Annotated in this window: 41 protein-coding genes; 38 read left to right on the top strand and 3 right to left on the bottom strand. The window is 39.9% G+C overall.

The features are described 5' to 3' along the window. Positions 1 to 277 precede the first annotated feature (277 nt). From EFT72_RS14905 to EFT72_RS14890, 4 genes are all read left to right on the top strand, one after another. A complete protein-coding gene (locus EFT72_RS14905) occupies positions 278 to 1,750 on the top strand; it encodes a sucrose-6-phosphate hydrolase (protein ID WP_124067717.1) in 1,473 nt (490 codons plus the stop codon). 18 nt (positions 1,751 to 1,768) lie between these two features. After that, the gene (locus tag EFT72_RS14900) at positions 1,769 to 3,577 is read left to right on the top strand and encodes a beta-glucoside-specific PTS transporter subunit IIABC (protein ID WP_164473172.1); all 1,809 of its coding nucleotides are present in this window, start codon (positions 1,769 to 1,771) and stop codon (positions 3,575 to 3,577) included. An 11-nt stretch (positions 3,578 to 3,588) separates the two neighbouring features. After that, positions 3,589 to 4,443 carry a Nif3-like dinuclear metal center hexameric protein gene (locus EFT72_RS14895; protein WP_124067715.1) on the top strand — a complete coding sequence of 285 codons (855 nt, stop codon included), beginning with the start codon at positions 3,589 to 3,591 and terminating at the stop codon, positions 4,441 to 4,443. A 78-nt stretch (positions 4,444 to 4,521) separates the two neighbouring features. Next, the gene (locus EFT72_RS14890; protein ID WP_124067714.1) at positions 4,522 to 5,709 is read left to right on the top strand and encodes an MFS transporter; all 1,188 of its coding nucleotides are present in this window, start codon (positions 4,522 to 4,524) and stop codon (positions 5,707 to 5,709) included. Between the two features lie 67 nt (positions 5,710 to 5,776). Here EFT72_RS14890 and EFT72_RS14885 read toward each other — a convergent pair whose 3' ends face one another. Next, the gene (locus tag EFT72_RS14885; RefSeq protein ID WP_124067713.1) at positions 5,777 to 6,976 is read right to left on the bottom strand and encodes an FprA family A-type flavoprotein; all 1,200 of its coding nucleotides are present in this window, start codon (positions 6,974 to 6,976) and stop codon (positions 5,777 to 5,779) included. A 185-nt stretch (positions 6,977 to 7,161) separates the two neighbouring features. Between EFT72_RS14885 and EFT72_RS14880 the strand changes: the two genes are divergently transcribed. The 22 genes from EFT72_RS14880 (at position 7,162) to EFT72_RS14775 (ending at position 30,767) form a co-directional block, all read left to right on the top strand. Continuing rightward, a complete protein-coding gene (locus EFT72_RS14880) occupies positions 7,162 to 7,560 on the top strand; it encodes an AraC family transcriptional regulator (RefSeq protein WP_124067712.1) in 399 nt (132 codons plus the stop codon). Next, complete coding sequence (locus EFT72_RS14875; protein ID WP_124067711.1) at positions 7,557 to 8,147, top strand: ATP-dependent Clp protease proteolytic subunit; 591 nt, start codon at positions 7,557 to 7,559, stop codon at positions 8,145 to 8,147. Before EFT72_RS14880 ends, EFT72_RS14875 begins: the two co-directional genes overlap by 4 nt. Positions 8,148 to 8,230: 83 nt before the next feature. Continuing rightward, positions 8,231 to 8,680, top strand: coding sequence for a DUF523 domain-containing protein (locus tag EFT72_RS14870; RefSeq protein WP_124067710.1), 450 nt, complete (start codon positions 8,231 to 8,233; stop codon positions 8,678 to 8,680). 313 nt (positions 8,681 to 8,993) lie between these two features. Next, a complete protein-coding gene (locus tag EFT72_RS14865; RefSeq protein WP_124067709.1) occupies positions 8,994 to 10,313 on the top strand; it encodes an aspartate kinase in 1,320 nt (439 codons plus the stop codon). Positions 10,314 to 10,504: 191 nt separating this feature from the next. Then, positions 10,505 to 11,623 carry an aldo/keto reductase gene (locus EFT72_RS14860; protein WP_124067708.1) on the top strand — a complete coding sequence of 373 codons (1,119 nt, stop codon included), beginning with the start codon at positions 10,505 to 10,507 and terminating at the stop codon, positions 11,621 to 11,623. Positions 11,624 to 11,649: 26 nt separating this feature from the next. Then, positions 11,650 to 13,149, top strand: coding sequence for a polyphosphate:AMP phosphotransferase (pap, locus tag EFT72_RS14855; protein WP_124067707.1), 1,500 nt, complete (start codon positions 11,650 to 11,652; stop codon positions 13,147 to 13,149). 66 nt (positions 13,150 to 13,215) lie between these two features. Continuing rightward, positions 13,216 to 14,487 carry an NAD(P)/FAD-dependent oxidoreductase gene (locus EFT72_RS14850; protein WP_124067706.1) on the top strand — a complete coding sequence of 424 codons (1,272 nt, stop codon included), beginning with the start codon at positions 13,216 to 13,218 and terminating at the stop codon, positions 14,485 to 14,487. Further along, positions 14,471 to 15,154 carry a (d)CMP kinase gene (gene cmk, locus EFT72_RS14845; RefSeq protein WP_124067705.1) on the top strand — a complete coding sequence of 228 codons (684 nt, stop codon included), beginning with the start codon at positions 14,471 to 14,473 and terminating at the stop codon, positions 15,152 to 15,154. The genes EFT72_RS14850 and cmk overlap by 17 nt, the downstream gene beginning before the upstream one ends. 1 nt (position 15,155) lies before the next feature. After that, positions 15,156 to 16,007, top strand: a complete 852-nt coding sequence (ispH, locus tag EFT72_RS14840) for a 4-hydroxy-3-methylbut-2-enyl diphosphate reductase (protein WP_124067704.1) — start codon at positions 15,156 to 15,158, stop codon at positions 16,005 to 16,007. Further along, positions 15,988 to 17,088, top strand: coding sequence for a 30S ribosomal protein S1 (gene rpsA, locus EFT72_RS14835; RefSeq protein WP_124067703.1), 1,101 nt, complete (start codon positions 15,988 to 15,990; stop codon positions 17,086 to 17,088). Before ispH ends, rpsA begins: the two co-directional genes overlap by 20 nt. A 94-nt stretch (positions 17,089 to 17,182) precedes the next feature. Then, entirely contained in the window at positions 17,183 to 19,240 is a 2,058-nt protein-coding gene (locus EFT72_RS14830) for a M13 family metallopeptidase (RefSeq protein ID WP_124067702.1), read from the top strand. A 188-nt stretch (positions 19,241 to 19,428) separates the two neighbouring features. After that, entirely contained in the window at positions 19,429 to 21,327 is a 1,899-nt protein-coding gene (locus EFT72_RS14825; protein WP_124067701.1) for a PTS sugar transporter subunit IIA, read from the top strand. A 110-nt stretch (positions 21,328 to 21,437) separates the two neighbouring features. Continuing rightward, complete coding sequence (locus EFT72_RS14820) at positions 21,438 to 21,764, top strand: PTS lactose/cellobiose transporter subunit IIA (protein WP_124067700.1); 327 nt, start codon at positions 21,438 to 21,440, stop codon at positions 21,762 to 21,764. A gap of 11 nt (positions 21,765 to 21,775) precedes the next feature. Further along, a complete protein-coding gene (locus tag EFT72_RS14815; RefSeq protein WP_124067699.1) occupies positions 21,776 to 22,084 on the top strand; it encodes a PTS sugar transporter subunit IIB in 309 nt (102 codons plus the stop codon). A 23-nt stretch (positions 22,085 to 22,107) separates the two neighbouring features. Further along, positions 22,108 to 23,388, top strand: a complete 1,281-nt coding sequence (locus EFT72_RS14810; RefSeq protein WP_124067698.1) for a PTS transporter subunit EIIC — start codon at positions 22,108 to 22,110, stop codon at positions 23,386 to 23,388. Positions 23,389 to 23,425: 37 nt separating this feature from the next. Further along, the gene (locus EFT72_RS14805) at positions 23,426 to 25,639 is read left to right on the top strand and encodes a glycoside hydrolase family 2 TIM barrel-domain containing protein (protein ID WP_124067697.1); all 2,214 of its coding nucleotides are present in this window, start codon (positions 23,426 to 23,428) and stop codon (positions 25,637 to 25,639) included. A gap of 199 nt (positions 25,640 to 25,838) precedes the next feature. Continuing rightward, positions 25,839 to 26,054: a FeoA family protein gene (locus EFT72_RS14800; RefSeq protein ID WP_124067696.1), complete on the top strand. Its 216-nt coding sequence runs from the start codon at positions 25,839 to 25,841 to the stop codon at positions 26,052 to 26,054. Between the two features lie 16 nt (positions 26,055 to 26,070). Then, a complete protein-coding gene (locus EFT72_RS14795; RefSeq protein WP_124067695.1) occupies positions 26,071 to 26,292 on the top strand; it encodes a ferrous iron transport protein A in 222 nt (73 codons plus the stop codon). Positions 26,293 to 26,356: 64 nt separating this feature from the next. Continuing rightward, the gene (feoB, locus tag EFT72_RS14790; RefSeq protein WP_124067694.1) at positions 26,357 to 28,540 is read left to right on the top strand and encodes a ferrous iron transport protein B; all 2,184 of its coding nucleotides are present in this window, start codon (positions 26,357 to 26,359) and stop codon (positions 28,538 to 28,540) included. Positions 28,541 to 28,597: 57 nt separating this feature from the next. Beyond that, positions 28,598 to 28,735: a FeoB-associated Cys-rich membrane protein gene (locus tag EFT72_RS14785; RefSeq protein WP_124067693.1), complete on the top strand. Its 138-nt coding sequence runs from the start codon at positions 28,598 to 28,600 to the stop codon at positions 28,733 to 28,735. A gap of 32 nt (positions 28,736 to 28,767) precedes the next feature. Continuing rightward, entirely contained in the window at positions 28,768 to 29,262 is a 495-nt protein-coding gene (locus EFT72_RS14780) for a transcriptional repressor (RefSeq protein WP_124067692.1), read from the top strand. A 95-nt stretch (positions 29,263 to 29,357) separates the two neighbouring features. After that, positions 29,358 to 30,767 carry a L,D-transpeptidase family protein gene (locus EFT72_RS14775; protein WP_124067691.1) on the top strand — a complete coding sequence of 470 codons (1,410 nt, stop codon included), beginning with the start codon at positions 29,358 to 29,360 and terminating at the stop codon, positions 30,765 to 30,767. 71 nt (positions 30,768 to 30,838) lie between these two features. Here the strand turns inward: EFT72_RS14775 and EFT72_RS14770 are convergent, their stop codons facing one another. Further along, the gene (locus EFT72_RS14770) at positions 30,839 to 31,336 is read right to left on the bottom strand and encodes a hypothetical protein (RefSeq protein WP_124067690.1); all 498 of its coding nucleotides are present in this window, start codon (positions 31,334 to 31,336) and stop codon (positions 30,839 to 30,841) included. 190 nt (positions 31,337 to 31,526) lie between these two features. On the opposite strand from EFT72_RS14770, the gene EFT72_RS14765 reads away from it, so the two are divergent. From EFT72_RS14765 to EFT72_RS14755, 3 genes are all read left to right on the top strand, one after another. Then, positions 31,527 to 33,281 (top strand): L,D-transpeptidase family protein, encoded by a 1,755-nt coding sequence (locus tag EFT72_RS14765; protein ID WP_124067689.1) that lies wholly within the window; start codon positions 31,527 to 31,529, stop codon positions 33,279 to 33,281. 37 nt (positions 33,282 to 33,318) lie between these two features. Continuing rightward, entirely contained in the window at positions 33,319 to 33,591 is a 273-nt protein-coding gene (locus tag EFT72_RS14760) for a GNAT family acetyltransferase (protein WP_124067688.1), read from the top strand. 93 nt (positions 33,592 to 33,684) lie between these two features. Then, the gene (locus EFT72_RS14755) at positions 33,685 to 35,373 is read left to right on the top strand and encodes a HAMP domain-containing methyl-accepting chemotaxis protein (protein ID WP_124067687.1); all 1,689 of its coding nucleotides are present in this window, start codon (positions 33,685 to 33,687) and stop codon (positions 35,371 to 35,373) included. Positions 35,374 to 35,462: 89 nt separating this feature from the next. On the opposite strand, the gene EFT72_RS14750 is transcribed toward EFT72_RS14755, so the two are convergent. Next, positions 35,463 to 37,073: a methyl-accepting chemotaxis protein gene (locus EFT72_RS14750; RefSeq protein WP_164473171.1), complete on the bottom strand. Its 1,611-nt coding sequence runs from the start codon at positions 37,071 to 37,073 to the stop codon at positions 35,463 to 35,465. Positions 37,074 to 37,486: 413 nt separating this feature from the next. Between EFT72_RS14750 and EFT72_RS14745 the strand changes: the two genes are divergently transcribed. The 9 genes from EFT72_RS14745 (at position 37,487) to rhaD (ending at position 46,900) form a co-directional block, all read left to right on the top strand. After that, entirely contained in the window at positions 37,487 to 39,160 is a 1,674-nt protein-coding gene (locus tag EFT72_RS14745) for a glutamine--tRNA ligase/YqeY domain fusion protein (protein WP_124067685.1), read from the top strand. A gap of 104 nt (positions 39,161 to 39,264) precedes the next feature. Further along, entirely contained in the window at positions 39,265 to 40,716 is a 1,452-nt protein-coding gene (locus EFT72_RS14740) for a PLP-dependent aminotransferase family protein (RefSeq protein WP_124067684.1), read from the top strand. Further along, complete coding sequence (locus EFT72_RS14735; RefSeq protein ID WP_124067683.1) at positions 40,703 to 41,575, top strand: hypothetical protein; 873 nt, start codon at positions 40,703 to 40,705, stop codon at positions 41,573 to 41,575. The genes EFT72_RS14740 and EFT72_RS14735 overlap by 14 nt, the downstream gene beginning before the upstream one ends. Beyond that, the gene (locus EFT72_RS14730) at positions 41,572 to 42,546 is read left to right on the top strand and encodes an AraC family transcriptional regulator (protein ID WP_124067682.1); all 975 of its coding nucleotides are present in this window, start codon (positions 41,572 to 41,574) and stop codon (positions 42,544 to 42,546) included. The genes EFT72_RS14735 and EFT72_RS14730 overlap by 4 nt, the downstream gene beginning before the upstream one ends. A 121-nt stretch (positions 42,547 to 42,667) precedes the next feature. Then, on the top strand, positions 42,668 to 42,901 hold the full coding sequence (locus EFT72_RS14725) for a hypothetical protein (protein WP_124067681.1): 234 nt from the start codon (positions 42,668 to 42,670) through the stop codon (positions 42,899 to 42,901). 114 nt (positions 42,902 to 43,015) lie between these two features. Continuing rightward, on the top strand, positions 43,016 to 44,488 hold the full coding sequence (gene rhaB / locus EFT72_RS14720) for a rhamnulokinase (protein WP_124067680.1): 1,473 nt from the start codon (positions 43,016 to 43,018) through the stop codon (positions 44,486 to 44,488). After that, entirely contained in the window at positions 44,469 to 44,783 is a 315-nt protein-coding gene (gene rhaM / locus EFT72_RS14715; RefSeq protein ID WP_124067679.1) for an L-rhamnose mutarotase, read from the top strand. Before rhaB ends, rhaM begins: the two co-directional genes overlap by 20 nt. 23 nt (positions 44,784 to 44,806) lie before the next feature. Then, positions 44,807 to 46,057 carry an L-rhamnose isomerase gene (locus EFT72_RS14710; RefSeq protein ID WP_124067678.1) on the top strand — a complete coding sequence of 417 codons (1,251 nt, stop codon included), beginning with the start codon at positions 44,807 to 44,809 and terminating at the stop codon, positions 46,055 to 46,057. A 12-nt stretch (positions 46,058 to 46,069) separates the two neighbouring features. Next, a complete protein-coding gene (gene rhaD, locus EFT72_RS14705) occupies positions 46,070 to 46,900 on the top strand; it encodes a rhamnulose-1-phosphate aldolase (RefSeq protein WP_124067677.1) in 831 nt (276 codons plus the stop codon). The last annotated feature ends 11 nt before the right edge of the window (positions 46,901 to 46,911 follow it).

Genomic DNA, 46,911 nt, shown 5'->3' with positions numbered 1-46,911 from the left:
GTTAGTAATACCTTTCTGATTGTGTCCACCTCATTTCTAAGTCATGAGGTTCTATTATAATATATGAACTACTAATTGGGACATAATCATTTGTGATACACTAGGACATTATCATAAATGAATCATACCTTATCGTTTGATTGAACGTTTTAGTGTTGACAAAATAACTGAAAAGAAGTAAAATTATTTCATATGGGAACCGGTTCCAATTCACTCAAGGCAATCGGTCCCTATTATTTCAAAGTAAAATGGAACCGGTTCCAGAAAGGGGGTTATCATGGAGTGGACCAAGGAAAAACGCTATCGGAAACTGGATGAGATCTCGCAGGAATCGTACTTAAACCTAGTGGAACAGGTGAAGTCTGGACCATGGAGACAAAGGTATCACATTCAGCCAAACACTGGTCTTTTAAATGATCCAAACGGATTGGCCTATTATGAGGGGTGGTATCATCTTTTTTATCAGTGGTTTCCTCTGGGTCCAGTACACGGGATCAAATACTGGTATCATCTCCGATCAAAAGATTTGGTTAACTGGGAAGATTTGGGAATTGGACTGGCTCCGGATCACATCTATGACAGTCATGGGGTCTATTCAGGAAGCAGCTTTATAAATGGGGAAGAGTTGTATCTGTTTTTTACTGGAAATCATCGGGATGAAGGTTGGAAGCGGTATTCAACCCAGTGTCTGGCAAAGATGGATAAGAACGGAACCATTGTTAAGAATGAAGCTCCGATCATAGCAAAGCCACCGGCTGGAATCACAGAACATTTTCGTGATCCAAAAGTCTTTCAAGAAAAGAATTTATTTTATATGATAGTAGGGGCACAGAAAGATTCCAAAGAAGGAACGGCGCTTATTTATCAAAGTAAGGATTTAGAACAGTGGAGTTATCAGGGAGAACTATATTTACCATGGAATTCATCTGCGTATATGTGGGAATGTCCGGATTATTTTCAGCTAGGAGAATATGGGGTACTCCTTCTTTGTCCACAGGGGATTGAGACCGAAGATCCTTTTCAGTCTAATATCTATGAATCGGGTTACTTAATTTCAGACCCCATCGACCTTAGTGAGTTAACGTTTGGGGGAGATACCTTTATTAAGCTGGATTACGGATTTGATTTTTATGCACCGCAGACATTTAAGGCACCGAAAGACCGGCGGATCTTATTTGGCTGGCTTGGGGTTCCGGAGGTAGAGTATCCGACGGATACGTATGATTGGGCTCACTGCATGACCGTTCCAAGAGAACTCACTGTAACGGATGGACGGATCAGGCAAAACCCAGTGCGAGAGCTGGAATTGTTAAGAAAAGACTCAGTTGTCCGCAGGATTACGATCGAGAATCAGACAGTAAAAGATCTTCAATTATCTGGCACATGTTATGAAATGCTCATTGAGATTCACAGCCTGAATGCAGAATCTTTTGAGTTGCAGATTAGGAAGAGTAAGAAAGAAAAGACAATTCTTATCTATAACAAAAAAGACAGATGTTTTCGCATCAATCGCAGAGATTCAGGAAAACAATTTGCAACAGAATATGGGTTTGAACGATATGCTTATCTAAATGAGGAGCTAAATCAGATTCGCATTTTTTCAGACGAATCATCACTTGAGGTGTTTCTAAATCAAGGAGAGATTTGTTTTTCCTTGAGAATTTTTCCAGAAGATAGAAGTAAAGATACTGAAATAATAGTAAGAGAAGGTATGGTAGATGCGACGATTGAAAAATGGAATCTAGCATAAGAAGAAAGGATGGAGTGTATGAACAATTCAGAATTAGCCAAACGAATCATAGAATATGTCGGTGGGAAAGAGAATGTGTCAGGATTGACACACTGTGTTACGAGACTTCGATTTGTTTTAAAAGATGAATCAAAGGCAAACAAAGAGGAATTGGAACAGTTAGATATCATGCAGGTGATTCAAAGTGGAGGACAATATCAGGTAGTGATTGGAACGCATGTGAATGATGTCTATCAGGAGGTAATGAAATATTTAGGGGATTTGGATGAAATAAAACCAGAGCAGGAAGCAGAGAAACGAACAATGCTTGAAAAGGTATTTAATATCATCTCCGGCAGTTTCACTCCCCTTATACCGGCAATAATGGGCTCTGGTATGTTAAAAGCGTTGATGCAGATTTTAGTGGCGGCTGGCGTATTGTCTGCATCTTCAGGGACCTATGCGATACTTTCATCGGCTTCCAATGCGGTGTTTTACTTTCTTCCGATCATCCTTGGTGTTACATTTGGAAGCAAAATGAAGGTGAATCCATATATCTCTGCAGTCATTGGAGGAGCCTTATTGGAACCGAGTTATACCAGCTTAATCGCAGATGGAAAAACTGATTTTTTCCATATTCCAGTATTGTTGATGAATTATTCGTCCACTGTTTTCCCAGTCATATTAGCCGTTTGCCTCTATGTACTGGTGGATAAGCTGCTTAATAAAATTATTCCAAAAGTATTTAAAGTTTTACTAGTTCCCATGCTGTCCCTCATGATCGTGGTACCCATAACCATGATTGTATTTGGACCGATTGGAATCTATACAGGAACCTTTATTTCCGATATGTTAACCTTGGCTTTAGGAAAAAATGCAGTCCTGACCAATATGTTCTTTGGATTTATCGGAATTCCAACGGTTATGTTTGGAATGCATTGGGCATTGATACCAGTTATCATCAATAATCTTTCCACCACAGGACAAGATTTTTTGCTTCCTACGGTTCAGGCAACAGCATATGCTGGTGCTGGTGCTGCTCTTGGTGTATTTTTGAGAAGTAAGGATTTAAAGATAAAAGAAATTTCATTCTCCGCATTCGTACCTGCGTTTTTAACCGGTATTACCGAGCCTGTCATTTATGGTATCTTTTTTAAGTTCAAACGGGCACTCATTTATGCTATGATCATGAGTGGATTGGCTGGAGGGCTATGTGGAATCTTCCATATCTCAGCATCCCAGCTTGCTGGTGGAATCTTAACCATTCCATCTTATACACCGGCATGGAGTTTTGCCTTATCCATGGCAGTGGCGTTTTTGGGAACCTTTCTACTGGTATATTTTTTAGGGTATGAAACCAGAGAAAAGGGACAGAAAAGTGGAACGGAAGAAACCAAAGAAAAGATAACAAAAATCTATTCCCCAGCAAAAGGAAAGGTGATTCCCTTAAATCAAGTAAAAGATGAAGCGTTTTCATCGGGAATGCTTGGAAAGGGCATTGGAGTCCTTCCTTCTGATTCGAATATTTATGCACCAGTTGATGGTACAGTTGTAACGGTGTTCCCAACCAAACATGCTATTGGCATAAGAACCGATTCAGGAGTAGAATTGGTGGTTCATATAGGAATCAACACGGTGAATCTGGGAGGAAAATATTTTGATATCACAGTAAAAGAAGGCGATTTAGTTACCAGTGGACAGTTGATTGGTACTGTGGATCATGTTAAGATAAATGAAGAAGGCTATGATACGACCATCATGATGGTCGTAACCAATACAGATGTCCATAACGAAGTAAACGTGTTGGAATCCGGAACAGTAGAAAAGCCGGTTATGGAGATTTTATAGGGAGATATAATATGAAAATACAACAAGTTATTGACTGTATCATCAAAGAAACAGGGGTAATTCTAGATCAAGAGAGAACCGTGGATCAGGTAATTATAGGAGATCCAGAACAGGAAGCGACTAAAATTGTCTCCACTTTTATGGCAACGGTAGAAGTAATCCGGGAAGCGATACAGCTTGGTGCCAATTTTATCATCACGCATGAACCAACCTGGTTCAACGGAAGAGATCGAAAAGACTGGTTGTTAAAAGATCCGGTCTATCAGTTGAAAAAGCGTCTGATTGAAGAGAATGGTCTTGTGATCTGGAGGTTTCATGATTATATGCATTCCGTACCAGAAGATATGATTTATCAGGGCTTTGATGAAGATATGGGATGGAAATCATATCACACTAGGCAGCAGGCAGGAAATACCGGAAAAAACCCCCTTCTTACTGCTCCCGTATGCTATGAGATTCCGGAAACCAATTTAAATGAATTGGTTTGTCAGGTGAGAGATTCCTTAGAGGTAAAGGGAGTAAGAGTCATAGGAAATTCCAATGCGGTATGTAAGCGGATTGGTGTTTTGGTAGGCGGTGGCAGCCTGGGGCTTGGTGATGAGAGAAATACCATGGAACTGGTACACAAAGAGAATTTAGATACGGTAATCTGTGGGGATATTACGGAATGGACATTAAGCGCCTACATTCGGGATGCCATGTTGCTTGGGTTTAACCGCTCTATGATTATCATTGGGCATGAGCGTAGCGAGGAGTCTGGAATGAAACATCTAGTTGGCTGGTTGCAAAAATTGCTGCCAGAAGAGGAAATTCTTTTTGTGGATGCAAAAGAGCCTTTTGACTATGTAATAGGAGAAACACTGTAACTACAGGAGGTTGCCATGTGGATAAGACCATGGTATGATATTACGGATTAGGGTTTGTGACGAAAGAAGGGAACTTAAATGACTCGTAAAATCAGATTTTGGTTGTTTTTTACCGCTATGGCAATTTTTTGTCTGGGTGCTAATTTTGCTCACCCGGTAACTCCGGCTTTGATAAAAAATCTGGGACTTCATGACTATATGTTTGGTGCAGCATTTGCTGCTATGATGGCAACTAATTTTTTATTTTCCCCCTTTTGGGGAAAGTTAAATGATACGGTAGAAGCGCGTTATATCATGTTTATTTGCTGTATTGGCTATGGGATCTCTCAACTGGGGTTTGCGGTTGCCGTAACAGAGCCGGCGATACTAATGGCTCGTCTTTGTGCCGGTGTGTTTGCTGGAGGGATTTTTGTATCGTTTCTCACTTATATAATAGGAGAATCTGACGAATCTGTAAGAAGCCAGTATCTGATGGTCAATGCGACCATCCAGAGTGTTTTTGGTGCCTTTGGATACTTAATCGGAGGGGTTCTTGGTGAAGTATCTATACTTTTTGTTTTTATACTACAGGCGGTGGTTCTAATCACCTCCGGTTTTTTATTCCTGCTGGTATGCAAAGAAGAACACCCAAGAAAACGAAATCAAGTGACATTAAAACAGCTTGTAATTCAATCCAATCCCTTTCGAGCTTTTTTAGCCAGCCGTTCTTTTATGACCGTGTCATTTGCCGGTTTCTTTGGGATTTGTATCTTTATGTTTATTGGGCAGACTGCGTTCGACCAGTCTTTTAACTATTTTTTAAAAGCAGAACTACAGTTAGGTTCGTCCTATAATGGTCTGGTCAAGGCAGTCGTTGGACTGATTGCATTTCTCTCTAATGTGACCTTGTGTTTTGCCATTATCCGTAGGAAACAATCCCAGAAAGCTACGATTGTGTTAAACGGAATCTCCGGTTTGCTGTGCGGAGCACTGGTTTTCTTAAATCATACCGCTGGATTTTTATTCGGGGGTGTTCTTTTGTATTCTGCTAATTCTGTGAGCATACCTTTGATTCAGGATTCCATTGCTCAAAAGTCAGAGAAAGAAAAACAGAATCTGATTATGGGATTTTATAATGGTTCCAAGTCTCTTGGGAGCATTGCTGGAGCGATGATAGCTGGAATTATTTTTGAATGGAATGCCCGTGCTCCTTTTGTATTTGCAGCTGGATTCTTTGGACTGGCATTTCTGCTGGCACTGAAATTTATGTCAGGGAAGAAACAGTAAAAAGCTCCGTCAGAATCAGACCTAACGGTCTGTACCTGACGGAGCTTTTTATCGGAATGAAATAGAATTAAAAAGTTGCTACAATCGCATTCGCCAAAGCGCCGATTTCAGCCAACTGATCCTCTTTTACAGAAGATTTTACGGTTACGATCTGATCAAGAATCGTCATATTCTTCATGCCGGATACAATTTCGGTCATCTTCTTACCTGCCATAACACCCCAGGTACCATTCTCAATCAAGGCAACGGTACGGTTTTGAATGTTATGAGATTTCATATCCATAAGCAAGTGCTCCATACTACCAAAGATACCTGCGTTATAGGTGGCAGAGGCAAATACCAGATGACTGCAACGGAACGCTTCTGAAATAAGAATGGATGGATGAGTCACGGATGTATCATACATCACAATGTTTTTCACTCCACGATCGGCCAAAAGGGATGCTAAAATATTGGCAGCGTTTTCTGTGTTGCCATAGATCGATCCATAAGCAATCATCACTGCTTTCTCTTCTGGTTTATAACTGCTCCAGGTACGATACTTGTCCACATACCAGCAGATATCAGAACGCCAAACTGGTCCATGAAGGGGGCAGAGTGTCTCAATGTCCAGAGCGGTTATCTTCTTTAACAACGCCTGCGTATTGGCACCGTACTTGCCTACGATGTTTGAGTAGTATCGTCTGGATTCGTCAAGCCATTCCCGTTCAAACTTTACTTCATCGGCAAACAGATTCCCATTCATCGCACCAAAGGTACCAAAAGCATCGGCAGAAAATAGAACTTTATCTGTCTGATCGTAGGTGACCATAACTTCAGGCCAGTGTACCATAGGAGCCATGTAAAAAGTAAACGTATGCTTTCCAGTGTTTAAGGTATCCCCTTCTTTTATAACCGTGGTTCGATCTTCAATGTTGAATTCGTAAAACTGATTGATGATGGGGACGGTCTTTGCATTGCAGACAATTCGAACATCGGGATATCTGCTTAACATATCTCCTAAGGTAGCGCAGTGATCCGGCTCCATATGATTGACTACAATATAGTCTAATTTACGACCATCTAAAACAGCTTCTACGTTTTCTATAAACTGGTCGGTGATGGCACGGTCAACCGTATCAAATAATACAGTTTTATCATCTAGCAGTACATATGAATTATAAGAAATCCCCTTTGGTATGGGGTAAGCATTTTCGAACAGGGCGAGACGGCGATCACTTCCGCCTACCCAGAACAAATCTTCATTAATTTTTTTTACACAGTACATGATGCAGCCTTCCTTTCTATTATAACCTAGTGTCTCACGTTAAGTATACAATATATTCATAAAAAAGTCATTGCCTTTTTCTATAAACATAGTAGGAAAGATAAGAATCTAAAAGACAGCACTTTTTATTAAGACAGAAAGGGAGGAATCTGCTATAATGACGTCAGATTATGGAGGGTTAGTAGATGGAAGAAAAGAAAAAAATCGTCAGCGAAATCATTGATTATGTAGAAACCAACCTGTCTTTCCCTGAAAGACTAAACGTGGAGGAGATTGCCAGACATGCCGGATATTCCAGATTTCATTTAAATCGGGTCTTTTCCCAGACAACAGGCAGTACCATCCACCAATATATTAAAAAACAAAGACTTCAGCAGGCCGCAGTAAAACTTTTAGAAGGAAAGGAGTCCATTGCAGCCATCTCTTTGGAAGCGGCATATCAGTCCCAACAGGCATTTTCCCTTGCTTTTAAGCAGGAATATGGCTGTACGCCCATGGCATACAGAAATGCAGGAATTCACATAGAAATTTCAAAGCAAAATGTAGTGAAAATGGAGACTGGTGTTTGGAGGTGTGCAGCATGAGTTTAGTTCCCTATGTTATAGAACAAACTGGGCGAGGAGAAAGAAGTTATGATCTGTTATCTAAATTATTAAACGACCGAATCATATTTCTGGGCGAAGAAGTAAATGACGAGTCCGCAAAGCTAATCATTGCTCAGCTTTTGTTTTTGGAATCCAATGACCCATCAAAGGATATTTCTTTATACGTAAATTGTCCTGGAGGTTCTGTTACCGCTGGTTTTGCCATTTATGATACCATGAGACACATACGATGCGATGTTTCTACGATCTGTCTGGGAATGGCCGCCAGTTTTGGGGCGTTTCTTTTAGCTGGTGGAGAGAAAGGGAAGCGGTTTGCGCTTCCAAATGCAGAAATTATGATTCATCAGCCATTGATTTCTGGTGGGATCAAAGGAGCGGCATCTGATATATCAATCTATTCGGAAAAGTTACAGAAAGATAAAGCCAGGCTAAATCGGCTCTTAGGAGAAAATACAGGGCATACAGAAGAGGAAATTAAGCGGGATACGGAACGAGATAATTTCATGTCTGCAGAGGAAGCAAAGGCTTATGGGATCATCGATGAGATTATAAACAGTAAAAAATAGAAAGTTTTGGGGTTCATCCGGGAAAAGGATTGAACCCCTCTTCTTTTTTTGGTACAGTTAGATCGATGAAAGGAGGCAGTTGTATGAACGGAAAAAAAGAGAATATACTGGTGAGTGCTTGTCTTCTCGGCGTAGATTGCCGTTATGACGGGAAGAATGGAAGAAACGAAGGTGTGCTTGCACTGATGAGAGATTACAATTTGATACCTGTCTGTCCAGAACAGCTAGGGGGGTTAATGACGCCAAGAGAACCAGCCGAAATAAAAGCTGGGGACACTGTGATCACTCAGAGCGGAAAGGATGTGACTGTTAATTTCAGACAAGGTGCAGAAGAGACATTAAAAATAGCGAGGCTGTATGGGTGTAAGAGAGCTGTATTAAAAGAACGGAGTCCTTCCTGTGGTCATGGGATTATATACGACGGTTCTTTTACGGGAAGAAAAGTTTCCGGAAGTGGAATTACGGCTCGTTTTCTGGAGGAAAATGCAATCGCGGTCAAAGGAGAAAGTGAAATTGATTCTCTTCGGTTTTAAAAGAACCAATCTTTTAGGAGGTGGGAAAATGGAAGGAAAACAAGAAGAGTAACCATACTGGCTTTTCAACCGTTTATTAAGAGACAAAATTTTTATCACAGAATCCCTTATCAATGGATTGATTGTACTGATATGAAAGGAGTTAGTCGATCCGGTGGAAGAATCCTGGAACTGCTAAAGAATAGGTAAAATTATGCATTTGTCTGGGAATTTATACATAAATACGGAAAAATACTTGACAGCATGGTGCAATATAAGATATTATTTCCGTTAAATATGGAATCGTAAACTGGGATCAGAGGAGAAAGACGCGATGAAAAAAGTTGTGAAATTTGGAGGAAGTTCTTTAGCCAGTGCAAAACAGTTTCAGAAAGTAGGGGATATCATCCGTTCGGATGAAACCAGATGCTATGTGGTACCGTCAGCACCAGGGAAACGGTATGAAAATGATGAGAAAGTTACCGATCTGTTATATCAGTGTTATGAAGCTGCATCAGAGGGGAAAGGCTACAAAACGATTCTAGAAAAAATAAAAGATCGTTATGAAGAGATCATCAAAGGATTATCGTTAACTTTAAGTCTTAAGAAGGAATTTGATATCATAGAAGAGAATTTCTTACATAAAATTGGACGGGATTATGCAGCTTCCAGAGGAGAATACTTAAACGGAATCCTTATGGCAGAATATCTGGGATTTGCATTTATTGATGCAGCAGATGTAATTCGATTTGATGAAGCAGGGAATTTTTTAGCAGACCGTTCCGATCAGATGCTCAGGGAACGATTAAAACAAACAGAAAAAGCGGTAATACCCGGATTTTATGGCTCCAGCGAGAATGGTTCCATTCAAACATTCTCAAGAGGAGGATCTGATGTGACTGGTTCGGTAGTTGCCAGAGCCATACACGCAGATATGTATGAGAACTGGACGGACGTGTCTGGTGTTTTAGTGGCGGACCCCAGGATTATTAAGAATCCAGAAGTGATTGAAACCATTACATATCGGGAATTGCGGGAGCTTGCTTATATGGGGGCGAGTGTTCTACATGAAGATGCCATCTTTCCAGTAAGAAAAGAAGGCATACCTATCAATATAAGAAACACCAATCAGCCAGAGGATAAGGGTACACTCATTGTTGAGAGTACCTGTAAAAAACCGCGCTATACCATTACCGGGATCGCAGGAAAGAAAGGCTTTTGTTCCATCAATATTGAAAAAGCCATGATGAATGCGGAGGTGGGGTTTGGTAGAAAGGTGCTGGAAGTCTTTGAAAATTGCGGGATTTCTTTTGAGCATATGCCATCTGGAATTGACACCATGACAGTATTCGTCCATCAATCGGAGTTCGAAGCATTTGAACAGTCTGTGATCGCAGGAATTCACCGGGCGGTGGAACCTGATTTTGTGGAGATGGAATCGGATCTGGCACTGATTGCTGTAGTAGGAAGAGGGATGAAAGCCACCAGAGGGACAGCGGGAAGAATCTTCTCTGCTTTGGCCCATTCCAGAGTCAATGTCAAGATGATTGATCAGGGGTCAAGTGAACTTAATATTATTATTGGGGTAAAGAATGGGGATTTTGAAACAGCCATTAAGGCGATTTATGATATATTCATCGCTACAGAAGTGTAAGGAATGAATAAAGTGGGGAGAAAGCAGGTTTTGCAAGAGGCAGAGCCTGTTTTTTTCTTATAAAAGTAGAAAAATAATAGCAAAACCTGGAAGGATTTTTGCAAAAAAACTATGGGTAGAATTGCATATGTGATACAATGAAAAAAGAAGCAACAGGTTCAACTATCATACATAACATGCGGAGGATAATTATGCAGTATCGTAAATTTGGTAAAACAGGATTAAGCGTTTCAGCACTTGGATTTGGGGCTATGAGATTTCCTATGCTCAAAGAGAATGAAGTAGATGAAAAAAGAGCCGTGGAAATGGTCCGTCATGCCATTGATCAGGGGGTTAATTACATTGATACCGCATATCCCTATCATCAGGGAGAAAGTGAGCGGATTGTAGGAGAAGCATTACAAAATGGGTATCGGGATAAGACCTATCTCGCTACCAAATGTCCCGTTTGGGAACTGAATGAAGAAGCAGATTTTGAGAAAATATTAGATGGACAGTTGAAAAAATTAAAGACAGATCATATCGATTTCTACTTGCTTCACGCATTGAGCAGAGATCGATTTGAAGAAAAAATTAAGAAATTTGATTTGGTTCATAAAATGGAAAAAGCAAGAGAAGATGGAAAAATCAAATACATTGGATTTTCCTTCCATGATTCATTTGATGTGTTTCAGGATATTATAGATTATTATGAATGGGATTTCTGCCAGATTCAATACAACTATATTGATTTAGAACATCAGGCGGGTAAAAAAGGGCTTAAATATGCAGCTTCCAAAGGCATGGGAATTGTAATTATGGAACCCTTGCTTGGCGGAAAATTAGCAAATCCTGCCGACCATGTAAAAAAAGTATTTCAGGGAGATAAATCCTGTGTGGAGTATGCTCTGGATTTTATCTGGGATCAGCCAGAACCCAGTCTTTTATTAAGTGGAATGAGCGATGAAAAACAGCTTTCTGACAATCTCATGTATGCAGACCGATGCCACACAAATATGTTGACAGATGAGGAACATGAAATGTACCGAAAAGCAAAAGAGCTTTTCGATTCCATGTCACTTGTGGGGTGTACCGGTTGTCGTTATTGTGTACCCTGCCCGTTCGGATTAGAGATTCCGGAAATTTTTTCTCTTTATAATATGACAGGAGCCCACAAAGAAACAGAAGCCAAAGCTGGTTACGAAGCCTTGAAGATTCAGGCAGATGGCTGTAAGTCCTGTCATCGATGTGAAAAAGAGTGTCCCCAGATGATAAAGATCAGTCAAGTTATGCCGGAGGTAACCAAAGTGTTTGAAAAACTAAAAGCGTAATAGGAGGAATTAAAAGGAGGAATTACATGCTGGAAAAAATTGATCTATCGAAAAAGATGGATAAAAAAACCTACAAGGAAATTATAAAAAAACAAAGCGAAAAATTAGGATTTCTGCAACGTGGATGCAAAAAAGCTGGGATTCCAGTAATGATTGTGTTTGAAGGAATGGGTGCATCTGGGAAAGGCAGACAGATCAATCATCTGATTCAGGCGATGGACCCAAGAGGCTTTGATGTATATGCCAATGAAAAATCAACGGAAGAAGAGCGGATGCGTCCGTTCCTTTGGAGGTTCTGGACCAAAACACCAGCTCAGGGGAGGATTGCTCTCTTTGACAGAAGCTGGTACCGGCAGGTAACGATGGATCGGTTTGATCAGGAATTACCGAAGGAAAATTTAAAGAAAGCATTTTATGATATTAAGTCCTTCGAACGCCAGCTCACAGATGAAGGTATGATCATGATTAAATTCTTTCTTGATATCTCGCAAAAAGAGCAGAAAAAAAGATTTAAAAATCTGGATCATTCCAAAAAAACCAGTTGGAGAGTGTCAAAAGAAGACTGGAAGAGAAATAAAAGGTATGACCGGTTTTTAACCATATGTGAAGAGATGCTAGAACAAACCGATACGGATTATGCTCCATGGACCATAATTGAAGCAACGGATATGAGGTATGCTGCGGCTAAGATCATGACTCACGTTGCAGATTGTCTGGAAGTTGCATTAAAACAAAGGCAACCCAAAGGAGAGAGAGAACCAATTGAAAAACCAGTTCGTCCAGAACCATTTAAGAGTGAGGTTTTGTCAGGGATTGATTTGACCAAATCGGTATCCAAAGGGGATTACAAAAAAGAAATTGACCAGTTGCAGAAAAAACTAGAGATCTTGCACAGCCAGATTTACCGGTTACGGATTCCGGTGGTCCTTGGTTTTGAAGGCTGGGATGCGGCAGGGAAAGGTGGGGCAATTAGGCGCCTCACCAGTCATCTTGACCCTAGAGGATACCAAGTATTCCCAACAGCTGCACCCAACGACACGGAACGGGTCCATCATTATCTTTGGCGGTTCTGGAATGATGTACCAAAGGCTGGTCATATTGCAATCTTTGACCGAACCTGGTATGGCAGAGTGCTTGTGGAACGGGTGGAAGGATTTTGCAAGGAAGAGGAATGGAAACAGGCATATCAAGAGATCAACGAAATGGAAAATCATTTAGCAAATGCAGGTGCGGTTGTGATTAAATTCTGGCTTCATATTGATAAAGCGGAACAGGAAAAAAGGTTTAAAAAGCGACAGGCTGATCCTATGAAACAGTGGAAGATAACAGAAGAAGACTGGAGAAATAGAGAAAAATGGGATCAATACGAGACTGCAGTGAATGAGATGTTAGTCCGTACATCAACCACCTATGCACCCTGGGTTGTGGTGGAAGGAAATTCTAAGTATTATGCGAGAATTAAGGTATTAAAAACAGTTGTAGAAGCATTGGAATCAAAGATACAGGAAGTGAATAATAATCTGTGACCGCTTGTTTTTTTACACTTTTTCGTGTAAAGTAAGAAAGAGTGAACAATGGCAGGAGGAAACGGCATGAATACGGTTTTAATCGTGGGCGGTGGTGCGGCAGGGATGTTGTCTGGTATGGCAGCAGCCAAAAAGGGCAGTACCGTCCATATTTTTGAGAAGAATGAAAAACTTGGGAAAAAGGTCTATATTACAGGGAAAGGCCGATGTAATGTAACCAATGCCTGTGATACAGAGGAGCTGTTTGGTAATGTAGTGACCAATGCCAAATTTCTTTACAGCAGCTTTTATGGTTTCACCAATTTTAATATGATGGATCTTTTAGAAGAACTCGGCTGCCCCCTCAAAACAGAGCGGGGCAACCGGGTGTTTCCTGCTTCCGATAAATCCTCTGATGTGATCAAAGCACTTCATCAGAAATTACTGGAGCTTGGAGTGACCATTCATTATAAAAAAGAAGTGGTTGATCTGCTTATTTCCGATGGAAAGCTTACAGGTCTGGTGATAAAAGAAGGAGAAAAGAAGGAGCATGTGATGGGGGATTCCGTCATTCTTGCTTCTGGCGGTTCCTCCTATCCCTCCACCGGGTCCACAGGAGAGGGATACAAGCTTGCAAAGACGGCAGGACATACGGTCACCCCGTTATCTCCAGCGCTGGTTCCATTTGTGGTGGAAGAGCCTGTGATTCGTGAGCTTCAGGGGCTTTCCCTGCGTAATGTATCGGTAACTCTTGGAAGAGGGAAAAAAATCATATATGAGGAATTCGGGGAAATGCTGTTTACCCATTACGGAGTCAGCGGACCGGTCTTGTTAAGTGCTAGTAGTTATGCGGCGAAAGAGTTAAAGAAAGGGCCATTATCCTTAACCATCGATTTAAAGCCTGCTTTGTCCGAAGAACAATTGGATGCAAGAATTCTTCGTGATTTTGAAGAGACAATGAATAAGCAGTTTAAGAATTCAATCAACGGCCTTTATCCGGCGAAGATGGTGCCGGTCATAATAGAATTAAGTAAGATTTCTCCAGAGAAAAAGGTCAATGAAATCACAAAAGAAGAACGACATAGAATCATAGATCTTACCAAGCGTTTTCCTCTGACTGTGACTGGATTAAGAGGAATGAATGAAGCGATCATCACGCAGGGAGGCGTTTCGGTTAAAGAGGTAAATCCCTCCACGATGGAATCAAAAATTCTTTCAGGTCTGTATTTTGCAGGGGAAATACTGGATCTTGACGCGGTGACTGGAGGATTTAACTTACAGATTGCATGGTCTACAGGCTGGGCAGCAGGAAACGCGGCAGGAGAAGAGGAGCATTCAAAAGATGAAAAAGGTGTATAATATTGCCATTGACGGTCCGGCAGGAGCAGGAAAAAGCACCATAGCCAGATTGGTGGCAGAGAAGTTGAAATTTGTTTATGTGGACACAGGTGCGATGTACCGTGCCATGGCACTTTACTTTTTGCGAAAAGAAATATCTGCTGATGATGAAGCAGCGGTTTCTTGTGCGGCGGAAGATGCAGATGTAACAATCGCCTACGAAAAAGGGTTACAGCAGGTAATCTTAAACGGAGAAAATGTATCAAGTTTCATTCGGTCAGAAGAAGTTGGTACCATGGCTTCTGCTACTTCCGGATATTTAAAAGTGAGACAAATTCTGGTGAGACTTCAAAAGAAATTGGCGGAAAAAGAAAACGTTATTATGGACGGAAGAGATATTGGAACCTGCGTACTTCCAGATGCTGATTTAAAAATTTATCTTACAGCAAGTACAAAAGTAAGAGCAGGAAGAAGATACAAACAGCTTACTTCCAAAGGAATAAAATGCAGTTTGGACGAGATTGAACAAGAGATCATAAAGAGGGATTACCAGGATATGAACCGGGCAAATTCTCCCCTAAAACAGGCGAAAGATGCGTTGCGTCTTGATTCCTCGGAGATGAAAGCGAAGGATGTCGTAAGCCAGATCGTTGATTTGTTTGAAAAAAAAAGAACTCAGGAGGTATAAAATGTCTGTCATCGTTGCAAAGACGGCAGGATTTTGTTTTGGTGTAAAACGTGCAGTGGATCAGGTTTATGAGCAATTAAAGCGAACGGATAAACCCATTTATACATTTGGACCAATTATACACAACGAAGAAGTCGTACGGGATCTAGAGGATAAAGGAGTTACTGTCATAAATTCAGAAGAAGAATTGATTGGGATCAAGGACTCCATCGTCGTGATCCGCTCCCATGGAGCAGGAAGGCACATTTACGAGGCCCTAAAACAAAACAGGGACGAGATTATTGATGCCACTTGTCCCTATGTGCGTAAAATCCATAAGATCGCTGAAAAGCAGAATCAGGAAGGAAGACGCCTGATCATTATCGGAAATGAAACACACCCAGAAGTACAGGGTATTAAAGGCTGGGGAGATGAGAATACTATAGTGGTGGAAACACTAGAACAGGTGGAAACATTACCTATTATACAAGGAGAAAGGCTGTGTATTGTATCACAGACGACATTTAATTACAATAAATTTCAAGATTTAGTTGAAAAATTTTCTGAAACGAGGTATGATATACTTGTTTTAAATACGATTTGCAATGCAACACAGGAAAGACAGGTGGAAGCAAAACGCATAGCTTCGGAAGTGGATGCAATGATTGTCATTGGTGGAAAAAACAGCTCCAATACCCAGAAGCTGTACGAGATATGCCAAAGGGAATGTAAGAGTACTTACTATATCCAGACACTAGGTGATTTAGATCCTGATTTTGTAAATTCTGTGCGCAGCGTAGGTATTACAGCCGGGGCTTCAACCCCGAATCATATTATCGAGGAGGTTCATACTAATGTCAGAATTAAGTTTTGAACAAATGTTAGAGGAATCATTAAAAACTATACGTACAGGAGAGATCGTCACTGGTAAAGTCATCGACGTAAAAGAAGATGAGATCGTCTTGAATATAGGCTACAAGTCTGACGGCATTATCCCACGTAACGAATACACGGATGACCAGAACTTAGACCTTACAACTGTTGTACAGGTAGGGGAAGATATGGAAGCCAAAGTTACCAGAGTTAACGATGGTGAGGGTCAGGTAGCACTGTCTTATAAGAGACTTGCAGCTGACAGAGGCAACAAGAAAATAGAAGAAGCATTTGAAAGCCATGAAGTACTTACTGCAAAAGTTACACAGGTACTTGGCGGTGGTTTAAGCGTAGTTGTAGAGGGAGCAAGAGTATTTATTCCTGCAAGTCTGGTATCTGATGTTTATGAGAAAGATTTATCTAAATATTCGGATAAAGAAATCGAATTTATAATCACTGAATTCAATCCCAGAAGAAGAAGAATCATTGGAGATAGAAAGCAGATTATGGTTGCGAAGAGAGCCGAACTGCAGAAAGAATTATTTGCAAAAATCCATGCAGGCGATGTAGTAGAAGGTGTAATTAAGAACGTAACTGATTTTGGTGCCTTCATTGACCTTGGCGGAGCGGATGGCTTACTTCATATTTCAGAAATGAGCTGGGGAAGAGTAGAGAGCCCGAAGAAGGCGTTTAAGACAGGCGAAAAGCTGGAAGTATTAATCAAAGACATTAACGGCGACAAAATTGCTCTTAGCTTAAAATTCCCAGAGACCAATCCATGGAAAGATGCAGCTGAGAAGTATGCAATTGGAAACGTTATCACTGGAAGAGTAGCAAGAATGACTGATTTCGGTGCATTTGTTGAATTAGAGCCAGGCGTGGATGCATTGTTACATGTATCCCAGATTTCCAAAGAGCACGTAGATAAACCTGCAGACGTTTTAAGCATTGGTCAGGAAATCGAAGCAATGGTTGTTGATTTCAACGAAGAAGATAAAAAGATCAGCTTAAGTATCAAAGCACTTCAGGTACAGGATGAATATCAGGAAGAAGATGGCCCGGTATATTCTGACGAAGTTTAAGCATAATATAGAAAAGCAGATAAGGAAGTGGAGAAATCCGCTTCCTTTTTTCGTAGCTGAAAATTCTTGGATATAGCAAAGAGAGGGTAATTCCATGAAAAAAAGATTATTTAAAATATTGGCAGCGATGATAGCTTTGGCTTTGATGTTTACTGGCTGTGCGAAAAAAACAGATCCTTCGCCGAAAGAAAAGAAGACCGAGGCGAAACCCGCAAGTGGTCAGGGAAAGGCCTCGGCAGGGGAAGCACTGCAGGTTCGTCTGCAAGATGATTATTATGATAATATCAATGGGATAATGTTAAGCAAAGTGAAGATTCCAGGTGATGCAAGTGGATGGAGTCAGTTTTACAAGCTGGACAGAGAGGCATATGATAGATTAAATGAAGTACTTCATGAGTCTGTTAGAAACAGAAAAAATGAAGCAGAAGGATCACTGGAGCAAAAAATTGCCGATCTCTATCTGACAGGAATGGATCGGGAGGGAAGGCAGGCCGCCGGTTTTGGGGGGCTTGCCGTTTATATGGACGGGATCAGTAACGCTAATACAGTAGAGGAATATTTGAAACAGGCAGGGAAAATCTATAAGGATCTGGGGGTAGGCAGTATCTTACTGCCCCAGTGGTCGGAGGATATAGGCAATTCCAGCCGGTATGCGCTGTATTTTGACGGTGCAGATCTTGGACCTGGAAAAGAGACTTTGGAGGATATCGATCAGGAAGAACTGATGAGCCATTACCGGGCGTATATATCCAAGATCATGGGAGTTTTAGGATTGAAGAAAGAAGAGGCGGATCAGGTATCATCTGACATTTTAAAATTGCAAAAGGATTTGGCTGGGAGTGCTCTTCCTCTCAGCAAACAGGGAGATCCAGGTGTTATTTATAATCCATATTCCAAAGATCAGATAAAGAAGCTGTTTCCAGATGGCACGATGGAAGTCTTTTTAAAGGCAGCTGGGATGGAGAAGCAGGACACCTATATTGTGGTTCAAAAAGATCAGATGAAAAAGATCAGTGGGTATTTCAATTCAGAATCACTTCCTCTTTTAAAACAGTATACCTTATTTTGCCTAGTAAATGATTTTGCCCCCAGTCTGACTCCTGAAATCAGAGACAGCTATCTGGAGTGGAATCAATTAAAAAAAGGAATAAAAGAAAAAAAGACAGAGGAGAAGCTAGCAAGCGAGTTGACGCAGAAGATACTGGGATTTGAATTCGGTAGACTTTATGTGGAGAAATGTTTTTCCAAGTCGGATAAAAAGGACATTGAGTCTATGATCCATCTGATTCTAAACTCCTATAAGAAGCAGATTGAAAATCTAGGCTGGATGAGTGATGAAACAAAGGCTTCCGCAATCAGAAAGCTGGATCACATGAATCTAAAGGTGGGGTATCCAGACAAGTGGCCAGATGATTACAAGGACGCAAAGGTGACAGCAGTCGAAGAAGGAGGGAACTTAATTGATAATGTTCTTTCACTTCAGAAGGCTCAGATTGCGGTTAATAGAAAGAAATACAATGGACCGGTAGATAAAAGTGAGTGGGGCATGACGCCCCAGACCGTGAATGCTTATTACAATCCAACCGCCAATGAGATTGTTTTTCCAGCAGCAATTTTGCAAGCTCCCTTTTATGATGCAGGTGCAGACTTAGCATCCAATTTAGGTGGAATCGGGATGGTAATGGCCCATGAGGTAAGTCATGCATTTGATTCCTCCGGTTCTCTTTATGATGAAAACGGAAATTATCATGTATGGTGGACGAAAGTAGATCGGGCAAAATTCGACCAACTGGCCAAACAGGTGGAGGAATATTACAGCGAGTTGGAGGGATTTCAGGGCAGAAAAGTGAATGGTGCCCAGACGTTAAATGAAAACATTGCAGATCTGGGATCAATGGCTTGTATTACGACAATTGCAAGTGGAGAGGGCAGCGATTTAAAACTTTTGTTTCAACAGTATGCAACAATCTGGGCTTCTAAGTATACGCCGGAAGCAATGATTGACCGTCTCAATACAGACCCCCATTCCCCGGCTAAGGTAAGGGTCAATGGAGTGCTTAGCGCCACAGATGCATTCTATCAGACGTATCCGGAGATTAAAGAAGGTGACACCATGTATATAGCCCCTGATAAGAGAGTGAAAATCTGGTAGAAATAAATTGGTAGCTGCGACAGTGACATTTATCTGCCGCAGTTTTTTATAATATTGTATTGTTTATATTGATTCTCTTAACTAACGATGAGGGCAGTGTAGGATTCTACTAAAATCAATGTGGTAAAAATATATTTGGAGTTTATTGATTTGAAATTATATACTGATTTAGAAAGGAGGGCATTTCAGTGGTAGATAAATATAATATATTGCAGGAATTTTCTTCTGGTACTTACATAACGGCAGAAACACTGGCGGATCGTTTTAAAGTAAGTACAAAAACGATTCGTATGCGAATTAAGGAAATCAATGAGACCGCAGCCCATTATGGTTTCTCAATCGAATCGAAACCACGATATGGGTATCTGTTATCGTTAAAAGAAAACCATAGAATCGACGATTTTTTTAAAAACAGACCGTACATCAGTATTCCAGAAACAGTGGCAGACAGAATAAACTATCTTCTGGCTTATTTGTTGAACTATAATGGATATATAAAATTGGATGATTTAAGCAGTTTTTTATTTGTGTCCAGGCCAACCATGCAGAATACAATAAAAGAGGTAGAAAGCATTCTGGAACAATATAAACTGAAAATAGAGCGAAAGCCTAATTATGGTATTCGGATAGTTGGAGAAGAATTTGATTGCAGGAGATGTATAGGCGACTATTTTGTTAAAAGAAATAAACTGGATATCATAAATGATAAATATAAAGACGATAAAATGAAATGTATTGCAGATATCGTCATTCCTTTGCTTCAGAAATACGACATCTATATTTCTGAAACAGCATTGGAAACCTTTCTTGAGCAGATATATGTAGCTCTGTTCCGAATAAAAAGAGGCAAATATGTTTCATTAAAGAGGAATGATATCAATAATTTTGCAGTTAAGGAGTGGGAATTTGCCAGTGAGCTGATGGAGGTTTTAGCAAAGCTTGAAAATCTGGAATGCTTGGAAGCAGAAATCGTTTATATTGAAATCTATTTAAAGGGAAAGAGAATGATTGGAAAGGTTTCCTGTGATGAGACCAATTTTGTAATTAAAGAAGAAATTGATAATCTTACGATGCAGATGCTGGAGTCGGTTCATAGTCAGTTTAAAATGGATTTCAGAGTTAATTTCGAAATTCGTATGATGCTTAACCAGCATATGGTGCCATTGGATATCAGAATTAAATATGATATCCAGTCTAAAAATCCGCTGCTTGATGAAATTAAAAGTAAATACATCATGGCTTATACGATCGCAGCCCATGCATCCACAGTTCTTACCGAGCATTACAGAAAAAAGATATCAGAAAGTGAAATCGGTTATCTGGCTTTGATTTTTGCACTTGCAATTGAGCAGAATGTAAAGATCCAGAAAACCAATATATTAATTGTCTGCAGTTCCGGGAAAGGAAGTTCCAGACTGCTTGCTTATAAATATAAAAAAGAATTTGGAGAATATCTCAATGAAATTTATGTTTGTGATTTAACAGAATTAAAATTATTTGATTTCTCGAAAGTATCGTTTGTATTGACCACGGTTTCCATTGTTGTCTATGTGCCTAAGACGGTTTTAGAAGTTGGGCTATTTTTAGGAGACACGGACAAGGTAGCTGTCCGGGAGTTATTTAAGACAGGGGAGAAAAAATACCTTTTTAAATATTATAAAGAAGAAGCGTTTTTTGTTGATATAAATGGGAACAATAAGGAGGAAATCCTAAAAGAATTATGTAACAAGATCGAAAAGCAGAGGAAGCTTCCGGAGGGTTTTTATGATGCAGTCTTAAAACGCGAGGGGCTGGCTCAGACTGATTTTGGAAATTTTATTGCCATGCCTCACCCCTATAGGACAATGACGGAAGAAACACTAGTATATATTGCAATCTTAAAAAAACCTGTTTTATGGACCAAATATGAAGTACAGGTAATTTTTCTCATATCGGTTGGTACGAAAGAAGATTCTAATTTAAATAAATTTTATGAAGATACCACAAAATTAATCCTGAAAGCAGAAGCAGTAAAATACTTGATAAAAAATCCTGAATATAAAGTCTTGATTGATTTATTAAGTCAAAGAGAATACCACACTGAATAGATTTCCATATTCAATGTGGTATATTTATGGCTGGTAATCAGTCCGCTTCAGAATTATAATTCACATGAAAAGGAAAACAACGAAACTTGTTTTAGGAGGTATCATTATTAATGGGACAGTTTAATCAAGAAGATGTTATTATGAATCTGGTTGTTAACGGAGGTGACGGCAGAGGAAAGGCATTAAAGGCAATCGATGCTGCAAAGGATAATCAGATGAATCTTGCAGATCAGCTTTTAAAAGAAAGCAATGTAGCATTGTTAAAAGCTCATCAGTTTCAGACTGAGTTAATCCAGGAAAATATAGGTGAAGATGGAGAAAAACCTGATCTTTTAATGGTTCATGGTCAGGATCATTTGATGACAGCGATGTTGGCTTATGATATAGCAGTAAAAATGGTAGAAATGTATCGTATTTTTTATTCTAAAAACAATTAGGAGGTTACTATATGATTTACATTACATTAATTTGTGCAGGCGGACTTTCAACAAGTATGATGGTAAATAAAATGAAGGAATCAGCGAAAAAGAAAAAAATTGAGGTTGAAATTAAAGCAATGGCATCATCAGCATTTGCATCTTATAAAAATCCTACTGATGTACTTTTGCTGGGACCTCAGATCAACTATCTTTATGATGAGATCGTACGTGAGTATGGGGAAAAAGGAATTAAAATCAGTGTGATTGATATGATGGATTACGGCATGATGAACGGGGAAAAAGTTTTGGAAACTGCACTTCAGTTATTGGATAAATAGGAATAATACAGAGGAGAAGAGTTATGGAAAATTTAAAAAATAAAATTACAGCCTTTTTTCGCCGTATCAATCCGGTAATTAATAAAATTGGAGAAAACAAATATTTACAGACGATTTCCACAACTATGATGGCAACACTTGGTCCGATTATGGTTGGCTCGGTAGCTGTACTCTTGTTGGCCTTTCCCGTTCCAGCAGTAAAGGAATTTCTGCTAAAAACCGGAATGACACCTATTTTAGCAATCGTAAATTCTGTTACAATCGGTGCTCTGGCTCTTTATGTTACGGTATTAATTGCCAGAAACTTAGTAAACAGAATGCTGCCGGATGAAGATGGTTCTATGGCTGGTGCGCTGTCTTTGATGTGTTTTCTGATTATAACACCTTTAGGCAAAACTGCAGATGGGATAGGAGCGATTCCTACCACCTGGTTAGGGGCTCAAGGCGTTTTTACAGCTATGATAGTGGGGCTTTTGGTAGGAAGAATATTTGTGTTTTTCCGCCAGAAAAATTGGACCATTAAAATGCCTGACAGCGTTCCCCCTATGGTAACCAAGACATTTGACTCTTTACTTCCATGCTTTGCGGTAGGGGTTTTGTTTGTTTTGATAAACCGGGTTTTTGCTGCAACACCATTTAGTTCTCTGCACCAGTGTATTTATTCTATTATACAGAAACCGATACAGGGAATTGGAAGTACACTGCCTGCAACCATATTAACCAGCTTTCTGATGCAGATTCTCTGGTTCTTTGGTATTCATGGAACGAATATTGTGAGTCCTATCGTGACACCGTTTCGTCTGGCACTTGATACAGAAAATATGACAGCACTTGCAGCAGGACTGCCTCTTCCAAACATTGTTGGAAACGGATTTTTTAGTATTGTCTGCTGGGGAGGTTCTGCATTAGGACTGGTCTTTTGGATGCTTCGGTCCAAAAGCAAGCAGTACAGACAGTTGGGTAAAGTTGCATTCATTCCGGCATTATTCGGAATCACTGAACCTGTAATATTTGGAACACCGCTTGTATTTAATTTTGATTTTTTAATTCCATTTGTTACAAATAACTCCATTAACATTTGTATTGCTTATTTTCTTACAAAAATTGGTATCGTGGCACGCTGTTCAGGAGTTCAGCCTATTTTCGGGCTGCCTCTGGGATTTCACGCCATGGTGGGAGGCAAATTCTCTATTATTCTATTACAGTTATTTTTACAGCTTATTGTTTCCCCGATTCTCTGGTACCCATGGTTTAAACGTGCAGAGAAAAAAGCACTTTTGAGGGAGCAGCAAGAAGAGGCTTAATCGTTTTACAGAATTTAACGAATCAGGAGGTGGGCTTATGCCACGAATTATTCTGCCAATCAATCAGGACTGGTTTTTTGAAAAGTATAAAACGATTCCAGAGTCGTTCTCCATGCAGGGAGAGCCAGTTTGTCTGCCGCATACCTGGAATGACGACACAAATCATGACTATCAAAGGGGAGTATATGCTTATACAAAGGATCTTGTGCTGGACAGGCGGCTTAAAAGAAATCAGCTTTATCTTGAATTTCTGGGAGCCAATATCGTTTGTACCGTATATTTGAATCAGGAATTGATAGGAACCCATAGAGGCGGTTATTCTACTTTTCGATTCGATATTACCAACCATTTCCGTTGGGATGAAAAAAATCTTCTTACCGTATTGGTGGATAACCGTCAGACGGAAGATGTATCTCCTCTCATGGGAGACTTCACTATGTTTGGCGGCTTATACAGAGAGGTAAATGTGATTGCAGTACCAAAGTTCCATTTTGACCTGCTTCATTATGGTTCACCCGGAATTAAGCTTTTGACAGAAATGAATGGAGAGACAGAAGGGGTTCTTACTCTGGAAGCATTTGTAAAGGAAAAAGAAGACGGAACAATAACCTACTCTCTTTTTGATCCAAATGAAAATCTGGTATTGAAAAAAACGGTACCGGTGACAGATAAATGGAATCGGTTTACCATATCAAATCCCGTGCTGTGGAATGGTATGAAAAATCCAGCTCTGTATCGCCTGCAGGCGGTATTGTCTGCAGACGGACAGGATTATGATAACATAGAGCTGACCTGCGGGTTCCGTTATTTTAAACTGACTGCGGATGGAGGAATGTATTTAAATGGGGAGCACACCCGTCTTCATGGAGTTGGAATTCACCAGGACAGGGAAGGCTTTGGAAACGCAGTTGAGAGAAAAGATCGAGAGGAAGATTTTACACTGATCCGCGAAATGGGAGCAGATATGATCCGGCTTACCCACTATCCTCATGCACCTTATATTTACGATATGTGTGACAGAGATGGTTTTGTAGTCTGGAGTGAGATTCCAATGCTGAGTCTGACAGATAACAAACAGCTGTTTGAAAATGCATGTCAGCAATTAACGGAGCTAATACTTCAAAACTGTCATCATCCATCGGTTTTTTTCTGGGGGATACAAAATGAAATTGCCATGTTTGGCGAAAATTCATATATGTATGAATCTGTGGGGAAACTGAACGTGCTTGCCAGGGAATTAGATGGAACCAGGCTGACCGCCTGTGCAAATTTAAAAAATGTGGAACCGGAAAGTAAGATGAACCGAATTACTGATATAGTGGGATACAATTTATACTATGGATGGTACTATGGAGAAATACAGGATTACCAGGATTTTTTTGATAAATTTAAGAAAGAAAATCCTGATGTCTGTCTTGGTATTTCCGAATATGGAGTGGATTGTAATCTCAGTTTTCACAGTAATGTACCGAAACGAAAAGATTATTCAGAAGAGTATCAATGTCTTTTCCATGAGAAAGCATATGGGATTTTTGAAAGTAATCCATGGCTGTGGGGAAGCGTAATCTGGAATATGTTTGATTTTGGCAGTGCAATCCGGGATGAAGGAGGCACAAAAGGAAAGAATGCCAAAGGGCTGGTAAGCTATGACCGGACTATAAAAAAGGACGCTTTTTATTATTATAAGGCATGCTGGAGCAGTGAACCTTTTGTCCATGTGGCAGGAAGGCGATATGACAGGCGTTGTCAGGAAACTGTTGATATAAAAATATATTCCAATCAACCAAGGGTTTGTCTGTATGTAAATGGAAGCCCTGTTGGGGAATTAACAGGAGATCGTATCTTTATATTCGAAGGAATCAGGCTTTTAGATGGAGAAAACCAGTTCGAAGCAGTTTCTGGAGGACTTCATGATCAAATGATTCTGAAAAAGGTTCAGGAACCGGTGAAGGAATTTACCTATATTGATCCAAATCCTGGCTTTAATGTGAAAAACTGGTTTCTTGACGAAAGTGAAGAGGTATCTCCGGATCTGTACTATTCTCTATGGGATACAGTTGGAGATTTAAAGGCGAATCCCGATACTTGGAAGATCTTAAAAGACGATCTGCCCAGGCTCTGGGAGGACCCCACATTTGAAAAGAGGGTCCATTATGATTTGTTTAAGCTGATTAACCGGAGAAGCAGTGCGTTTGACGAGACGAAAGTAAAAGAAGTAAATAAGAAACTGATGAATATCAAAAAGGCATAGGAATGTTCACGAGGGGATACGCCACAACAGGTGCATTCCCTCGTGAATTTTTAGTCTATTTCGAAAGATATAACAGAGATGATTTCTTTTATTATCTAAAAAAATCAACAAAAAAACTTGACAATTGGCTTGAGTTAGAATATACTAACTTGTGAGAAATGGGAATGATTATCATTAATAAAATGAAAGAAGATGACGAATGATGCCATTGACTATGGTGAGAACAGGCGAACCCAATGTGATACGTAAGATTGGTGGAAAAGAAGAGACAAGGCGATTTTTAGAAAATCTTGGATTTGTTACTGGAGGTACAGTAACAGTTGTTACCGAGATGGGTGGGAACATGATTGTTAACGTAAAAGATTCTAGAGTTGCTATCGGGAAAGATATGGCCAATAAAATCTTGGTGGGATAAAAAGGAGACGAAAGCGATGACATTAAAAGAAATTCCATGTGGAAAAACAGTTAAAGTAGTAAAAATGAATGGGGAAGGCCCAGTGAAAAGACGGATCATGGATATGGGGATTACGAAGGGAATTAATATCTTTGTTCGAAAAGTCGCTCCTTTTGGAGATCCGATTGAAGTTACGGTACGAGGGTATGAGTTATCCTTACGTAAGGCGGATGCAGAAATGATTGAAGTCACTGAGTAAAATTTATCCATGAGTTAGTATAGACTAATACAAAACAATCCTTACATGTAGAAAGAGGTAGAGTATGTCAATTAAAATTGCATTAGCAGGAAATCCAAACTGTGGAAAAACAACGCTATTTAATGCGCTTACGGGATCAAATCAGTTTGTGGGGAATTGGCCCGGAGTTACGGTTGAAAAAAAAGAAGGCAAATTAAAAGGTCACAAAGATGTGATAATTATGGACCTTCCGGGAATTTATTCCCTTTCTCCTTATACACTGGAAGAAGTGGTCGCCAGAAATTATCTCATCGGGGAACGCCCAGATGCTATTCTTAATATCGTTGATGGGACGAACATTGAACGAAACCTTTATCTATCCACTCAGCTTATGGAACTAGGAATTCCAGTGATCATGGCTGTCAATATGATGGACATCATAGAAAAAAACGGGGATCAGATACATATTAGCAAACTAAGTCAGAAACTTGGTTGTGAAGTGGTTGAGATATCCGCTTTAAAAGGAACTGGAATCCAAAAGGCAGCAGAAAAAGCTGTGGGTGTTGCAAATCGTAAGGACAGAAAGACACTTGTTCATAAATTTGCACCTGAGGTGGAATCGGTTTTAGATTCCATTGAAGAAAAGCTTGGCAGTGACATTCCCGAAGAGCAGAGACGTTTCTTTGCAATTAAGCTGTTAGAAAAGGATGAAAAGATCCAGATTCGGATGAAGGCTGTACCGGATGTGACGGAAGAGATCACCAGAATTGAGCAGGAGATGGATGATGATACAGAGAGTATCATTACAAATGAACGATATATTTATATTTCTTCCATCATTGATGAGTGCTTTACAAGAAGCAATAAAAATAAGCTCACGATATCCGATAAAATTGATCATATCGTCACCAATCAGTTCCTGGCACTGCCCATCTTTGCAGCAGTGATGTTTCTTGTTTATTATGTTTCCGTAACGACAGTTGGGACCTGGGCAACAGATTGGGCCAATGATGGAGTATTTGGGGATGGATTTACTTTCTTTGGACTTGACATTCCTGGCGTACCAGTTGTGTTAGGAGGACTGCTGCAGGCGGTAGGCTGTGCAGATTGGCTTCAGGGCTTAATTCTTGATGGAATTGTAGCTGGAGTTGGTGCAGTATTAGGCTTTGTACCTCAGATGCTGGTTCTGTTTTTTTTCCTTGCTTTCTTAGAAAGCTGCGGATATATGGCAAGAGTTGCGTTTATCATGGATCGTATTTTCCGAAAATTTGGTCTTTCCGGAAAATCCTTTATTCCAATGTTAATTGGAAGCGGATGTGGAGTTCCTGGAATCATGGCTTCAAGAACCATCGAAAACGACAGAGATCGTAAAATGACAATTATGACGACAACATTTATTCCTTGCAGTGCAAAGCTTCCAATCATTGCTTTGATTGCGGGCGCTTTGTTTGGCGGAGAATCCTGGGTAGCACCGAGTGCTTATTTTATAGGAATTGCAGCCATTATTTGTTCTGGAATTATATTAAAGAAGACCAAGATGTTCTCTGGTGATCCGGCACCTTTTGTTATGGAACTTCCGGCCTATCATATGCCAACGGTCAGCAATGTATTAAGAAGTATGTGGGAACGAGGCTGGTCCTTTATTAAGAAAGCAGGAACCATTATTTTATTATCTACCATCGTTGTGTGGTTCGCCTCCTATTTCGGCTGGATAGATGGTCAATTTCGGATGTTAGATCAAATGGAACTAGATCATAGTATTTTAGCTGCAGTGGGAAGTGCAATCAGCTGGATTTTCATTCCTCTTGGATGGGGGGATTGGAAATCTACCGTTGCTGCGATCACTGGTTTGGTGGCAAAAGAAAACGTTGTTGGAACCTTTGGTATTCTCTACGGCTTTGCGGAAGTTGCAGAAGACGGTTCCGAGATCTGGGGGAATTTTGCTGGAAGTATGACAGCAGTTGCTGCCTATTCCTTCCTTGTGTTTAATCTCCTCTGTGCTCCGTGTTTTGCAGCGATGGCAGCGATTAAACGAGAGATGAATAATACTAGATGGTTCTGGTTTGCGGTAGGGTATCAGACCTTGCTTGCCTATGTTGTTGCTCTGTGTGTTTATCAGATTGGAACTTTAATGACAGAAGGAACGTTTGGAATCTTAACCGTTGTCGCTTTTTTACTGGTGGCTGGTTTTATATACTTAATGATGAAACCTGGGCAGAAAAAGACGGTATCTTGTCTGGACCATAGACGTGCAGCAGGTGCCAAATAAGAAACTAAAATAAGTCAGGGCCTGTATGAGGATGCAGGCTCATCTGAAAGGAGGAGTATGGGAACCTTAGTTGTATTTATCGTAGTTACTGGAGTGGCAGCTATGGCAGTCAGAAGTTTAGTAAAAGCAAAAAAAAGCGGAAAATCCATTCAATGCGGTGGGGAATGCTCCCATTGTGGAGGCCACTGTCATTGAGAATAGTGGGTTAGATATAGGGAGGTGGGAATATGAAGAATCAAAGCAATGTTTTGGAAAACAGAAAAACCTCTAACTCTAGAAGCTATCATCGATCAAAAATGCAAAAAGAAATCATCATTGATAAACTAAAAGAGAAAGGCTGCAGGATTACGAGACAACGGCAGACTTTACTGGATATCATACTAGAACACGATTGTTCTAGCTGTAAAGAAATATATTATAAAGCATCTAGATTGGATGACAGTATTGGTGCGGCTACGGTTTATCGTATGGTAAATGTACTGGAAGAAATCGGTGCCATCAGCCGGAAAAACATGTATAAGATTGCCTTTTCAGAGTCTTGCTCTATGGAAGATGCATGTACTGTGGTTTTAGATGACGAAACTACGTATCATTTATCAGCGAAAAAGTGGAATTTAGTTGTAAAGGCCGGACTTTCAGCCTTAGGATATTTAGAGGATCAGAAAATTGCCTCCATTACAGTAAAACCCTGTGAATGCGAAAATGCCAGTTGTTTGAGTTAAATGTCCCACTTCCACTTGTCATTCTTTAAAAATCGTGCTAACCTATGGTATGGTGGAAATTAAATCCACAATATTAGGAAAAGGATTTGAAGTAGATGAACAAGAAACGAAATCACGTACGAATAATGGGATTAAGCGTTTTGCTGGCAGTGGTTTTTATGCTGTCAGGTACGAAGGTTGCACTGGCTGATCAAGCTTCTAAGTTTGTACCCGGTACCAGAGTAAATGGAGTATTAGTTGGTGGTATGACCGTGGAAGAGGCAAAGATACAGATTGAGGGTTTTTATGGAAGAGAATACAATCTTACTTTAAAAGAGAGAGAAGATAAAACCGAGGTGATCAAAGGGACAGAGATTGATTATCAGGTGAAAATCACGGACGGGCTTGAACAAATTCTTACACAACAGAATGCTTCTGGGCGTTTAGCAGGTCCGGACGAAGATAACAGTCATACATTAAAAAGCACGGTAATTTATAACAAAGAAAAGTTGAATCATATCTTACTTGCGTTAAACTGTCTCGACAACAATCAGACGATACCCACCACCAATGCCCAGATTTCTTCTTGGAAAGAGGGAGAACCGTTTCGTATTATTCCAGAGGCATATGGCAATAGCGTAAATAAAGATAAATTAAAAGGTGCCATTGAGGCGGCTCTTAACCAAGAATTTACACATATTAGTCTGGAAGATACGGGCAGCTATGATGTGGTCACGGTTTCCTCAGATGATACTGGTTTGATTGCCCATTGTAATGCTTTAAATAAGATCAAAGATCTTAATATCACCTATCGGTTTGGAGATCAGTCAGAGGAATTAAAGGGAGAGACAATTGCCTCCTGGATTGATGGAATGGAAGACAATCAGGTTCGTGTAAAGCTAGATTTAGCAGGAGCGTATATCAAGGAACTGGCAGATCGTCATGATACGTATGGAAGACCTCGGATCTTTCGTTCTACAGATGGACGAGAACTGCCTTTAAACGGTGCCTACGGCTGGCAGATGGATCAGGCGGCAGAGACCCAGGCTTTGATTGCTATGATACGTACAGGACAAAGTCAGGAAAGAACACCCCAATATCGTTTGGCAGCGTCAGATAGAAACACAGATTGGGGCAATACATACATTGAGGTAGATATGGCGGCTCAGCATGTTTACATGTATCAGAATGGGGTAATGACATGGGATTCCCCTTGTGTGACTGGAAATATGGCGAAGAATCATACCACACCGGAAGGGATTTACACCCTTAACTACAAACAGACCGACCGGATTCTGCGAGGAGTGAAGCAGCCGGATGGAACCTATGAATATGAAAGTCATGTGAATTATTGGATGCCATTTAACGGTGGAATTGGTTTTCATGATGCAAACTGGAGAAGTAAGTTTGGTGGAACGATATATAAAAAAAGTGGCAGCCATGGCTGTATCAATCTGCCACCACAAAAAGCAAAAGGCTTATTTTCTCTTGTTTCTCCAGGAATTCCTGTGATTTGTCATTATTAAGAATTAAAAAAGCTGTTTTTCACTGCTGAGCGAGTGGAAAACAGCTTTTTTGTAGAAAAATGAATCGAACCTTATGGAGTACAAAATACAATGACTTTTATTGGAATTGTAACGACCGGGACAACATCATTTCCGGATGGGTAGATGACGAAAAGGTAATGATTTTCAGGGGCTTCGAAAGAAATCTGCCCATTGGACAGTAGAATTAGAGTGTTTCCATCTTCAGGGATCTCCAGCTGTAAGGTTTGTGATGTGTTTTGTAAATATTCATTAAAATAATCCAATTCTACAAGCGTACCTATGTTATGTTCTGCTAGGACTACGGCTGTATATTGAGGGGGATAAATCAGTGGAACCGGAATCGTGGAGTCGTATAGAGCTACAATTGCATTGCCGGTTTTAAAAGTATGTTGATTTACAACATAGGTCTGAGGAGTGACCAAAAAATTTATCTGCTCTAGCTTGGGGGTATTGATAGAAATAAGAACGGTGCAGCTCTGATTCGCAGGAGATTCATTGAAAGCAGTAATTGAACTGACAATTCCATATACAGGTATGTATTGTGCCATGACAAATCTCTTTCGCATTGATTTCATTCTATTTTATGAGATCGGGTGGTTTATTATGAAAATACTATTTCAGCGATTTTGGAATCGTAATAAAAACGTCAAAAAAAATACTGGAAAACTTTAGACATAATTTGACTTTCTCAGGTATAATATAGTGAAACATAAAGGCTAGTAAAGAGGTAGGAAATAAATGGATAAACAAAAACCCCGTAGTAGAAAGAAAAGATCGTTTGGCGTAAAGAGTTTGGCAATAATCGGGGGGAGTACATTATTCGGAGTAGTACTGATCGCTTCGCTGATCTATTTTCAGATTGGAAGACAATACAAGTATGTTTTTTTCCCAAACACGATGATCAATGGAATCGATGCCTCCAAAATGTCGGTAGAAGAGGTGAAGAATCAGATTGCTTCAGGAATTGCAGATTATAAACTTACGCTCATTGAGCGTGAAGGAAGAACTGAAGAAATTAAGGGCAGTGACATCCGTCTGGAGTCTGTGTTTGACGGAAGTTTGGAAAAGCTGCTGGCAGAACAGAAGCCAATTGAATGGGCAAAACAAAGAAAAGTGAGCAGAGAGCTTGACCTTGATACTATGATCCAATACGATGAGAATCAGCTGAACCAAGCAATATCTAGGTTAATTTGTCTCTCAGAGAAACAGGTTATAAAACCGGAAGATGCCACGATATCGGAATATAAGCCAGGGGAAGGATATCATATTATTCCCGCGAAAGAAGGCAACCAGGTAGATCCGGAAATGTTAAAAGCTCAGATTATAGATTCCGTATTGAAATTAAAACCAGAGTTATCTCTAGAAGAGGAAGAGATCTATGAAAAACCTAGTATTCCCACTCAGGATCCTGGTTTAATCAGTCAAGTTCAAACCCGAAACAAATACGCAAATGTTATGATTACATACACGTTTGGGAACGCAAAGAATATTATAGATGGCAATACAATATCCCATTGGATCGATGTAGGAGCAGATGGGAACGTATTTATTAACAGCTCAAAGGTAACTGCATATGTAAAGGAATTGGCATCAAAATATGATACATTCACCAGCGCGAAGCGTTTGAAAACCTCATCTGGAGAGACTGTGAAGGTCAAAGGCGGAAGCTATGGCTGGAAGATCAATCAGAGTGCAGAGGCAGATGAACTAGCTGAGATTATCCGATCGGGGAAAAGCCAGGTGAGAGAACCAGTCTATCAACAGACGGCGGCAAGCAGGGGGGCAGTGGATTATGGAGATACTTACGTTGAGATTAATTTAACAGCCCAGCATTTATATTTTTACAAGAATGGCAGATTGTTAATCGACTCTGATTTTGTATCAGGGAATGAGTCGAAAGGTTGGTCAACTCCGGTTGGGGTTTACTCTCTGACATATAAGCAAAAGGATGCGACTTTAAAAGGTGAAAATTACAGTACACCGGTATCTTACTGGATGCCATTTAATGGGAATGTTGGTATGCATGATGCGACATGGCGCAAGGCATTTGGAGGATCTATTTATAAAGCAGGGGGATCTCATGGATGCATCAACTTACCACCAGGTGTGGCAAAAACAATTTTTCAAAACATTACAGCAAAAATCCCTGTCCTTTGTTATAATCTGCCAGGAACAGAGTCAAAAAAGACTTCTACGCCATCAGGAAAGCCAATAGAGCCGACAGAGGCACCAACTCAGGCGCCAACGCAGCCAACATCATCCCAGCCAACATCAACCCAGGTCTCTCAGGAGACGAAAACAAATCCACCGCAGGCATCTGATAGAGAGGAGACAACTGCAAGCACCAGAGAGTCTGTGGAAGAGACGACTAGAGAGCTTCCCACGAAGGAAGTATCACAATCAGATATTTTTTTTGATGAGAAGAAAAAAGAGATTGGTCCGGGAGCTTATAAAGGATACAGAAAAAAAGAAATTGGTCCGGGAGCAGACTAGAGTGTTATAAAGTAGATTCAGGAATGAGGAGATTTAGTTGATAGAGAAAGAGACATTTGTACCAATACAGTTTTTTGAAAAAGAAAGTTATACTGGGAGTATGAAAGGGCTGCGTTACCGAGTGGCAAGAAAGGAAAAACAATTTGAAGTTGCTGTCTATCCGGGACCTTATTGTTACGAAAAAACCGCAGAAGAACTAAAACGAAAAGAAATGTTTCCATTCACAGAGGAGGGGTTGTCTCTAGTTATAGACTGGATCAATGGTCAGTTTGTACAGAATAAGGAGAATTGCGGAGGTTCTGTAAGATAATAGCACAAAATTCGACAGATTTTTTATAAAAGTATTATTAATAGAGGGTTTCCGTTCGATATTAATAATGAAAATAAAAAACTGGAGGTTACTATGAACAAAATTAGTAAACTTGTAAGAGATGTAAAGCTTAAGAATCTGTTGATTTTTTGCTTTGGAATTGAACTGATTCTGTTTTTGGGATTGGGTGTCTTTAGCATCAGCAACATACAGACTATGGCTACTAATACAAGAGTTCTATATGATATGCCCCATACAAACCTTGTGGGTTTTTGGGAAGTAAAGAGTAAAATTGCACAGACTGGTGATGGAATGAGAGACTGGGTCTTATACGGAGAGCCGATGTCCGAAGAACAGAAAGCCAACTTAACCGGAGCACTTGAAAAGCTGAATGAGATTGAGAACAATAAGGTCGACAAAGGATCGAAAACCAGCGATACCTTTCTTGATATACTTGATACCGTAGACGCTTGGGGAAAGAAAGGGAATGAACTGGTAACCGCTCTTGATTCTGGTCAGAAAGTCTCCAAAGAGAAAGCAAAAGAGTACCGGGAATTAGAACAGTCTTCCATTGCAAAAATTGATGCGGTTATTACCGCTGCATCGAACAATGCACATGGTTTTAGGGATGGTGCCATAAAAAGGTCTCAAATAGCAATGTTAATTACGGTGGTGTTTTTTGCAATTGCCTTACTTCTTACCGTATTGTTCTTAGTCGTGTTACTCCAGATCATCATGAAACCTTTGAAATTATTACTGGATGCAGCTAGGAGTATTGAGACGGGTAATCTTGACAAAGAGATAGATTTTGATGCCAAGAATGAATTTGGAACGTTGGCAAGCTGCTTCCGTCAGATGCAGAGTTATTTAAAGAGTGTTATTTATGACGTGACCAATAATTTAAATCGTATGGAAAGCGGAGACTTCAGAATCCAAACAGATGTGGAATATTTAGGAGCGTTTGAAACCATACATAGATCGATCCAAGCGATTTCTGATCGTCTTGGAGATACATTATTAAAAATCAACCAATCTGCAGAACAGGTTAACAACAGTTCATCCCATGTTTCTGCCGGAGCACAGCAGTTGAGTCAGGGAACCGTGGAACAGGCAAGTTCCATTGAGCAGCTGGCTGCAGCCATTGGTGAAGTTACGTCTCAGATCCAGCAAAACTCTGAGAATTCAGATGCCGCAAGCAATCAGGCACAAGAGACCTCAAAGGAACTGGAGGCAGGTAAAAATAATATGAATTCTATGCTTCGTGCGATGAACGAAATTAATAATTCCTCAGGTGAGATCGGTAAGATCATTAAGACAATCGAGGATATCGCATTCCAGACGAATATATTGGCATTAAATGCAGCCGTAGAAGCGGCTCGTGCAGGAGAAGCAGGAAAAGGGTTTGCTGTTGTTGCGGATGAAGTTCGCAACCTAGCAGGAAAAAGTTCCGAAGCATCTCAGAATACGACCGAGTTGATTGAAAATTCTTTAAAATCAGTAAAAGAGGGAACAGACATTGCCAATGAGACGGCAAGATCTTTGAATCTGATCGCAGAGTCCTCTGAAAAATCGGCAGATTTATTAAAGAAGATTTCCGAAGCATCTCAGAACCAGGCAATATCAGTCAATCAGATCAGTTCTGGTATTGACCAAATCTCCTCTGTGGTACAATCCAGTGCGGCTACAGCAGAAGAAAGTGCTGCTTCTAGTGAAGAACTTTCAAGTCAGGCGCAGATATTAAAAGAACTTGTTTCTGATTTTCAGTTCAGCCATGAATTATAAGGAATGATACATGAGCGTGTTACCTATGCGGATTCTTCGGAATCCGCATTTTTTGATATTCAGACACATGAAAGGAGCGTTCAACAAATCTAAATTTTAAATTCTAATATTAATTGATGCAGTTCATCTGCCAATCTGGATAGTACATCACTAGAACATGCGATTTCTTCCAATGCTTCTGATTCGTTTTCAATGGAACACTTAACTTCTTCGGAACTCTTTGAATTTTCAACCGCAATCTCGGATAAATGATCCAATATGGTTAACATCGTATTTTTCATTTGATACATTTCTTCCCCTGTGTGATTTAGCTGATCCATAGCATCTAGGGATTTTTCCATGACATCTTTTATGTATAGAAAGTTTGAGCGGCTGTTAGCTACGCTTTGGGTCTGTTCTGTGGTAATCGTTTTAATTCTGCTTATGGTGCTTGCCGCATTTTTGGCGTTGGATTGTAATTCAGAAACAATATCTTCAATCTCCTTGGAGGAATCAGCGGATAGTGCAGCTAGATTTTTGATTTCGGAAGCCACAACTCGGAATCCTTCTCCTGCTACACCGGCACGAGACGCTTCTATAGAAGCATTCAAAGCTAAGAGGTTCGTCTGCATCGCGATGGAAGAGATCAGTTTACTTGCATTGCTTATTTTTTCTGTACTTTCATTTGTTTTTATAACCAAATCAGAAATTGTTACATTCGCATCGTTGCTTTCTTCTGTTATCTTATACAGATTTTCCATTTCCGCAGACCCATTGTCAATGACTTCTGTTACATCACGAATGGAAGTATTGATATGAGTGGCAGAATCTAAATTTAGATCGATTACATCGCTTAACAGCGTCAATTGTCCAGTTCCTTTTCTGGTACTGTCCGTTTGCAAAATGGAACTTTTGGAGATACCCTGGATCTTATTGGAGACTTCTTCTACGGTTCTTGCTGATTCATTAGAAGCAGCGGTTAACTGGAGGGCTGTTTCAGCAACTTGTTGAGAGGAAGCATTGATTTTTCCGATGATAGTTTTAAAATTATTTCGAATGCCATCCAAAGAATTTGCTAGTATACCAAACTCATCTTTTTTTCGCAGTTCCTTTTTGGAAAATGAATTTGTTAAATTAAATTCAGCCAGCATTTTGGAATAGTCGGCTGCACACTGAATGGAATGGGCGATCTTACCAGAAAGAAAGTATCCAGATAGAAATATAATTGCGGTAAAAACAGCCATTATCTGATAACATAAATTCTTAAGATTGTTAAGCTGATGATAGATGGTTTCGGCATCAAAGTCCACACCGATAAAACCAACAACTTTATCCTGCTTATTTTTTATGGGATAATATGAACTGATGTAAATCCCCCATCCTTCCACAACATTTAATTTATGGTCCGTATAGGCGGTTCCATTCCATGCCTGTTCGTAGGCAAAATTGGATTTTTCCGTATCACCAATATGGGAAAACTCATCTTCTGCAGAACCATCTACTACATACATGAAGTTTCCATCCTCTGTTTTTTTCATAGTAAAAATATGCTTAGCTCCGCTTAATTCTCTCATTTTTATTAAATCATTTCTTTGCTCCGTATAATAAGTGGTGTTTTCATCGTTTTTGGAAGTTAGTTTCGTAAACTGTTCCAAATCCACATATTTACTAGATTGCAAAACTGTCCGGTAGGCTTCGTCGGCTGCTTTTTGGGTTATCATGTGATAGCTCTGCATATATAATAAGTAGGTTAGTGCAGAAGCAATTGTTATGACTAAAATTAGAAAAAATACGGTGATTTTTACTCTGATATTTCTACGAAATGAATATGTTGACCGTTTGAAAATTTTCACCATTAATACCCCCATTATCTTATATTTTGATTCAAGTATATTCCAAAAAGCATTGCAAAGCAAGTTTGTTTTTGCTAGAAAATTGTAAAAATATACATATAAATGTAAAAGATTATGGGAGATTATGGTAACAGTTAACAAAAGATAGAGAAAAATCTAACGTTCCTTGTCATTGGAATTCCATGACACTGTACCAGAAAGAGGGAAGACCCCCCTTTTCGAAAGATAGGATCTGTGATATGATAGTTTATTATTGGAATGACTGACATGGAGGAAGAGAGATGGAAGAAAACAAAGATGAAGTGGTTTCTAAAAATTTTATTGAACAGGAGATAGACAAGGATCTTTTAGAAGGCGTTTATGATCATGTGCAAACCAGATTTCCACCGGAACCAAACGGCTATCTGCATATCGGACATGCTAAATCAATTCTTCTTAATTATGGTCTGGCTAAGAAGTATGGTGGAAAGTTCAACCTCCGTTTTGATGATACAAATCCGACAAAAGAGAAAACCGAATTCGTGGAATCCATTATGGAAGATGTTAAATGGCTGGGTGCAGATTTTGAAGATCGTCTTTTCTATGCGTCCAATTATTTTAAAAAGATGTACGAATGTGCCGTATACTTAATAAAAAAAGGGAATGCATATGTCTGTGATTTAACTGCAGAAGAGATTCGTTCCTATCGGGGAGATTTTAAAAAACCAGGGAAAGAAAGTCCTTATAGAAACCGAAGCGTGGAAGAAAATTTAAAGTTATTTGAAGAGATGAGAGAAGGAAAATATAAAGACGGGGAAAAGGTGCTCCGCGCCAAGATTGATATGGCATCTCCGAACATTAACATGCGTGATCCGGTTATATATCGTGTGGCACGTATGAATCATCACAATACGGGGGATGCATGGTGCATTTATCCGATGTATGATTTTGCCCATCCCATTGAAGATGCGATTGAACAGATCACCCATTCCATCTGTACTCTGGAATTTGAAGATCACAGACCACTGTATGACTGGGTGGTAAAAGAATGTGGATTTGAAAATCCTCCTCGTCAGATTGAATTTGCAAAACTCTATCTTACCAATGTGATAACCGGTAAGCGTTATATTAAAAAGTTGGTAGAGGATCAGATTGTAGACGGCTGGGATGATCCAAGACTGGTATCCATAGCAGCTTTAAGAAGAAGAGGTTATACTCCTGAATCCCTTCGTATGTTTGTAGATCTGGTTGGCGTATCAAAAGCGAACAGTTCTGTGGATTATGCGATGTTAGAATACTGCATCCGGGAAGATTTAAAGTTAAAAAGACCGAGAATGATGGCGATTTTGGACCCAATCAAACTGGTGATTGATAATTATCCAGAAGGTACAGTGGAATCTCTTACTGTATCCAACAACATGGAAAATCCAGAACTTTTAGAGAGAAAAGTACCGTTTGGGAGAGAACTCTACATTGAACGGGAAGATTTTATGGAAGAACCTGTTCGAAAGTATTTCCGCCTGTTCCCAGGCAACGAAGTCCGCTTAATGAACGCTTATTTTGTAACCTGTACCAGTTGTGAAAAAGATTCTGACGGCAATGTTACGGTTGTTCACTGTACTTATGATCCAGAAACTAAGAGTGGTTTAGGGTTTACTGGTAGAAAAGTAAAAGGTACCATTCACTGGGTGAATGCAGACACGGCAAAAAAAGCAGAATGTCGACTTTATGAGAATATTGTAGATGAAGAAAAAGGAAAATTAAACGAGGATGGAAGCTTAAATGTAAACCCCAATTCCTTAACTGTATTAAAGGATTGTTTTGTGGAACCGGGATTTGTAGAGGCGAAGGCCTATGACAGCTTCCAGTTTGTAAGAAACGGTTATTTTTGTATAGATAGCAAAGACAGTTCTCCAGAACATTTGGTATTTAACAGAATCGTATCGTTAAAGAGTTCCTTTAAGATAAACAAATAAATAAAACATCAATGACAGGCAGCTAGGCCAGTCAAGAGAAAATGCTGCATGTGAGAAAGGAAAACGTGCGGCATTTTTTCCAATATGGCAACAGGAGGTATGCGATGGAACTGATCATTCCCTTAATAAATCAGCCCCAGTTTCCCTATTACAGTCAGATTTATGAATACATTAAGGCGGAGATTAAAAAAGGTAATATAAAACCTGGAATGCGTCTTCCCTCAACCAGGCAGTTGGCAGAACATTTAAAAGTGAGCAGAAGTACCACTCAGATGGCCTATGAACAGCTGATGTCAGAAGGATATATTGAGTCCATTCCTTGTAAGGGATATTATGTTTTAAAGATAGATCGTTTGATTCAGCCAGAACGAAAAAATACGGAAAAAAGCCATTTTCTTATCACACCGTCCTATCCGATTAAGTGTGGTAAGACGGATTGGTGTGTGGATTTCTCACCGAGAGGAATTGATCTGGGTACCTTTCCTTTTAATACGTGGAGAAAGATTTCTAAATATACGCTGATCGATGACAACAGAGAAATGTTTGTGCCTGGAGACCCTCAGGGGGAAGCAGGGTTTCGGGAAACCATACGAAACTACCTTCATACCGCCAGAGGTGTCAATTGTCAAGCAGAACAAATCATTGTAGGAGCGGGAAGTGAATATCTTTTGATGCTTTTATCCCAGATCCTTGGGGATAAACGGATGATTGCAATGGAAAATCCTACTTACAAACAGGCATACCGTGTCTTTGATAGTCTCAAATATAAAGTGATTCCCGTGGCCATGGACCGGTATGGAATGAATGCAGAGCTACTTGAGGAAAGTGGAGCAGACACGGCCTATGTTATGCCTTCCCACCAATATCCAACAGGGATTGTCATGCCCGTAAAACGGAGACAGGAACTTCTTTCCTGGGCGTATCGGAAAGAAGATAGGTATCTGATTGAAGATGACTATGACAGTGAATTTCGCTACAAGGGACAACCAATTCCTGCGCTTCAGGGTATGGATGAGAGAGGAAGAGTTATCTACTCTGGAACCTTTTCAAAATCCATAGCTCCTGCCATTCGGGTCAGTTATCTGGTACTCCCCAAAGGATTGTATGAACAATATCAAAAAAAAGTTAGCTTTTATGCTTCTACTGTTTCAAGAATCGATCAAAACATTCTATATCAGTTTATGGCGGAGGGACATTACGAACGACATTTAAACCGAATGAGGGCTGTTTACAAAGCGAAACATGCAGTACTCACAGCAGGACTTAAATCATTTGAAGGTACTTTTAAAATACAAGGGGAACATGCAGGGCTTCATCTTCTTCTTACTGACCGGTGGCAAAGGACAGAAACAAAACTCATAAAAGAAGCGGAGAAATTAAAGGTCAAAGTATATGGTCTTTCTGACTGTTTTATTCATGAGGAACCGAATATGTATCCGTCCACGGTTATTCTCGGCTTTGCTAAACTTACAGAAGAAGAGATTATAAAAGGTTTAAAACTTCTAAGAGAAGCATGGGTTTTACAGGATAAGGAGGAGTCTGGTGAAAAGAAATGAAAAACAAGGCTGGAAGAATGGGAACTTACAGACATTGATTTCATTGAGTTTGACTGTGATTTTGCTATTCGGATTGAGCAATGCAGGATTTTTTGGCGGTGAGAAAAAGACGAGGCTAGATGTTAGTACAACCAGCGAAACGGAAAATGTGAATACCCTGTTCCATGCGATAAAGGATAACATCCCTTTTACGGCGACAGACAAAGAGGGACTCCTAAAGCTCACCGGTCAGTTTATGGAGGGGGATTTAGAGGGAGCAGCCAGAGTACTTTATGGATATGAAGTTCCATTTGACGTGTATCCTTTTTTCTTTGATGGGAATACCATAAAAACGAAATTGGGAACGGGAAAAGGTCTGGTGTTCTTAAAATCCTCAATCTGTTATTATGGAGAAATGGTGGACGGAAAGCCCCATGGAAAGGGAACACTTCTATCTGTGCTTAAGCTGAAAGAGGGAAAACGATATGATTATTCTTACGGAATGTTTCAAAACGGACAGATGAACGGAGAGGGAGAATGTGGATATCGTTATTATGATGAGATGGAACAAGAGATGGCTGTTAAAACGGCGAAAAAAGGAATGTTTCAAAAGGATCTGATGCAGGGAGAGATCGTATATACCAGTACCAATGCATCTGGAGATACGGCTCAATGGCAGTTTCAGGTGAAAGACGGAGTGATTGTGCCTGACGATCGTTGGATACAGGATCTGGAAGAAGACGGTTCTCTGGTTTATAAATTACCGGCAAAAGAAGACAAAGAACATGTCTATTTGCTTACGGAACGTGGGATAAAAGAAAGCCGGTGGAAAAACTTGATTGTTTTTGACAATTTTAATAAAGGGGGAATCGACCCGTGAACCAGGATATGATTGATCGTCTTTCCATCATAACAGAGGAAGAAAAAGAGATCATAAATGGACGGTCGGGAATTGACAAAAGACGGTATACCGAAGGAAGGGATATGGTGATTGATAGCAAAAAGATGCTGGAGCACAAAACCTTGATTCGGATTCGGCCTCATACTCGTTTTGTACATTTCCCAAGGCATAAACATAATTATATTGAAGTAATCTATATGCTAAAAGGCGAGACGACGCATTATATTGATGAAGAAAAAGTGGTTTTAAAAGCAGGAGAATTACTTTTTTTAAACCAGCATGCGACGCAGGAGATACTACCTGCAAAGGAAGAAGATCTGGCAGTTAATTTTATTATACTTCCAGAATTCTTTGATACCACATTTGAGATGATGGGAGAAGAGGAAAATCTATTAAGAGATTTTTTAGTGGGATGCCTCTGCTATGATTCCCGTTATGCAAGTTATCTTCATTTTCGGGTAGCAGATGTTTTACCGGTTCAGAACCTGATAGAAAACATGGTTTGGACGCTTCTTTATGATCAACCCAATAAAAGAAGCATCAATCAAATCACTATGGGGCTTTTGTTTTTGCAGCTCATGCATTATACAGATAAAATCAGCCATACCATAGAAAGTTATGATCAAAAACTAGTATTCCAAGTATTAAAGTTTATTGATGAAAACTATAAGGATGGAGAATTAACAGAGTTGGCAAAACAGTTAAACTATCAGATATACTGGCTGAGCCGTACGATTAAACGATTAACCGGACATACTTATAAAGAACTTCTTCAGATCAAACGTCTCAATCAGGCATCGTTTCTTCTATTGAATACAAGACTTAGTATCATGGATATTTCCACTGCAGTTGGATATGATAATACCAGTTATTTTTATCGTATTTTCCGAAACTATTATCGTATGTCTCCAAAAGAATACCGGGAAAAAAATCTTATTTCTCACACATAAGAAGCGTTAAGTAACAATTAAAAAACGGATAAATAAATGGAAATGAGTTATAAAGAAACGGATTCTTGCATATAATTGGTTATATATGGTTGCAAAATAAAATGGTAAGGAGAGGGGAAATATGCCTAGAGGAGTAAGAAAATCACCGTTAGAAAAATTAGAAGAAGAATTACGTCAGGTACAGGATTCGATAAGAGAGAATAAGGAAAGCCTAACTTCCTTAGAAGAAAAAGAAAAAACTATTGTGGATAAAATAAAGATGGAACAGTTTAAGGAAGTATCAACGATATTGGACGAGCATGAGATGTCAATTATGGATTTAAAAGATCTGCTGATTTCTTCTACAGAAAATTAAAACAAACTTAAAAACTAAATGCAAATAAGGACGTAGTTTTCTGTAAACAACGTCCTTATTTTTTTTGATAAAATCCGATATGATAAAAGAAGCAAACAGAGGAGAGTGGTATGAATGGAACGTTATTATCTGGCAGTTGATATAGGAGCCTCCAGTGGACGTCATATTCTTGGTACGGTGAAGGATCACAAGATCGTACTGGAAGAGATCTATCGCTTTGAAAATGGATTAAAGCGTAAAAACAAACAGATATGTTGGGATGTTGAGTCATTATGTCGTGAGATCAAAGAGGGGATGAAGCAATGTAAGAAGTTGGGAAAAATTCCTGTTAGTATGGGAATTGATACCTGGGCAGTTGATTTTGTTCTTCTTGATGAGAAGGAACAGATTCTTTTGGATGCCGTGGGATATCGGGATGAAAGAACTAAAGGAATGGATGAAAAAGTGTATGAAATTATTTCACAGGAAGCTCTTTATGAGAGAACTGGAATTCAAAAACAGATCTTTAATACCATCTACCAGCTTATGGCAGTGAAGGAATCCAATCTGGATTCGTTAAAAAGAGCAGACTCTTTGTTGATGATTCCCGATTATTTTAACTATCGCTTAACGGGAGTTAAAAAACAGGAATACACAAATGCTACGACAACGCAACTGGTAAGTCCCCAAACGGGAGACTGGGATTATGAACTAATTAAAGCACTTGGTTTTCCTGAAAAACTATTTAAACCTTTATCCATGCCTGGAACCTTAGTAGGGGGACTATCAGAGGAAATACAAGAGGAAGTGGGCTTTAACTGTAAGGTGATTCTTCCAGCCACTCATGATACTGCGTCCGCAGTGATGGCAATTCCATTTTATTCCAAACAAGAAGATTTAAAGGACAATCCTCTCTATATCAGTTCCGGAACCTGGTCTTTACTTGGAACAGAACGACCAAAGGCAGATTGTTCTCTGAAAAGCAGGAAGGCGAACTTTACCAATGAGGGTGGATATGAACATAGAGTTCGGTATTTAAAAAACATTATGGGATTGTGGATGATCCAGTCGGTCAAAGCAGAATTTCATAAAAATGGAGCCGATTATTCTTTTTCTCAGCTTTGTGAGATGGCTTCTATGGAGACAATTCCATCTTTGGTTGATTGCAATCACAGTATGTTTCTGGCACCAGAGAGTATGATTTTGGCGATACAGGACTATTGCAAAATTGAGAATCAGGAGATTCCCCAAACGGCAGGAGAGATTGCAGCTGTTATTTATAACAGTCTCGCTGTGTGTTACAAAGAAGCGGTGGAGGAGTTAGAATCCATCACCGGTGAAACTTATCCGGTCATTCATGTGGTGGGAGGAGGTTCTCATGCTTCCTATCTGAATCAGTTAACGGCTGAATTCACGAAAAAAACAGTGTATGCAGGACCTGGAGAAGCAACGGCCATTGGTAATCTGTTGGCTCAAATGATAGAAGCTGGAGAGTATGACGGATTAAAGGCGGCAAGAGAAGCTGTTTTGCATTCCTTTGCTATCATGAAATACGTTCCGATTACACAAATACAAGGAGGGGAATTCAATGATCCGAAAATCGTTTAAAATGTATTTAAACAAGGGGAAAGCCGAAGAATATGTGAAACGGCACAATAAACTTTGGCCGGAAATGAAAGAAAAGATTCATGAGTACGGAGGAGGAAACTATTCTATTTTTTTAGACGAAGAGACCAATGTTCTTTATGGATATATAGAAATAGAAGAGGAAGAACGCTGGGCTTGTTTCAGTGATACGACCATTAATCGAAAATGGTGGGATTACATGGCGGATATTATGGAGACAAATTCGGATAATAGCCCAGTATCAGATGACTTAAAACCAGTATTTCATTTCGATTAAACCATAACAGGAGGAATAACCATATGTCAATCAAAGAAAAATATGAAGCAGCAAAAGAAGCGTATGCATCCATTGGGGTGGATACTGAAAAAGCAATGGAAACGTTAAAGAACATACCTATTTCCATGCACTGTTGGCAGGGGGATGACGTGACAGGATTTGATGGTGCAGGTGCATTATCTGGAGGAATTCAGACGACAGGAAATTATCCTGGACGGGCCACGAATCCGGAAGAACTGATGGCGGATATGGATCAGGTGCTTCGTCTGATTCCAGGAAAGCATCGAATTAATCTGCATGCTAGTTATGCCATCTTTGCCGATGGAGAATGGGCAGACAGAGATGAACTGAAACCAGAACAGTTTAAACAATGGGTTACCTTTGCAAAAGAAAGGGGACTGGGAATTGACTTTAATCCTACTTTGTTTTCCCATCCGAAAGCGGAACAGGCTACGTTATCTAGTGAGGATGATGAGATCCGTGGGTTTTGGATCCGTCATGTAAAAGCATGCATCCGAATCTCTGAATATTTTGCAAAGGAGCTTGGAACTCCTTGTACGATGAATATATGGATTCCGGACGGAATGAAGGATATTCCCGCAGACCGGACTTCACCCAGAGCGCGGTTAAAGGACTCTCTGGATCAGATTTTTTCTATGGAATATGATAAGTCCAAGGTATATGCAGCGGTTGAATCTAAAGTATTTGGAATTGGGATGGAGAGTTATACCGTAGGTTCCCATGAATTTTATATGAATTATGCTTCGAAAAATGGGATTCTGTGTCTATTAGACAGTGGACATTATCACCCCACAGAAGTAGTATCCGATAAGATTTCTTCCATGCTATTATTTTTTGATAAAGTAGCGTTACATGTTACCCGCCCCGTTCGTTGGGATAGTGATCACGTGGTGTTATTTGATGATGAGACAAAAGAGATTGCCAAAGAAATTGTGCGTGGTGGGGCAGACAGAGTTCTTTTGGCTCTGGACTTTTTTGATGCCAGTATTAACCGGTTAAGTGCCTGGGTCGTGGGAATGCGCAATATGCAAAAAGCATTGCTTTACGCTCTGCTTCTTCCAAATGATAAACTAGCATCCTTACAGGAAACTCGTAATTTTACAGAGCTTATGGTACTCCAAGAGGAAATCAAACTGTATCCATTGGGAGATGTGTGGAATTATTTTTGCGAGTTAAATGAAGTGCCTGCAAAAGAAGACTGGTTTCAGGAGATCCTTTCTTATGAAAAAGAAGTGCTGATAAACCGTAAATAGAGGAGAATAAACATGAAAATATTAGATGCAGAATTTGTAAAAGGCTTTATCCGTATGTGTGACGATGGGTTTCAACAGAACTGGCATGAGCGCAATGGCGGCAATCTAAGCTATCGATTAAAGGTGGAAGAGAAGGAACTGATCAAAGATGAATTAAACAAAGAGGCAGCCTGGCAGCCGATTGGAACCAATGTTAGTGGATTGGCAGGAGAATACTTTCTGGTAACTGGAAGCGGAAAGTATTTCCGGAATGTGATCTTGGATCCTGCCTCCACTCTTTGTTTGATAGAAGTAGATGAAACAGGAGATAACTATCGGATCTTATGGGGGCTTATAAATGGTGGAAGACCAACCAGTGAACTTCCCTCTCATCTAATGAATCATGAAGTGAAAAAAGATGTGACAGGTGGAAAACACCGGGTTATTTATCATGCGCACCCCACCAACGTAATTGCACTGACTTTTGTGCTTCCTCTTAATGCAGAAGTATTTACCAGAGAATTGTGGGAGATGGCTACCGAATGTCCCGTAGTATTCCCGTCTGGAGTCGGTGTGGTAGACTGGATGGTGCCGGGTGGACAAGAGATTGCAATTAAAACCAGTGAATTAATGAAGCAGTACGATGCGGCAGTCTGGGCACATCATGGTCTGTTTGCCTCAGGGGAAGATTTTGATTTAACCTTTGGTTTGATGCATACGATTGAAAAGTCTGCGGAAATACTTGTAAAAGTTTTATCCATACGACCAGATAAATTAAAGACCATAACTCCAGATAATTTCCGTGATCTGGCACGTGATTTCCAGGTCACTCTGCCTGAGAAATTTCTTTATGATAAAAAGTAAGAAACACATGG

It is taken from the genome of Clostridium sp. E02, assembly GCF_003833015.1.
Taxonomy (GTDB): domain Bacteria; phylum Bacillota; class Clostridia; order Lachnospirales; family Lachnospiraceae; genus Lacrimispora.
The sequence above is the reverse complement of the archived record's forward strand: the minus strand, read 5'-3'. Positions and strand labels throughout refer to the sequence as shown.

What these genes read in the sequence shown, in the direction of transcription:
- EFT72_RS14800 (WP_124067696.1), top strand. Translation starts at nt 25,839, where the DNA reads ATGATGCCATTGACTATGGTGAGAACAGGCGAACCCAATGTGATACGT.
- cmk (WP_124067705.1), top strand. Translation starts at nt 14,471, where the DNA reads ATGAAAAAGGTGTATAATATTGCCATTGACGGTCCGGCAGGAGCAGGA.
- EFT72_RS14875 (WP_124067711.1), top strand. Translation starts at nt 7,557, where the DNA reads ATGAGTTTAGTTCCCTATGTTATAGAACAAACTGGGCGAGGAGAAAGA.
- EFT72_RS14775 (WP_124067691.1), top strand. Translation starts at nt 29,358, where the DNA reads ATGAACAAGAAACGAAATCACGTACGAATAATGGGATTAAGCGTTTTG.
- EFT72_RS14750 (WP_164473171.1), bottom strand. Translation starts at nt 37,073, where the DNA reads ATGATAACCCAAAAAGCAGCCGACGAAGCCTACCGGACAGTTTTGCAA.
- EFT72_RS14795 (WP_124067695.1), top strand. Translation starts at nt 26,071, where the DNA reads ATGACATTAAAAGAAATTCCATGTGGAAAAACAGTTAAAGTAGTAAAA.
- EFT72_RS14890 (WP_124067714.1), top strand. Translation starts at nt 4,522, where the DNA reads ATGACTCGTAAAATCAGATTTTGGTTGTTTTTTACCGCTATGGCAATT.
- rhaD (WP_124067677.1), top strand. Translation starts at nt 46,070, where the DNA reads ATGAAAATATTAGATGCAGAATTTGTAAAAGGCTTTATCCGTATGTGT.
- EFT72_RS14755 (WP_124067687.1), top strand. Translation starts at nt 33,685, where the DNA reads ATGAACAAAATTAGTAAACTTGTAAGAGATGTAAAGCTTAAGAATCTG.
- EFT72_RS14810 (WP_124067698.1), top strand. Translation starts at nt 22,108, where the DNA reads ATGGAAAATTTAAAAAATAAAATTACAGCCTTTTTTCGCCGTATCAAT.
- EFT72_RS14805 (WP_124067697.1), top strand. Translation starts at nt 23,426, where the DNA reads ATGCCACGAATTATTCTGCCAATCAATCAGGACTGGTTTTTTGAAAAG.
- rhaB (WP_124067680.1), top strand. Translation starts at nt 43,016, where the DNA reads ATGGAACGTTATTATCTGGCAGTTGATATAGGAGCCTCCAGTGGACGT.
- EFT72_RS14745 (WP_124067685.1), top strand. Translation starts at nt 37,487, where the DNA reads ATGGAAGAAAACAAAGATGAAGTGGTTTCTAAAAATTTTATTGAACAG.
- EFT72_RS14780 (WP_124067692.1), top strand. Translation starts at nt 28,768, where the DNA reads ATGAAGAATCAAAGCAATGTTTTGGAAAACAGAAAAACCTCTAACTCT.
- pap (WP_124067707.1), top strand. Translation starts at nt 11,650, where the DNA reads ATGCTGGAAAAAATTGATCTATCGAAAAAGATGGATAAAAAAACCTAC.
- EFT72_RS14905 (WP_124067717.1), top strand. Translation starts at nt 278, where the DNA reads ATGGAGTGGACCAAGGAAAAACGCTATCGGAAACTGGATGAGATCTCG.
- EFT72_RS14850 (WP_124067706.1), top strand. Translation starts at nt 13,216, where the DNA reads ATGAATACGGTTTTAATCGTGGGCGGTGGTGCGGCAGGGATGTTGTCT.
- EFT72_RS14880 (WP_124067712.1), top strand. Translation starts at nt 7,162, where the DNA reads ATGGAAGAAAAGAAAAAAATCGTCAGCGAAATCATTGATTATGTAGAA.
- EFT72_RS14725 (WP_124067681.1), top strand. Translation starts at nt 42,668, where the DNA reads ATGCCTAGAGGAGTAAGAAAATCACCGTTAGAAAAATTAGAAGAAGAA.
- rpsA (WP_124067703.1), top strand. Translation starts at nt 15,988, where the DNA reads ATGTCAGAATTAAGTTTTGAACAAATGTTAGAGGAATCATTAAAAACT.
- EFT72_RS14765 (WP_124067689.1), top strand. Translation starts at nt 31,527, where the DNA reads ATGGATAAACAAAAACCCCGTAGTAGAAAGAAAAGATCGTTTGGCGTA.
- EFT72_RS14885 (WP_124067713.1), bottom strand. Translation starts at nt 6,976, where the DNA reads ATGTACTGTGTAAAAAAAATTAATGAAGATTTGTTCTGGGTAGGCGGA.
- EFT72_RS14870 (WP_124067710.1), top strand. Translation starts at nt 8,231, where the DNA reads ATGAACGGAAAAAAAGAGAATATACTGGTGAGTGCTTGTCTTCTCGGC.
- ispH (WP_124067704.1), top strand. Translation starts at nt 15,156, where the DNA reads ATGTCTGTCATCGTTGCAAAGACGGCAGGATTTTGTTTTGGTGTAAAA.
- EFT72_RS14830 (WP_124067702.1), top strand. Translation starts at nt 17,183, where the DNA reads ATGAAAAAAAGATTATTTAAAATATTGGCAGCGATGATAGCTTTGGCT.
- EFT72_RS14770 (WP_124067690.1), bottom strand. Translation starts at nt 31,336, where the DNA reads ATGGCACAATACATACCTGTATATGGAATTGTCAGTTCAATTACTGCT.
- rhaM (WP_124067679.1), top strand. Translation starts at nt 44,469, where the DNA reads ATGATCCGAAAATCGTTTAAAATGTATTTAAACAAGGGGAAAGCCGAA.
- EFT72_RS14900 (WP_164473172.1), top strand. Translation starts at nt 1,769, where the DNA reads ATGAACAATTCAGAATTAGCCAAACGAATCATAGAATATGTCGGTGGG.
- EFT72_RS14740 (WP_124067684.1), top strand. Translation starts at nt 39,265, where the DNA reads ATGGAACTGATCATTCCCTTAATAAATCAGCCCCAGTTTCCCTATTAC.
- EFT72_RS14710 (WP_124067678.1), top strand. Translation starts at nt 44,807, where the DNA reads ATGTCAATCAAAGAAAAATATGAAGCAGCAAAAGAAGCGTATGCATCC.
- EFT72_RS14865 (WP_124067709.1), top strand. Translation starts at nt 8,994, where the DNA reads ATGAAAAAAGTTGTGAAATTTGGAGGAAGTTCTTTAGCCAGTGCAAAA.
- EFT72_RS14895 (WP_124067715.1), top strand. Translation starts at nt 3,589, where the DNA reads ATGAAAATACAACAAGTTATTGACTGTATCATCAAAGAAACAGGGGTA.
- EFT72_RS14860 (WP_124067708.1), top strand. Translation starts at nt 10,505, where the DNA reads ATGCAGTATCGTAAATTTGGTAAAACAGGATTAAGCGTTTCAGCACTT.
- feoB (WP_124067694.1), top strand. Translation starts at nt 26,357, where the DNA reads ATGTCAATTAAAATTGCATTAGCAGGAAATCCAAACTGTGGAAAAACA.
- EFT72_RS14815 (WP_124067699.1), top strand. Translation starts at nt 21,776, where the DNA reads ATGATTTACATTACATTAATTTGTGCAGGCGGACTTTCAACAAGTATG.
- EFT72_RS14820 (WP_124067700.1), top strand. Translation starts at nt 21,438, where the DNA reads ATGGGACAGTTTAATCAAGAAGATGTTATTATGAATCTGGTTGTTAAC.
- EFT72_RS14785 (WP_124067693.1), top strand. Translation starts at nt 28,598, where the DNA reads ATGGGAACCTTAGTTGTATTTATCGTAGTTACTGGAGTGGCAGCTATG.